The organism is Streptomyces sp. NPDC002888 (assembly GCF_042888465.1).
Classification (GTDB): domain Bacteria; phylum Actinomycetota; class Actinomycetes; order Streptomycetales; family Streptomycetaceae; genus Streptomyces.
The window spans coordinates 57435-115105 of record NZ_JBIAPU010000036.1 but is presented as its reverse complement, the minus strand read 5'-3'; the positions used below and the strand labels follow the sequence as shown (position 1 = coordinate 115105).

General features: G+C 72.0%; 47 protein-coding genes and 3 pseudogenes (2 of these 50 cut by a window edge). 25 read left to right on the top strand and 25 right to left on the bottom strand.

Going from position 1 to position 57671, the window contains the following annotated elements; all coding sequences use genetic code 11:
* From ACFYWX_RS41085 to glpK, 5 genes and pseudogenes are all read left to right on the top strand, one after another.
* Window positions 1-384, top strand: partial view of a Zn-ribbon domain-containing OB-fold protein gene (locus tag ACFYWX_RS41085; RefSeq protein WP_389430265.1) — the 3' portion only. Its footprint begins 42 nt before the window's first position; the window shows 384 of its 426 coding nt (coding positions 43-426); the start codon falls outside the window, past its left edge; its stop codon occupies window positions 382-384.
* On the top strand, window positions 381-1571 hold the full coding sequence (locus ACFYWX_RS41080) for a lipid-transfer protein (RefSeq protein ID WP_389430251.1): 1191 nt from the start codon (window positions 381-383) through the stop codon (window positions 1569-1571). The genes ACFYWX_RS41085 and ACFYWX_RS41080 overlap by 4 nt, the downstream gene beginning before the upstream one ends.
* Window positions 1572-1671: 100 nt before the next feature.
* On the top strand, window positions 1672-3315 hold the full coding sequence (locus ACFYWX_RS41075) for an EAL domain-containing protein (RefSeq protein WP_389430250.1): 1644 nt from the start codon (window positions 1672-1674) through the stop codon (window positions 3313-3315).
* A gap of 609 nt (window positions 3316-3924) precedes the next feature.
* A pseudogene (locus ACFYWX_RS41070) lies at window positions 3925-4055 on the top strand (aquaporin family protein); the annotation flags it as partial.
* Between the two features lie 19 nt (window positions 4056-4074).
* The gene (glpK, locus tag ACFYWX_RS41065) at window positions 4075-5595 is read left to right on the top strand and encodes a glycerol kinase GlpK (RefSeq protein WP_389430248.1); all 1521 of its coding nucleotides are present in this window, start codon (window positions 4075-4077) and stop codon (window positions 5593-5595) included.
* Window positions 5596-5697: 102 nt separating this feature from the next.
* Here the strand turns inward: glpK and ACFYWX_RS41060 are convergent, their stop codons facing one another.
* Genes ACFYWX_RS41060 through ACFYWX_RS41040 form a run of 5 tightly spaced genes read right to left on the bottom strand, consistent with a single transcriptional unit; the run spans window position 5698 to window position 13695 of the window.
* Window positions 5698-6303: an ATP/GTP-binding protein gene (locus ACFYWX_RS41060; RefSeq protein WP_389430247.1), complete on the bottom strand. Its 606-nt coding sequence runs from the start codon at window positions 6301-6303 to the stop codon at window positions 5698-5700.
* Window positions 6284-9943 carry a hydantoinase B/oxoprolinase family protein gene (locus ACFYWX_RS41055; RefSeq protein WP_389430246.1) on the bottom strand — a complete coding sequence of 1220 codons (3660 nt, stop codon included), beginning with the start codon at window positions 9941-9943 and terminating at the stop codon, window positions 6284-6286. The genes ACFYWX_RS41060 and ACFYWX_RS41055 overlap by 20 nt, the downstream gene beginning before the upstream one ends.
* Window positions 9944-9967: 24 nt before the next feature.
* Complete coding sequence (locus ACFYWX_RS41050; protein ID WP_389430245.1) at window positions 9968-10363, bottom strand: DUF742 domain-containing protein; 396 nt, start codon at window positions 10361-10363, stop codon at window positions 9968-9970.
* A gap of 9 nt (window positions 10364-10372) precedes the next feature.
* A complete protein-coding gene (locus tag ACFYWX_RS41045; protein WP_389430243.1) occupies window positions 10373-10804 on the bottom strand; it encodes a roadblock/LC7 domain-containing protein in 432 nt (143 codons plus the stop codon).
* Window positions 10801-13695 carry a nitrate- and nitrite sensing domain-containing protein gene (locus ACFYWX_RS41040; RefSeq protein ID WP_389430242.1) on the bottom strand — a complete coding sequence of 965 codons (2895 nt, stop codon included), beginning with the start codon at window positions 13693-13695 and terminating at the stop codon, window positions 10801-10803. Before ACFYWX_RS41040 ends, ACFYWX_RS41045 begins: the two co-directional genes overlap by 4 nt.
* A 420-nt stretch (window positions 13696-14115) precedes the next feature.
* Here ACFYWX_RS41040 and ACFYWX_RS41035 point away from each other — a divergent pair, with 420 nt between their 5' ends.
* Window positions 14116-14646, top strand: coding sequence for a hypothetical protein (locus ACFYWX_RS41035; RefSeq protein WP_389430241.1), 531 nt, complete (start codon window positions 14116-14118; stop codon window positions 14644-14646).
* Between the two features lie 55 nt (window positions 14647-14701).
* Here ACFYWX_RS41035 and ACFYWX_RS41030 read toward each other — a convergent pair whose 3' ends face one another.
* Window positions 14702-15229 carry an oxidoreductase C-terminal domain-containing protein gene (locus ACFYWX_RS41030; protein ID WP_389430240.1) on the bottom strand — a complete coding sequence of 176 codons (528 nt, stop codon included), beginning with the start codon at window positions 15227-15229 and terminating at the stop codon, window positions 14702-14704.
* Between the two features lie 137 nt (window positions 15230-15366).
* Between ACFYWX_RS41030 and ACFYWX_RS41025 the strand changes: the two are divergent.
* The 6 genes and pseudogenes from ACFYWX_RS41025 to ACFYWX_RS41000 all read left to right on the top strand — a co-directional run.
* A pseudogene (locus ACFYWX_RS41025) lies at window positions 15367-15864 on the top strand (glycine cleavage T C-terminal barrel domain-containing protein); the annotation flags it as partial.
* Window positions 15865-15884: 20 nt separating this feature from the next.
* Complete coding sequence (locus ACFYWX_RS41020; RefSeq protein ID WP_389430238.1) at window positions 15885-16022, top strand: hypothetical protein; 138 nt, start codon at window positions 15885-15887, stop codon at window positions 16020-16022.
* Window positions 16023-16136: 114 nt separating this feature from the next.
* Window positions 16137-16370 carry a Rieske 2Fe-2S domain-containing protein gene (locus tag ACFYWX_RS41015; RefSeq protein WP_389430237.1) on the top strand — a complete coding sequence of 78 codons (234 nt, stop codon included), beginning with the start codon at window positions 16137-16139 and terminating at the stop codon, window positions 16368-16370.
* Window positions 16265-17794 carry an aldehyde dehydrogenase family protein gene (locus tag ACFYWX_RS41010; protein ID WP_389430264.1) on the top strand — a complete coding sequence of 510 codons (1530 nt, stop codon included), beginning with the start codon at window positions 16265-16267 and terminating at the stop codon, window positions 17792-17794. Before ACFYWX_RS41015 ends, ACFYWX_RS41010 begins: the two co-directional genes overlap by 106 nt.
* Before the next feature lie 15 nt (window positions 17795-17809).
* A complete protein-coding gene (locus ACFYWX_RS41005) occupies window positions 17810-19396 on the top strand; it encodes an APC family permease (protein ID WP_389430236.1) in 1587 nt (528 codons plus the stop codon).
* Window positions 19397-19412: 16 nt separating this feature from the next.
* Window positions 19413-20960: pseudogene (locus ACFYWX_RS41000) on the top strand (GMC family oxidoreductase).
* On the opposite strand, the gene ACFYWX_RS40995 reads toward ACFYWX_RS41000, so the two are convergent.
* The 4 genes from ACFYWX_RS40995 to ACFYWX_RS40980 form a co-directional block, all read right to left on the bottom strand.
* Complete coding sequence (locus tag ACFYWX_RS40995; protein ID WP_389430235.1) at window positions 20961-25703, bottom strand: hypothetical protein; 4743 nt, start codon at window positions 25701-25703, stop codon at window positions 20961-20963.
* Window positions 25704-25793: 90 nt separating this feature from the next.
* Window positions 25794-26672, bottom strand: coding sequence for a hypothetical protein (locus tag ACFYWX_RS40990; protein ID WP_389430234.1), 879 nt, complete (start codon window positions 26670-26672; stop codon window positions 25794-25796).
* A gap of 133 nt (window positions 26673-26805) precedes the next feature.
* A complete protein-coding gene (locus tag ACFYWX_RS40985; RefSeq protein ID WP_389430233.1) occupies window positions 26806-28332 on the bottom strand; it encodes a hypothetical protein in 1527 nt (508 codons plus the stop codon).
* Between the two features lie 116 nt (window positions 28333-28448).
* On the bottom strand, window positions 28449-29144 hold the full coding sequence (locus tag ACFYWX_RS40980; RefSeq protein ID WP_389430231.1) for a GntR family transcriptional regulator: 696 nt from the start codon (window positions 29142-29144) through the stop codon (window positions 28449-28451).
* 170 nt (window positions 29145-29314) lie between these two features.
* Here ACFYWX_RS40980 and ACFYWX_RS40975 point away from each other — a divergent pair, with 170 nt between their 5' ends.
* From ACFYWX_RS40975 to ACFYWX_RS40955, 5 genes are read left to right on the top strand one after another with little or no spacing between them, the layout of a single operon-like run.
* Window positions 29315-30616, top strand: coding sequence for an MFS transporter (locus ACFYWX_RS40975; protein ID WP_389430229.1), 1302 nt, complete (start codon window positions 29315-29317; stop codon window positions 30614-30616).
* Window positions 30613-31470, top strand: coding sequence for a putative hydro-lyase (locus ACFYWX_RS40970; RefSeq protein WP_389430228.1), 858 nt, complete (start codon window positions 30613-30615; stop codon window positions 31468-31470). Before ACFYWX_RS40975 ends, ACFYWX_RS40970 begins: the two co-directional genes overlap by 4 nt.
* Before the next feature lie 15 nt (window positions 31471-31485).
* Complete coding sequence (locus ACFYWX_RS40965) at window positions 31486-32244, top strand: LamB/YcsF family protein (protein ID WP_389430227.1); 759 nt, start codon at window positions 31486-31488, stop codon at window positions 32242-32244.
* Window positions 32241-32984 carry an allophanate hydrolase subunit 1 gene (locus ACFYWX_RS40960; RefSeq protein ID WP_389430226.1) on the top strand — a complete coding sequence of 248 codons (744 nt, stop codon included), beginning with the start codon at window positions 32241-32243 and terminating at the stop codon, window positions 32982-32984. The genes ACFYWX_RS40965 and ACFYWX_RS40960 overlap by 4 nt, the downstream gene beginning before the upstream one ends.
* The gene (locus ACFYWX_RS40955) at window positions 32981-33850 is read left to right on the top strand and encodes a biotin-dependent carboxyltransferase family protein (protein WP_389430225.1); all 870 of its coding nucleotides are present in this window, start codon (window positions 32981-32983) and stop codon (window positions 33848-33850) included. Before ACFYWX_RS40960 ends, ACFYWX_RS40955 begins: the two co-directional genes overlap by 4 nt.
* A gap of 181 nt (window positions 33851-34031) precedes the next feature.
* Here ACFYWX_RS40955 and ACFYWX_RS40950 read toward each other — a convergent pair whose 3' ends face one another.
* From ACFYWX_RS40950 to ACFYWX_RS40930, 5 genes are all read right to left on the bottom strand, one after another.
* Window positions 34032-34892 (bottom strand): SGNH/GDSL hydrolase family protein, encoded by an 861-nt coding sequence (locus tag ACFYWX_RS40950; protein ID WP_389430224.1) that lies wholly within the window; start codon window positions 34890-34892, stop codon window positions 34032-34034.
* Window positions 34889-36061 (bottom strand): glycosyltransferase, encoded by a 1173-nt coding sequence (locus tag ACFYWX_RS40945; protein WP_389430222.1) that lies wholly within the window; start codon window positions 36059-36061, stop codon window positions 34889-34891. The genes ACFYWX_RS40950 and ACFYWX_RS40945 overlap by 4 nt, the downstream gene beginning before the upstream one ends.
* Window positions 36058-37185: a glycosyltransferase family 4 protein gene (locus tag ACFYWX_RS40940; protein WP_389430221.1), complete on the bottom strand. Its 1128-nt coding sequence runs from the start codon at window positions 37183-37185 to the stop codon at window positions 36058-36060. The genes ACFYWX_RS40945 and ACFYWX_RS40940 overlap by 4 nt, the downstream gene beginning before the upstream one ends.
* Before the next feature lie 169 nt (window positions 37186-37354).
* Complete coding sequence (locus ACFYWX_RS40935; RefSeq protein ID WP_389430220.1) at window positions 37355-38776, bottom strand: HEAT repeat domain-containing protein; 1422 nt, start codon at window positions 38774-38776, stop codon at window positions 37355-37357.
* Between the two features lie 324 nt (window positions 38777-39100).
* Complete coding sequence (locus tag ACFYWX_RS40930; RefSeq protein ID WP_389430219.1) at window positions 39101-39493, bottom strand: ankyrin repeat domain-containing protein; 393 nt, start codon at window positions 39491-39493, stop codon at window positions 39101-39103.
* Between the two features lie 263 nt (window positions 39494-39756).
* On the opposite strand from ACFYWX_RS40930, the gene ACFYWX_RS40925 reads away from it, so the two are divergent.
* Together ACFYWX_RS40925 and ACFYWX_RS40920 are read left to right on the top strand one after the other, a co-directional pair.
* On the top strand, window positions 39757-39951 hold the full coding sequence (locus tag ACFYWX_RS40925; protein WP_389430217.1) for a hypothetical protein: 195 nt from the start codon (window positions 39757-39759) through the stop codon (window positions 39949-39951).
* 52 nt (window positions 39952-40003) lie between these two features.
* Window positions 40004-41572 carry a hypothetical protein gene (locus tag ACFYWX_RS40920; RefSeq protein ID WP_389430216.1) on the top strand — a complete coding sequence of 523 codons (1569 nt, stop codon included), beginning with the start codon at window positions 40004-40006 and terminating at the stop codon, window positions 41570-41572.
* A 53-nt stretch (window positions 41573-41625) separates the two neighbouring features.
* Here the strand turns inward: ACFYWX_RS40920 and ACFYWX_RS40915 are convergent, their stop codons facing one another.
* Window positions 41626-43125, bottom strand: a complete 1500-nt coding sequence (locus ACFYWX_RS40915; protein WP_389430215.1) for a PLP-dependent aminotransferase family protein — start codon at window positions 43123-43125, stop codon at window positions 41626-41628.
* 98 nt (window positions 43126-43223) lie between these two features.
* Between ACFYWX_RS40915 and ACFYWX_RS40910 the strand changes: the two genes are divergently transcribed.
* The 4 genes from ACFYWX_RS40910 (at window position 43224) to ACFYWX_RS40895 (ending at window position 46714) form a co-directional block, all read left to right on the top strand.
* Complete coding sequence (locus ACFYWX_RS40910; RefSeq protein ID WP_389430214.1) at window positions 43224-43889, top strand: YitT family protein; 666 nt, start codon at window positions 43224-43226, stop codon at window positions 43887-43889.
* Window positions 43886-44653: a glycerophosphodiester phosphodiesterase gene (locus ACFYWX_RS40905; protein WP_389430213.1), complete on the top strand. Its 768-nt coding sequence runs from the start codon at window positions 43886-43888 to the stop codon at window positions 44651-44653. Before ACFYWX_RS40910 ends, ACFYWX_RS40905 begins: the two co-directional genes overlap by 4 nt.
* Window positions 44654-44714: 61 nt before the next feature.
* Window positions 44715-46061 (top strand): MFS transporter, encoded by a 1347-nt coding sequence (locus ACFYWX_RS40900; RefSeq protein WP_389430212.1) that lies wholly within the window; start codon window positions 44715-44717, stop codon window positions 46059-46061.
* Between the two features lie 278 nt (window positions 46062-46339).
* Window positions 46340-46714: an RNA polymerase-binding protein RbpA gene (locus ACFYWX_RS40895; protein WP_020128921.1), complete on the top strand. Its 375-nt coding sequence runs from the start codon at window positions 46340-46342 to the stop codon at window positions 46712-46714.
* Window positions 46715-46891: 177 nt separating this feature from the next.
* Here the strand turns inward: ACFYWX_RS40895 and fxsA are convergent, their stop codons facing one another.
* The 4 genes from fxsA to ACFYWX_RS40875 form a co-directional block, all read right to left on the bottom strand.
* Window positions 46892-47455: an FxsA family membrane protein gene (gene fxsA / locus ACFYWX_RS40890; RefSeq protein ID WP_389430210.1), complete on the bottom strand. Its 564-nt coding sequence runs from the start codon at window positions 47453-47455 to the stop codon at window positions 46892-46894.
* 57 nt (window positions 47456-47512) lie between these two features.
* The gene (locus ACFYWX_RS40885) at window positions 47513-48322 is read right to left on the bottom strand and encodes a polyprenol monophosphomannose synthase (RefSeq protein ID WP_389430209.1); all 810 of its coding nucleotides are present in this window, start codon (window positions 48320-48322) and stop codon (window positions 47513-47515) included.
* Between the two features lie 537 nt (window positions 48323-48859).
* On the bottom strand, window positions 48860-50488 hold the full coding sequence (locus ACFYWX_RS40880; protein ID WP_389430207.1) for an amidohydrolase: 1629 nt from the start codon (window positions 50486-50488) through the stop codon (window positions 48860-48862).
* 135 nt (window positions 50489-50623) lie between these two features.
* Window positions 50624-51064: an Lrp/AsnC family transcriptional regulator gene (locus tag ACFYWX_RS40875; RefSeq protein WP_037670872.1), complete on the bottom strand. Its 441-nt coding sequence runs from the start codon at window positions 51062-51064 to the stop codon at window positions 50624-50626.
* 268 nt (window positions 51065-51332) lie between these two features.
* On the opposite strand from ACFYWX_RS40875, the gene ACFYWX_RS40870 reads away from it, so the two are divergent.
* On the top strand, window positions 51333-51770 hold the full coding sequence (locus ACFYWX_RS40870) for a hypothetical protein (protein WP_389430206.1): 438 nt from the start codon (window positions 51333-51335) through the stop codon (window positions 51768-51770).
* Between the two features lie 115 nt (window positions 51771-51885).
* Here ACFYWX_RS40870 and ACFYWX_RS40865 read toward each other — a convergent pair whose 3' ends face one another.
* Both ACFYWX_RS40865 and ACFYWX_RS40860 read right to left on the bottom strand, forming a co-directional pair.
* Entirely contained in the window at window positions 51886-53001 is a 1116-nt protein-coding gene (locus tag ACFYWX_RS40865) for a hypothetical protein (RefSeq protein ID WP_389430263.1), read from the bottom strand.
* 397 nt (window positions 53002-53398) lie between these two features.
* Window positions 53399-54571 (bottom strand): acyl-CoA dehydrogenase family protein, encoded by a 1173-nt coding sequence (locus tag ACFYWX_RS40860; RefSeq protein ID WP_389430205.1) that lies wholly within the window; start codon window positions 54569-54571, stop codon window positions 53399-53401.
* Window positions 54572-54908: 337 nt separating this feature from the next.
* Between ACFYWX_RS40860 and ACFYWX_RS40855 the strand changes: the two genes are divergently transcribed.
* Window positions 54909-56141, top strand: a complete 1233-nt coding sequence (locus tag ACFYWX_RS40855; RefSeq protein ID WP_389430204.1) for a glycoside hydrolase family 18 protein — start codon at window positions 54909-54911, stop codon at window positions 56139-56141.
* 52 nt (window positions 56142-56193) lie between these two features.
* Here ACFYWX_RS40855 and ACFYWX_RS40850 read toward each other — a convergent pair whose 3' ends face one another.
* From ACFYWX_RS40850 to ACFYWX_RS40840, 3 genes are all read right to left on the bottom strand, one after another.
* A complete protein-coding gene (locus tag ACFYWX_RS40850; RefSeq protein ID WP_389430203.1) occupies window positions 56194-56853 on the bottom strand; it encodes a TetR/AcrR family transcriptional regulator in 660 nt (219 codons plus the stop codon).
* Window positions 56854-56920: 67 nt separating this feature from the next.
* Window positions 56921-57061: an SCO1431 family membrane protein gene (locus tag ACFYWX_RS40845; RefSeq protein ID WP_389430201.1), complete on the bottom strand. Its 141-nt coding sequence runs from the start codon at window positions 57059-57061 to the stop codon at window positions 56921-56923.
* 134 nt (window positions 57062-57195) lie between these two features.
* On the bottom strand, window positions 57196-57671 hold the final stretch of the coding sequence (locus ACFYWX_RS40840; protein WP_389430200.1) for a peptidase C39 family protein. 949 nt of this gene lie beyond the right edge of the window; the window shows 476 of its 1425 coding nt (coding positions 950-1425); its start codon lies beyond the right edge, outside the window; the stop codon is at window positions 57196-57198.

Below are 57671 nucleotides of genomic sequence, written 5' to 3'. Positions count from 1 at the left end.
CTCCTCGGGACGCGCTGCTCGATCTGCGCCTCGGTGTTCTTCCCGCGCGAGGAGGTGCACTGTCGCAACCCCGGATGCCGGGGCGGCGGTCTGGAGGAGGTGCCGCTCTCGCGGCGCGGGCGCGTCTGGTCGTACACGGACAGCCGGTACCGCCCCCCGTCACCCTATGTGACCGATCCGGAACTTCCGTGGGAACCGTACACGTTGATCGCTGTGGAGCTGGAGGCCGAGCGGATCGTGGTGCTGGGGCAGGCGGTTCCCGGAGTCACCGTCGCCGATCTGACGGTGGGCATGCAGATGGAGGCCGTCCCCGGCGTGCTGTACGAGGACGCGGAGACGATCTGGACGACCTGGCAGTGGCGGCCGACGGGGGTGGAGGCATGACGGGAGAGGTCGCGGTGCTCGGCGCGGGCATGCATCCCTGGGGCAAATGGGGACGCGGTTTCGTCGAGTACGGCGTGGCGGCGGCCCGCGCGGCGCTCGCCGACGCCGGCCTGGACTGGCGGGACGTCGACTCGGTCGTCGGCGCGGACACCGTACGCGGCGGCTACCCCGGGTACGTGGCCGGGGCGACGTTCGCGAAGGCGCTGGGCTGGCAGGGAGCTCGCGTCGCGAGTGTCTATGCGGCGTGCGCGTCCGGCGCGCAGGCGATCAACACCGCGCGGGCACAGATCTTGGCGGGCCTGGCCGACGTGGTGCTCGTGGTGGGGGCGGACGCCGCACCCAAGGGGTTCTTCCGGCCGGCGGGCGGGGACCGGCCCGACGATCCGGACTGGCTGCGCTTCCGGGTGCTGGGAGCGACCAACCCGACGTACTTCGGGCTGTACGCGCGCCGGCGCATGGCGGTCCACGGGGACACGCCGGAGGACTTCGCCCAGGTCAAGGTGAAGAACGCCGCCATGGGGGCACTGAACAAGTACGCGCGCTACCGCAAGCGCGTCACCGCCGAGGAGGTCGCCGCCTCGGCGGTGGTCGCCGATCCGCTGCGCCTGCTCGACATCTGCGCGACCTCGGACGGCGGCGCGGCGCTGGTGCTGGCCGGCATGGAGTTCGCGCGTCGGCACGGGGCCGCGGAACCGGTGCGGATCCGGGCCGTGTCCACGGTGACTCCGCGGTATCCCAACACCGTGCTGGACCTGCCGGACCTGGCGACGGACTCCGCGGTGGCGGTGGAGCCCGCCGCCGAGACGTTCCGGGCCTCGATCGCTCGGGCGGCCTACGAGGACGCGGGCCTGGGGCCGGAGGACCTGTCCCTGGCCGAGGTCTACGACCTGTCCACCGCCCTGGAACTGCAGTGGTACGAGGATCTGGGGCTCTGCGGCGAGGGCGAGGGCGCGAAGCTCCTGCGGGATGGCGCGACGGCGCCGGGCGGGCGCATACCCGTGAACATGAGCGGTGGGCTGGCCTCCTTCGGGGAGGCGGTGCCGGCGCAGGCGATCGCCCAGGTCTGCGAGGTGACCTGGCAGTTGAGGGGCACCGCGGGCGACCGGCAGGTCCCGGGCGCACGCGTGGGCATCACGGCGAACCAGGGGCTGTTCGGGCACGGGTCGGCGGTGGTCGCGGTGCGGTGAGACCTTGAGCGGCACATACGCTGTGTGACCGGCCCGGAATCCTGCGTGAACGTCTCATGAACTGGGCCTGGGCGCGCACTGGTGGCGCCATCATGCTCCCGTGCGCTCCTGGACGGACACTCTCCGCTTCGCCTTCCAACCTGTGGTCAATCTGACGACCGGCGGAGTCGCGGGGCTGGAGATACTCGCCCGCCCGGAGGGCGGCGACTGCCTGGCCGAGGCCCGCCGTGACCCGGAGCTCGACGCGCGGCTGGCCGTTCTCGCGGTCCGCGCGGCGACACACCGGGAGACGCTGCTGCCGCTGCACGTCAACGTGTTCGCCGCGACTCTGGCCGACCTCGGCGGGCTCACCCCGCTGCACGACGCCGTGCGCGAGGCGGGGCGGCTGCCGTGGGAGGTGACGGTCGACGTCGTGCCGCCGTACACACACGTGCCGCAGCAGGCCCTGCTGGAGGCGGTGTCCGCGCTGCGGGGGCAGGGCTTTTGGATCAGCGCGGACGGCGTCGGGGACGGTGACGTACCCCTGCGGCTGCTCACCGACCTCGCGCCCGACCTGGTGAAGCTCGACGCGTCACTGCTGGCGCGGCCCGCGGCGGTGCGGGCGATGCGGACGCTGTGCGACGGGCTCGGAGCGCTCCTGTGCGTCGAGGGAGTGGAGACCGAGCTGCAGTGTGCGACGGCGTTGTCGGCCGGGGCGCAGCTGGCCCAGGGCGAGCTGTTCGCTCCGCCGGCCCGACTTCCCGCCGCGGACGTGTACGTTCCCCCGCGCTCCACCGGCGTGACCGCGCTCCCGCGGTCCGGGCCGTCGGTGCGGGAGTTCGTACGGCCGGCCGCGCTGTTGCCCGCGACCGCGTCCGCCTCGCAGGTGCGGGCGCTGCTGACGGGGTCGCCCGACGTGTCCGGGGTCCTGCTCGTGGACGCGGCCGGGGCGCCGGTCCGTTCGGTGCACCGGTCGCGCTTCCTGCTGTCGATGTCGGGGCGCTACGGACACGCGCTGTACGCCGACCGGCCCGCCGCGAAGCTCGGTGATCCGCCGCGGATGGTGGGGATCGACGCCACGGGCTGGGAGGTGCTGGACGTGGTGGCGGTCGGCGACCGGGACCGTACCTCGGACGACGTGGCCGTCGTCGACCGTCACGGGCGGTGCGTGGGCGTCGTACGCCTCGCTGACCTCGTACGGGCGCTGGCCGAGACGCGGGTCGAGGAGGCGGCCGGGCTCAATCCGCTGACGCGGCTTCCCGGTTCGGACGCGATCACGGGTGAGGTGGACCGGCGGATCGCGGAGGGGCGGACGTTCGCCTTGAGTTGGCTGGACGTCGACCACTTCAAGCAGGTCAACGACGGGGCGGGGTTCGCAGCCGGCGACGAGCTGATCCGGGCGGTCGGGCACGTGCTGCAGCAGGCGGCGACCGGGACCACGCGCGTGGGGCACATCGGCGGGGACGACTTCCTGGTGCTGGCGGATCCGGGAGCGCTGGATCCGCTGGCTGCCTCTGTACTGGACGCCCCTTGGTCGGCGGGTGGGCGTCCCGTCACGTTGTCCCTGGCCACGGTCCTGTGCGCGCCCGGCAGCGTCACGGACCACCGGCAGGCGGCGGCGTGTCTGGCGCCGCTGAAGCAGGCCGCGAAGTCGTTGCGCGGGGCGAGTTGGGTGCTGGGGCAGGCGGGGCTACCGGGGCACGAGATCCGCCGAGGCGCAGGGGTGACGAACGGTTGTGCGGTGGCGGAGCCGGACAGAGGCTGAACGGCGGCCGGGACCCCGGCGGACCGCTCGATCGCGGAAACGGCAGCCGACCGGCCCTCGGCGGGTCCGGCTCGACGGCCGGCACGGCCGCCGACGAGCTCGGGTGATCGCCGGGAGAGCCCTCCGCATCGCATGACTGCCTGCTCAGCAGGCGCTTCGTCGCCGTCTGTGCGAGTCTGAGAAAAAGCGACCGTTCGTCTGCTCCTCAACCGTTGGTGTCGGCGACCTTGACGCTCCCTGGGCGCCGGTGAACACTGCCGGTGTCAGTCGACATCGCCGTACATATTCGGCGTATTCCGGCACTGCGTCGCACGGGCCCTCTGCGTCCAGGCTCGTTCGCCCACGGGCGATTCGGCTGCGGCGGCACGCTCTCACGGACGCCGGGCGGGGCGCGTGATCTCCCTGCTCTCGGCTGAAGTCGCCATGGGAAACGCACCCTGCACGGAACGGTCCGGGGCCGCTTGTCCCGGGCCAGGGCCAAGGAGCCGCCATGAGCAACCAGATTCTCGAGAGCGCGGGCCGCCGGGTGGGCAGTGATCGCGTTCGGCTGGGGATCCGGCGGTGGACGAACCGGTTCCGACGCTCGGCATCCCGATCTTCTCCACGATCCCGGAAAGCCTGCACGCCTTCCTGCCGATCCCGAACAAGGGAACGTCCGACTGGGCTACGCGTGGATCCCGGTCGTCGGTCCAGTGATCGGCGGTGTGCGCGGTGGCCTCATCTACAACGCAGCAATCTGACCCAGCCCAAGGGGTAGCCATGACGGACAACGCCGAGAAGTACGTCGCCGCGATCGACCAGGGCACCACCTCCAGCCGCTGCATCGTCTTCGATCACAACGGCGCGATCGTCGCAGTCGACCAGCGCGAGCACCGCCAGATCTTCCCCAAGCCCGGCTGGGTGGAGCACGACGCCACCGAGATCTGGGCCAAGGTGCAGGCGGTGGTCGCGGGGGCGATAGCCAAGGCCGGGCTGCGCGCCGACCAGCTCAGCGCACTCGGTATCACCAATCAGCGCGAGACGACGGTCCTGTGGGACCGCGCGACGGGCAAGCCCGTGCACAACGCGATCGTGTGGCAGGACACGCGCACCGCCGCTTTGTGCAACGAGCTGGGCGGCTCGGACGGGCAGGACCGTTTCCGCGAGCAGACCGGCCTGCCGCTGGCCAGCTACTTCTCCGGGCCCAAGGCCGCCTGGCTGCTCGACAACGTGCCCGGCCTCAGGACCCGCGCGGAGAACGGCGAGATCGCCTTCGGCACCATCGACTCCTGGCTCATCTGGAACCTCACCGGCGGCACCGACGGCGGGCATCACGTCACCGACGTGACCAACGCCGGCCGGACCATGCTGATGAACCTGGAGAGCCTCGAGTGGGACGAGTCCATCCTGAACGCGATGAACGTGCCCGCGGCCGTACTGCCCGAGATCAAGTCCTCCTCGGAGGTGTACGGGACCGCCGTCGGACAACTCGTCGGCGTCCCCGTCGCCTCGGCTCTGGGCGACCAGCAGGCGGCGGTGTTCGGGCAGGCCTGCTACGACGTGGGAACCGCGAAGAACACGTATGGCACCGGCAGCTTCCTGCTGCTCAACACCGGCAACCGGCCGGTGCCGTCGAAGAGCGGGCTGCTGACGACCATGGGGTACAAGATCGGCACTGAGGCGCCCGTCTACTGCCTGGAGGGAGCGATCGCCATCACGGGCGCGCTGGTGCAGTGGTTCCGCGACCAGTTGGGCATCATCCGTACCGCCGACGACATCGAGCCCCTCGCGGAGAGCGTCGAGGACAACGGCGGCGCGTACATCGTGCCCGCCTTCTCGGGACTCTTCGCGCCGTACTGGCGTTCCGACGCGCGCGGAGTCATCACCGGGCTCACGCGGTACGTCACGAAGGGGCATCTCGCGCGCGCGGTGCTCGAGGCGACCAGCTGGCAGACCCGAGAGGTCGTCGACGCCATGTTCCAGGACTCCGGGGTGCACATCACGACCCTGAAGGTGGACGGCGGCATGACGAAGAACAACCTGCTCATGCAGCACCAGTCGGACGTGCTCGACGTGCCGGTGATCCGGCCGAAGGTCTCCGAGACGACCTGCCTGGGTGCGGCCTACGCCGCCGGGCTCGCCACCGGGGTGTGGAACGACCTCGACGAACTCAAGGCGCACTGGCAGGAGGACGTCACGTGGACGCCGTCCATGGAGGCGTCGGTGCGCGACCGCGAGTATCACAACTGGAAGAAGGCCGTGGAGAAGAGCTTCGGCTGGCTGGACGAGGGCCAGAGCTAGACACACACGCGCGTGCGGGTCGTTTCCGGGCCGCGGCCCGTGCCCCGGTCGGCGGGGGTACGGGCCGTACGCGCGCGTGTCAGGCCGTGATGGTGTGGGGCGTCAGGTCGTGATGCTCTGGCGGCGTTCGGCCCCGTACGCCATCGCGTGTTCGACGACGCCGATGAGGACGTCCTTGACAGACTCCCGGTCGCGGGCGTCGCACAGCAGGAGCGGTACGTCGCCGTCCAGGTCGAGGGCCCGCCGGATGTCCTCGGCCGGGTAACGGGCGGCTCCCTCGAAGCAGTTGACGCCGATGACGAAGGGGATGGAGCGCCGCTCGAAATAGTCGACCGCGGCGAAGCAGTCCTCCAGGCGGCGGGTGTCGGCGAGCACGACGGCGCCCAGCGCGCCCTCGGAGAGTTCGTCCCACATGAACCAGAAGCGCTCCTGGCCAGGGGTTCCGAAGAGGTACAGCACCAGGTCCTCGCGCAGCGTGATGCGGCCGAAGTCCATGGCGACGGTGGTGGTGTGCTTGCCCTCCACGCCGCTGGTGTCGTCGACCGGGCGCCCGGCCTCGGTCAGGTACTCCTCGGTGCGCAGCGGTCTGATCTCGCTGACCGCGCCGACGAGGGTGGTCTTGCCCACTCCGAATCCGCCGGCCACGAGGATCTTGAGCGTGACGGGCTCGACCGGGGGCTTGCCGCGCTCAGAACGCCCGAAGATCATCGATCTGTTCTCCTGCTTGATGGGGTCGTGCGTGACGGGGGTCGTGCGGCGGTGGGCCGTAGCCTCCGCCGCCGGGGGTTTCGATGACGAGTACGTCGCCGGGGCCGACGTCCGCCGAGTCACTTCCGCGCAGTTCGACCACGGTGCCGTCCGGGCGTTCCACACGGTTGGTGCCCAGCGCGCCGGCCTCACCGCCCGCCATGCCGTACGGGGGGACCCGGCGGTGCTGGGACAGCGTGGAGACGGTCATGGGCTCGTGGAAGCGGATGCGTCGCACTGCTCCGTCCCCGCCACTCCACCGGCCGGCGCCGCCGCTGCCGTGCCGGACCGCGAACTCGTCGAGCTGGACGGGCAGCCGCCACTCCAGGACCTCGGGGTCGGTCAGCCGCGAGTTGGTCATGTGGGTCTGGACGACACCCGCGCCGGGGAAGCCGTCGCCCGCGCCGGAGCCGGAGGCGACGGTCTCGTAGTACTGGTGGCGTTCGTTGCCGAAGGTGACGTTGTTCATGGTTCCGGATCCCTCGGCCTGGACGCCGAGTGCCGCGTAGAGGGCGCCGGTGATCGCCTGCGAGGTCTCGACGTTGCCCGCGACCACGGCGGCAGGCGGATCGGGCGCCAGCAGGGAGCCCGGCGGCACGATGATCCTCAGGGGGCGCAGACAGCCGTCGTTGAGCGGGATGTCGTCGTCGATCAGGGTGCGGAAGACATACAGGACGGCCGCGTTGACGACCGCGAAGGGCGCGTTGAAGTTGCTGTCCAGCTGGGGTGACGTGCCGGTGAAGTCGACGGTGGCCGAACGGTTCTCGCGGTCCACGCGCACGCGTACGCGGATGACGGCGCCCGAGTCGGTCTCGTAGGCGTACTCACCGTCGTCCAGGGCGTCGATGACGCGGCGTACGGCCTCCTCGGCGTTGTCCTGGACGTGCTTCATGTAGGCCTGGACGACATCGAGGCCGAAGTCGCGGATCATGCGGCCGACTTCGTCGACGCCCTTCTGGTTGGCGGCGATCTGGGCGCGCAGGTCGGCGAGGTTGGTCTTCGGGTTGCGGGAGGGGTGGGGCGCCTCGGTGAGCAGGCGGTGCGTCTCCTCCTCGCGGAAGCGGCCGTTCTCGGCGAGCAGCCAGTTGTCGAAGAGGACTCCCTCCTCCTCGATGGTGCGGCTGTTCGCGGGCATGGAGCCGGGGGCGATGCCGCCGATCTCTGCGTGGTGGCCGCGGGAGGCTACGTAGAAGAGGATCCGGTCACTCTCCGTGTCCTTTGAGGGTGCGGGGTCCTCGGTGTCGAACACGGGAGTGATGACGGTGACGTCGGGCAGGTGCGTGCCGCCGTGGTACGGGTCGTTGACCGCGTACGTGTCCCCCGGCCGCATTCCGGCACCGCGGCGCCGGATGACCTCCTTGACACTCGTGCCCATCGAGCCCAGGTGGACCGGGATGTGCGGGGCATTGGCCACCAGGTTTCCGTCGGGGTCGAAGAGGGCGCAGGAGAAGTCGAGGCGCTCCTTGATGTTGACGGACTGGGCGGTGGATTCGAGTCGGGCGCCCATCTGTTCGGCGATCGACATGAAGAGGTTGTTGAAGACCTCAAGCAGAACCGGGTCCGCTTCCGTGTCGAGACCGGAACTCTGCGTAATCGCGGCGCGTTCCATGACCAGATGCCCGTCGTCGGTCGCCGCGGCCGTCCAGCCGTCGTCGACGACGGTCGTCGCACTGGCCTCGGTGATGATCGCGGGGCCGGTGACGGTTTCGCCGGGAGGCAGGCCCTCGCGGCGGTGGAGGGGTACGTCGTGCCAGGCGCCGCCCGTGTGGAGGCGGACGATTGCGGGGGCGGCGGGGTGGCCTTCGTACGGGGCGAGGGCGGAGAGATCGGGGGGTTGGGTGATGCCGGTGGCTTCCACGGAGAGCGCTTCGACGACGATCGGTCGGTCGAGCGTGAAGGAGTATGTGGCGCGATGACGGTCTTCGAAGGCGTGTCTCATCGTGTCGGGCTCGGTCAGCTCGACGGTGAGGGTGGTGTCGGTGCCGTCGTAGCGCAGCTGGGCCCGGCGGGTGACGTGGACGGAGTCCTCCGGGACGTCCTCGGCGAGAAGTTCGGCGCGGGCCGCGGTCTCCAGGTCGTCGGCCGTCTTGCGGACGCCGGGCATCGCGGTGGGCTCGAGGGGTGCCTCCACGGACTGCTCGCGCATGGCCGTGGTGTCGGCGAGACCGATACCGAAGGCGGACAGGACCCCGGCCATGGGCGGGACGAGGACGGTGTGGATGCCGAGCGAGTCGGCGACCATGCAGGCGTGCTGGCCGCCCGCACCACCGAAGGTGGTGAGGGCGTAGCGGGTGACGTCGTGGCCCTTCTGCACGGAGATGCGCTTCACGGCGTTCGCGATGTTGGCCACCGCGATCTGAAGGTAGCCCTCGGCGACCTGCTCGGGGGTGCGGTCGTCGCCGGTCCGGTCGCGGATCTCGTGCGCGAGGGCGGTGAAGCGGTCGCGGACGAGGGCATCGTCCAGGGGCTGGTCGCCGTCGGGGCCGAAGACCTCGGGGAAGTGGGTGGGCTGGATCCGCCCGAGCATGACGTTGGCGTCGGTGACGGTGAGCGGGCCGCCGCCGCGGTAGCAGGCGGGGCCCGGGTCCGCGCCCGCCGAGTCCGGTCCCACGCGGTAGCGGGAGCCGTCGAAGTGGAGGACGGAGCCGCCGCCGGCGGCAACCGTGTGGATGTCCAGCATGGGGGCGCGCAGGCGGACGCCGGCGATCTGCGTGGTGAAGACGCGCTCGTACTCCCCCGCGAAGTGGGAGACGTCGGTGGAGGTGCCGCCCATGTCGAAGCCGATGACGCGGTCGAAGCCGGCGAGCTGCGACATGCGGGCCATGCCGACGATGCCGCCGGCGGGTCCGGACAGGATGGCGTCCTTGCCGCGGAACTGACCGGCTTCGGCGAGTCCGCCGTTGGACTGCATGAACATCAGCCGTACGCCCTCGAGTTCGTCGGCGACATGCTGGACGTAGCGGCGCAGCACGGGCGACAGGTAGGCGTCGACGACGGCGGTGTCGCCGCGTGGGATCAGCTTCATCAGCGGGCTGACCTCGCTGGAGAGCGAGATCTGCGGGAAGCCGATACGGGCGGCCAGCTCGCCTACGGCCTCTTCGTGGGCGGGGTGGAGATGGCTGTGCAGACAGACGACGGCGACGGCGCGGATCCCCGCGTCGTACGCGTCCTGGAGCAGGCCGACGACGCCGTCGAGGTCGGGCGTGCGCAGGACGGTGCCGTCGGCGGCGATGCGTTCGTCGACCTCCACGACCCGTTCGTGGAGCAGCTCGGGAAGTTCGATGCGCCGGGCGAAGATGTGGGGCCGGTTCTGATAGGCGATGCGCAGGGCGTCGCGGAAGCCGCGGGTGATGACCAGCAGCGTCCGCTCGCCCTTGCGCTCCAGGAGGGCGTTGGTGGCGACGGTGGTGCCCATGCGCACCACCTCGACGGGTTCCGGAGAGCCGTCCAGGAGCTCACATACGCCCGCAACCGCCGCGTCGGCGTACCGCGCCGGATTGTCCGACAGCAGCTTGTGCGTCAGGAGCCGGCCGTCCGGGCGCCGCGCGACGATGTCGGTGAAGGTGCCGCCCCGGTCGACCCAGAACTGCCAGCCCGTCACGTCCTCACCCCGCTTCCGCGCTGCTCACAGCGCCCGCAGGCCGTTGATCACGTCGCGCAGGATACTCTCGTCCGGCAGTTCGGCGGGGGGTACGGGCCGGTTCACATGGACGAGTTCCGCGTCCACGAGGTCCCCGACGAGGACCCGCACCACTCCGATCGGCAGGTCGAGGTCGGCCGCCAGTTCGACGACCGACTGTGGGGCGTCACGGCACAGGTCGACGATGTCCACGTGTTCCGGGGACAGGCTGGGGTCGGCCTCGGGATCGTCCGCGTGGGGTTCCGTGACGACCACCGCGATCAGGTCGAGGCGGTGCTGGCCCGCACTGGTGGTGCGGCCGCGCGTCATGGCGTACGGGCGGACGACCGGTCCGGCTTCGTCGTCGAACCAGTGGCTTCTTCCCTGACCGTCTGCGCTCATGCCATCCCACTACCCGCCCGAGGGCAGATCGGTGCGCGGGGCACTCCCCAGATGTACGCCGACCCGCTTGACCAGGAGCGTCATCTCGTACGCGACCTGGCCGACGTCGGAGTCGGCGTCGGCGAGCACGGCGAGGCAGCTGCCGTCGCCGGCGGCCGTCACGAAGAGGAAGGCGTCGTCGAGTTCGACCACGGTCTGCCGGACGTTGCCGGCCTCGAAGTGGCGGCCCACACCCTTGGCGAGGCTGTGGAATCCGGAGGCCACGGCAGCCAGGTGTTCGCTGTCCTCCCTGGTCAGATCCCTGGACACCCCCGTCGGCAGGCCGTCGCCGGAGAGCACGAGGGCCTTGCGGATACTGGCGACGCGGTCGACGAGGTCGTCGAGGAGCCAGTTCAGCCCGCCCTGGTTGGTCGTGTGGCCGGTCGCCTTTGGTGCGGTCATCGACCGTCCCCCTTAGTCGTTCCTTGTGGTGCTGTGCCGCTGTGGGCGTCGTCGCCCGCGGCGTTCTCCGCGCGGCCACGTTGCCAGCCGCGCTGGAGCGAGGCCATTCGGCTGCGCACCTCGTCGGCGTCGCGCTCGACGAGTTCCGTACTGTCCTCGGTGCGCCGTCCGGCGCCCTGCTTCAGCTGTGGGGCCAGGCTCGCCTGGCGTACGCGCCTGGGCAGCGCCCCGGCGCTGGAGCCGGCCTCGTGAGGCGCGGGGCCCTGGCCGGTCTCTTGCGACGTGCGGTCGGAGCGGTGGTCCGTTTCGTCCGAGGCACCGGCCGCGATCGCAGGGCGCCGTGCGCGCTTGGGGAGGGCGGGCGGTTCCGAAGGCTCTTCGAAGCCGCGGCCCGGGTACGCGGGCGACCCGGTTGCCTCGGCGGGGCGGTCGGGGCCACCGGGCCCACGGCGGAGGGGCGTCTCCGTGCCACGACGGCGGGTCGGCAGCGGGGCGGGCATCCCCGTCTCCGGGCGGCGTGGGCCGGCATGCGTCGCGGGCTCCTCGTCCGCTTCCTCCCGTCGGGACCGCTGCTCGGGGACCGGGCGTCCGTGCGAGCTGACGAGCTTGGGCGCCCGACGACTCGGCAGCGGTACGGGAGCACCGGAGCCCGGGTCCGGGTCGGCTCCCTCGGCTTCACCGCCCGTGCCGGGGAAGTGTCGGCCGGGTTCGTCGGGGCGGCCGGTCGGCGCCGTGTCGGGGTGAGCGGCGGCGGGGCGCGGGCGGAAGAGCGCGCCGCGCTCCCCGTCCTCCTGGCCGAGAGGGTCGGGGAAGCCGGCGAGGGCGTCCAGATCGACCGGGGCCTCCAGTTCGACCGGGCCGTCGAGGAGCGAGGCGGGCAGGCCAGGGGGCAGGACGGGCACCTGGGAGAGCGCGGCCCTGCGGCTCTCCGCGGGCTCGGCCTCCTTGGGGGCCCGAGGTCGGTCGAGGCGGAAGCCGACGCCGTTGGTGTCCGGGACGTCGTCGGTGAGCAGCGCGTCGGGGATGAAGACGACGGCGGTCGTCCCGCCGTAGGGAGACGGCTGCAGCGAGACCCGGACGTTCTGCCGCTGGGCGAGCCGACTGACCACGAACAGCCCGAGCCGGTCGGTGTCGGACAGTTCGAACTCCGGGGTCTCGGCGAGCCGGAGGTTGGCGTCCATGAGCGCCTCGGCCGCCATGCCGAGACCTCGGTCGTGGATCTCCAGGGTGAAGCCGTTGGCCACCCGCTCGCCCAGTACCTGGACGGCGGTGTGCGGCGGGGAGAACACGGTGGCGTTCTCGAGGAGCTCGGCCACGAGATGGGTGAGGTCCGCGACAGCCGGGCCGGTGACGGCGACACGCGGCAGACGGCGGACCTCGATGCGTTCGTAGTCCTCGACCTCGGCGACAGCGGCCCGGACGACGTCCATGAGCTGGACGGGCTTGCGCCACTGCCGGGAGGGGGCGGCGCCGGAGAGGATCACGAGACCCTCGGCGTGGCGGCGCATGCGGGTGGTCAGGTGGTCGAGGCGGAACAGGTCGGCGAGTTCCTCGGTGTCCTCGGTCCTGCGTTCCATGGTGTCGAGCAGGGTGAGCTGCTTGTGCAGGAGGACCTGGCTGCGGCGGGCGAGGTTGACGAAGACCTCGGAGACACCGGAGCGGAGCTCGGCCTGCTTGACGGCGGCTTCGACGGCGGCACGCTGCAGGGTGTTGAGGGCTTGCCCGACCTCGCCGATCTCGTTCCTGTCGTACTCCAGATGGGGGACCTCGGTCTCGATGTCGACCTGTTCCCCGGCGGAGAGACGCCGCATCACACTGGGCAGCCGGACGCCCGACGCCTCGTGGGCCTCCAGGCGCAGTTGCCGCAGGTCGCGTATGAGGGCGCGGCCGATGCGTATGGACAGGAAGAGGGAGACCAGCAGGGCGACCAGACCGAGGACGCCCACGATGATCGCCTGGCCGATGACGCTGACAGCGACGGGGCGGACGCGGTCCTGGTAGCGGTCGTTGGCCTGGTCGTCGAGGGTGGCGAGTTCGTCGAGGACGTTTCCGGCGGTGGTGTCCCAGGTCTTGGCGGTGACGCCGCGGGGCATGGTGCCGGGCGTGGCGGCGATCGCGGACTGCTCGGCCGTCCGCAGCGGGGCGGTGGTGGCGTTCTTCCAGAAGCGGTCGTAGCGTTCGCGCTCCGCGGTGGGCAGCTGCGCGAGGCCGATGTCGTAGACGGCTTCCCGCTGGGCCTCGAGGTCCGAGACGTGACGGATCTCGTCACGGGTGACCTTGCCCACGACCAGGGCGGAGCCAAGGAGGGCGTCTTCCTGGGAGAGCAGTTCGCGGGCGCGGGCCACGTTGACAAGTGCCCGGTACTGCTTGTCCATCTCCACGCTGTCGGCGACGTCCAGGGTGGACAGCAGGGTGTAGCAGGGGTCGATCAGTCGGTTGTAGAGGTCCAGGGCCTGCGCCCGGGTGACGGTGCCCTCCTGGACGCTGCGGCGCAGGGAGTCGAGGCCCTGGAAGGCGTCCAGGACGGCGGTGAGGCTCTCGCCGTCGTCCTGGTCCAGGGCGTCGCGCACGTCCGAGTCCTTGGAGTTGCCGCGGATCTCGGCGACGGCCTCGTCCGTGCCGGTCCGTGTGTGACGGAGCGCGGCGAGGGCGTTGGCGGCCCGGGGATCGGCCAGGTAGACCAGGGTCTGGCGGCGTTCCTGCTGGATGACGCGAATGGTGTCCTCGATCGGGTAGCCGATCTTCTCCACCACGTCCGACACATTGAACAGCCGGCCCGCTTCTCGCCCCGTGAGTACCGTGGCGAAGCCCCAGACGGCCGTCAGGGACACCAGCGGCACGAGAAGCAGCGCCACGATCTTCCGGCGGATGGACTTCCCGCGAAAGCGCATGGCCTCCCCCAGCTCAACCCCCACCGTTCAGGGGGTACACATGTGCGTCAACAAACGGCGCGAGCCTACTACCGACGCACAGGTAACTCGAAGACCGGTCCGGAACCTGAACTTCCGCACCGGCGGCGAGACATGGTGAGTTGTCCCGCCATTACGGGAGATTGCGGTACCGAATCGGGCGGAGGCCGCATGACCGGAACCGAGCGGCCCGTCCAAGCAGTTGGCCAGATTTTTTCCTTTCTTGGGAATCTTCGGGACGTCTCGTTCGTCCTTCTCTACGGGAGTTGGGGGCGGAATCGGCCACAGGAGCCGTGTCCCGCACCTGGGCGGCGTAAAACAGCGCAAGCCGGGCAGCCACTGGGGAGCCGGTCCTTTCGGACCGGGGCGAGCGGTCTGCTGGCGGTGGGGAGTGACACCTTGATGGGCACGGCGGAGCGACACGAGGCGCCCGCGCGCGACGTGGCGGCGCACGCGACGGCAGAACGGAGTATCGAGGCACCGGATCGCGACATTCCGACAGACGATCGCCGACAGCAGAAGGCGAGTCAGGACAGGCCGTCCTACCGGCCGTTGTGGATCGAGGAGCCGGCGCGACGACGCCGGTTGCCGGACCCGGTGCGTACGTCGGCCGTGCGCGCGGTGCTGATCATCGCCGTGACGCTGCTTCAGGCGATGGTGGCCTTCCTGTGCACGATGGCCGGCTCCTGGCTGGCGTTCCCGATGGTGATCAGCAGCGTGGTGAGCACGGTGGTCGCCACGTGGGGCGCCTTGGACGTGTGGGTGACGCGCCAGGTCTGGAACCAGCGCAACGGCGTGGTGTCGGCGCCCAGCAGCACCGCGCGGGCCCTGCGCCGCGAGCGGCGCCGCGCGCGACGGCAGGCGCGTGCCGCCGAGCGGGCGCAGGAGCGAATACGCCGGTCCGGTGGGGCGGGACAGCTGTCGCACCCTTGAGGGCCGGTCAAGTGCCGTGCCGCTGCTGAGCGGCACGGCCCGGCTCACCTGACGGTCACAAGGCGGCGGACTCCACCCGGCTCTCGAGCGACAGTTCGCGTCGCACCCGCATGAAGGGGCGCGGGCGGTCCACGGCGAGTACCGCGGTGGTACGCCCCTCCCTCTCGTACAGGGCGAGGAGGCCGCCCTCGGCCGGTGCGCCGTCGGTGAGTCCCCCCTCGGTGATGCGGACGGTGTCGCCTTCCCGGCGGCGGCCGGCGAACTGGATGCGTGCCCCGTACTGGTCGGACCAGAAGTAGGGCACGGAGCGCACGCTCTGGCTACTGCCCCCGGCGAGGAGGTTCGCCCCAGCGACCCGAGGCTGCTCCGTCGCGGAGGTCCAGTGCTCGGCGCGGGTCCCGCCGACGCGGGCGACATCTCCGACGGCGACCACCTGGGGCAGCGCGGTCACACAGCCGTCGTCGCACAGGACGCCGTCGCGCAGGGCGAGGGTCGAGCCCGCCAGCCAGGCGGTATTGGGGGTGGCGCCGATGCCGACGATCACGATGTCGGCGGGGAGGATGCGGCCGTCGAAGAGTTCCACGCCGCTGACGGCCGCCGTGCCGCGCAGGGCGCCACGCCGGTGCCGGTGATCAGTTCCACGCCGCCGCGGCGGTGCAGGGCCGCGCATACGGCGGCCAGTTCGGGGCCCAGGTGGGGAAGGAGGGGGAGTGGGGCGGCTCTGATCTGGGCCTCCGGCCCCGGGACACGCTCTGGGAAGCGGGCCAGGACCTCGGTGTGATCGCGGCCGGGCGCTCGGCCTTCAACTCGCTGCGGCTGGAAAAGGGTTACCGCGCCTGGGGCATCGACATGACCGACGAGCACGACCCGTTCGAGGCAGGCGTCGGCTTCGCGGTCCGGATGGACAAGGACGGCTTCGTCGGTTGGGAGGCGCTGGAGAACCGCGGCACGCCGGCCCGCCGTCTCACCCCGCTCCTCCTCGACGACCCCGCCGCGGTCGTCCTCGGCAAGGAGCCCGTCCATGTCGACGGCGCCCCGGTCGGTTACGTGACCAGCGCGTCGTACGGCTACACACTGGGCCGCTGCGTCGCGTACGCCTGGCTGCCGACGCTCCCGACCGGGACGGCCGTGCACGTCGAGTACTTCGACGAGAAGGTCCCCGCGACGGTCGCCGAGGAGCCGCTGTTCGACCCGAACATGAGCCGCATCCGCCGTTGAGACGCCCACCGGAGGCCCTGGTGACCCCCACCTACGACGTCGAGGCCGCGAACTGCATGTACTCCAAAATGCCCGACGAGCACTTCGTCATCGCCCGCCACCCCGCGCACCCCATCGGTCTGTTCGACTCCGCCCGACTCGCCGCCGCGCCCGCCTGAGGAGCACGCACGTCGACGACACCGATCTCCCCCAGCCTCGTAGCGACGCTGCCGGGCAACTACTACACCGACCCGCAGATCTTCCGGCAGGAACAGGAGCACGTTTTCGATTCGATGTGGTTCTGCGCCGTCCGCAGTGCCGACCTCGACAGGCCCGGCATCTTCCGCACGGTCCAGGTGGGCCGCGAGAACGTCATCATCACCCGCACCCGCGGAGGCGACCTGCGTGCCTTCCTCAACGTCTGCCGCCACCGCGGGTCCGGCTGTGCACGGAGGAGTCCGGCGAGATCAGGCACAACCTCCAGTGCCCGTATCACGCATGGACGTACGACCTTGACGGCAAGTTGATCGCCGCGCCCAACTTGATCAAGATGCCCGACGTCGACCGCGTCGCGTGCGAGTTGATCAATGGGGCGTTGCGCGAGTGGCTCGGCTACGCCTGGGTGTGCCTGGCCGAGGAACCGCCCTCCTTCGAGGACACGGTCACGTTCGCGGCCGTGGAACGGCTCGGCGACCCGGCCGCGATCGAGCACTACGACACGGAGAACCTCGCGCCGGGCAAGCGCATCTGTTACGACGTGAAGGCGAACTGGAAGCGCGAGTACGACATCGACGACATCGTGAACTGCTTCCGCTACTTCGGGCGGCTGGTGGCGAGCGAGAGCGGCCGGGTCATCGGCACGGGCACGGCCGGCGTCGACAGCCGGGTGGTGTACGAACCCGTCGGTGTCTGCGCGCTGATCACCCCGTGGAACTACCCGCTCCTGCAGACGGCGTGGAAGGTCGCCCCGGCGCTCGCGGCCGGCAACACCTTCGTCCTGAAGCCGAGCGAGCTGACCCCACACACCGCCATCCACCTCATGCGTCTGCTGGAGGAGGCCGGGCTGCCGCCGGGCGCGGGCAACCTGGTCCTCGGTGCCGGCCCGGAGGCGGGGGCGCCGCTGGGCGACCACCCGGACGTGGACCTCGTCTCCTTCACGGGTGGCCTGCAGACGGGCCGCCGGCTGATGGCCGCCGCGGCCGGGACCGTGAAGAAGGTGGCCCTCGAACTCGGCGGCAAGAACCCCAACATCGTGTTCGCCGACGCCGACTTCGACACGGCCGTCGACATGGCGTTGACGGCCGTCTTCCTGCACTCCGGGCAGGTCTGCTCGGCGGGGGCGCGACTCCTGGTCGAGGACTGCCTGCACGACCGGTTCGTCGACGAGGTGGTCCGCAGGGCCCAACTGATCCGCCTGGGCGGCCCGTTCGACGAGCGGGCGCAGACCGGGCCGCTGATCTCGGCGGCGCACCGGGCGAAAGTGGAGACGTACGTCGCCCAGGGCCTGGCCGAGGGCGCGGTGCTGCGCTGCGGTGGCGCGCGCCCCTCCGGGCCGGGCTTCGACGACGGTTTCTTCTACCTTCCGACGGTGCTGGACGAGTGCGGCGCGGGGATGTCGGTGGTCCAGGAGGAGTCCTTCGGGCCGGTGCTGACCGTCGAGCGCTTCACGGACGAGGACGAGGCGGTCCGGCTCGCCAACGACACGATCTACGGCCTCGCCGGCGCCGTATGGACGAACGACGAGGCGAAGGCCGCGCGTGTCGCGGCCCGGCTGCGGCTCGGCACGGTCTGGATCAACGACTACCACCCCTATGTTCCGCAGGCCGAGTGGGGCGGTTTCAAGCAGTCCGGCTTCGGCCGCGAACTCGGTCCCTCGGGGCTCGCCGAGTACCGCGAGCCGAAGCACATATGGCGCAACACCGCGCCCTCGCCCCAGGGTTGGTTCTCGTAAGCGAGGAGTTCGCTCATGACGACAACAGCGCAACCATCAGGACAGCCCGGACAACACAGAGACCAAGGACAGGACGACGCCGAACTCGCCGAGTTCGGCTACAAGCCCGAACTCAAGCGCACGCTCGGCAACTTCCACACCTTCGCCGCCGGCATCAGCTACATATCCATCCTGACCGGTACCTTCCAGCTCTTCTACTTCGGCTACGGCAGCGGGGGCCCCGCCTACTGGTGGTCGTGGCCGATGGTCTTCGTCGGCCAGTTCATGGTCGCGCTCTGTTTCGCGGAGCTGGCCGCCCGCTACCCGGTCGCGGGGTCGGTCTACAACTGGTCGAAGAAGATAGGCAATCCGCACCTGGGCTGGCTGGCCGGCTGGATGATGCTGGTCGCCTCCATCGTGTCGATCTCGGCCGTGGCGCTCGCCTACCAGTTGACGCTGCCCCAGATCTCGTCGTTCTTCCAGTTCGTGGGCGACGGCACGGGTACCTACGACGTGGCGACCAACGCGGTGATTCTGGCCGCGGTGTTGATCTTCTTCACGACTCTCGTCAATGCCTTCGGCGTCAAGTTGATGGCCACGATCAACACGGCGGGCGTCTTCATCGAGTTGATCGCCACGGTCGTGTTGATCGTCCTGTTCGCCGTACACATCACGCGCGGTCCGCAGGTGGTCATGGACACCCAGGGCACTGGGGCCGGTTACGGGGCCGGCTACCTCGGCGCGTTCCTCGTGGCCTCCCTGGCCTCCGCGTACGTGATGTACGGCTTCGACACCGCCGCCTCGCTCGGCGAGGAGTCGATCGACCCCTCCCGCAACGCCCCCCGGGCGATCATCCGCGCGATCGTGGCCTCCTTCGTCCTGGGCGGCCTGGTCCTGCTGCTGGCGCTGATGAGCGTCTCCAGCCTGAAGGGCGAGAAGTTGTCGACCGACGGACTGCAGTACGTCGTCCTCGACGTGCTCGGTCCGACGGCCGGCAAGGCGATGCTGTGGTGCGTGCTGATCGCGGTCACCGTGTGCGCCCTGGCCGTCCACACGGCGGCCGTCCGCCTGGCGTTCGCGATGGCCCGGGACAACAACCTGCCCGCGTCCTCGCTGCTGGCCAAGTGCAGCCCGCGCTTCAGGACGCCGGTGCTCCCGACCGTGATCATCGGCGTCCTGGCGCTGGCGATCCTCGTGGTCAACATCCGCCAGCCGCAGATCTTCACGGTCGTCACCAGCATCGGCATCATCATGATCTACCTCGCCTACCTCGGGGTGACCGCGCCGATGCTGGTGGCCCGGCTGCGCGGGAAGTGGCAGCCGGCGGGCGACGGGAAGTTCTCGCTCGGCCGCTGGGGGCTGCCGGTCAACATCCTCGCCGTGCTGTGGGGCGGGGCGATGACCCTCAACCTGATCTGGCCGCGCGCCTCGGTCTACAACGCGACCGCCCCGTTCCACTGGTACCTGAAGTGGGGCGCCGTCCTGTTCGTCGCCGTCATCGCGGGCGGCGGCTTCGCCTACTACTGGTTCGTCCAGCGGCACCGGACCGGCGTCCTCGCCGAGCACCGCCTGGAGACCGCGGCGGCGCCGACCGCTCCCCTCGCTGCCCCGGCGGCCGATTGAAGGGGGGCACCCGCTCATGAGCTTCGACGAGTTCGACTACGTCGTGGTCGGCGGTGGCACTGCGGGCAACGTGGTCGCGGCCCGGCTCTCCGAGGATCCGTCGGTCACCGGGTGCATCCTGGAGGCGGGTCCGAGCGATGTCGGCGACGACGACATCCTGCGCCTGGAGCGCTGGATGGGGCTGCTGGAGTCCGGCTACGACTGGGACTACCCGGTCGAGCCGCAGGCCGACGGCAACAGTTTCATGCGGCACGCGCGCGAAGGTGCTCGGCGGCTGTTCGTCCCACAATTCCTGTATCGCCTTCTGGGCACCGGCCGAGGACCTGGACGACTGGGCCGCCCGGGGCTGTACGGGCTGGAGCGCGGCCGATCTCTTCCCGCTGTACCGGCGGCTGGAGAACAACCACGCCCCCGGCGACCACCACGGCCGCACGGGCCCGATGCGGCTGCGCACGCTGAAGAGCGAGGACCCGTGCGGCACCGCCCTGCTGGAGGCGTGCGCGCAGGCCGGGATACCCACGGTCGGCTTCAACACCGGCCGGACGGTGGTCCGCGGGGCCAACTGGTTCCAGATCAACTCCGACGAGAACAACATCCGCCAGTCCTCGTCCGTGGCCTGCCTGCACCCGGTCATGGGCAAGCGGCCCAACCTGGAGGTCCGCACGGGCGTCCGCGCCAAGCGGCTCGTGCTGGACGGGCGGCGGTGTGTCGGCGCCGCGTACCTGGACCCTGACCTGATCCACACGCGGACGGTACGGGCCCGGCGCGAGGTGATCGTGTCGTGCGGGGCGATCGACTCCCCCAAGCTGCTGATGCTCTCGGGCATCGGCCCGGCCGCGCATCTGCGCGAGGTCGGCGTCGAGGTGGTCGTGGACTCGGCGGGCGTCGGCGAGAACCTCCAGGACCACCCCGAGGGCGTGATCATGTGGGAGGCCCGACAGCCCATGCCCACCACGTCCAGCCAGTGGTGGAAGCCGGCATCTTCTACGACACGGAGCCGGGTCTGGACCGGCCGGACCTGATGTTCCACTACGGGTCGGTGCCGTTCGACATGAACACCGCACGGCACGGTTACCCGACCTCGGAGAACGCCTTCTGCCTCACTCCCAACGTGACGCGAGCGAAGTCGCGGGGGACGGTACGGCTACGGACGCGTGACTACCGGGACAAGCCCAGGGTCGACCCGCGGTACTTCACCCACGAGCACGACGTGCGGGTGATGACGTACGGGCTTCGTCTTGCCCGGCACATCGCCGAGCAGCCCGCGCTGAGCGGCTGGACGGGCGCGGAACTGGCCCCGGGGCCGGACGTGCGGACCGACGAGGAACTGCTCGACTACATCCACAAGACCCACAACACCGTCTACCACCCGTCCTGCACCGTGAAGATGGGCGCGGACGACGACCCCTCAACCCCGCTCGACGCGCGGCTGCGGGTCAAGGGGGTCGAGGGGCTCAGGGTCGCCGACGGGTCGGCCATGCCGGATCTCGTCACCGTCAATCCGTGCATCACCACGATGATGACCGGCGAGAAGTGCGCGGATCTCTTGAGAACGGACGGGTGATCAACCGGAGGTCGGTGCGGGGCGTTTGTACATCCTCGTCGCCGTGATCTCGCTGTGCACCGCCTCCCCCGCCCGGGGCTGCTGGGGCAGTCCCGGGCGGAGGTGTTCCTCCACGCTGATGTACTTCAGGCCCGCCCTGAGGTCGGCGTCGTTGCGCAGTCGGATGACCAGCGGGAACTCCGCCAGCGCCGTCGTGTCGAACAGGCCGGTGGTGTACAGGAGCTGAACGCCGAGGGCGTCCGAGACGGCTCGCTGGAGCTCCAGCAGGTACGTGGCGTTGGCGCGCCCGATCGGGTTGTCGAGGAACAGGGTTCCGGCGTGCCGGTGCTTGTCGCGGCCCCGGTCGTTCGACCTCAGGGCGGCCATCGTGCAGTACAGCGCGATCGCGGCCGTGAGCAGCTGTCCACCGGAGAACACGTCACCCATCTGCCCGACGGGCACGCGCTCGGCGCGCAGCACGGCGTCCGGCTTGAGGATCTCGACGGCGACCCCCTTGGGTTGCAGGGCCGCGGCGACTCCCCGCAGCAGCAGGGACATGCCGTCGCGCCGCAGGTCGGAGTTCTTCTTCACGGCCGCGCGGGTCGCCTCGTCGATGACCTCGCCGAGCCGCTCGGTCAGCGTGGCCTGGTCGGGCTCCTCGAAGCGGATGCGCAGGAACTCCTGCCCGGACCACTCGCCGAGGCCCTCCGGCAGCCGGGAGAGCCGCTGGGCGGCCCTGAGCGTGGCGAGGGCGGACTCGACGAGCCCTCTGAGCCGGTCCACGATCGAGTCCCTGTTCCGCTCCAGCTGCGCCAACTCGTCGGTCAGGACACGCAGGCGGGGTGCGAAGGCGTCCGCCCACTTCTGGGCGTGCTCGGGCAGCGCGGAGGCGGGCAGCTCGCGGATCTGCTGCCGCGCGGGGGTGCGGACCTGCTCGTAGCGCGTGGAGTTGGCGTGCCGGACGAGGATGTCGCTCGCCTCGCGCACGGTCGACTCGGCGGCGGACAGGTCGGCGGCGCAGCCGCGCAGCGAACGCCGGGCCTCGGCGGCCGACTGCCGGGCCTCCTCCAGGCTGCCGGGGTACGGCTCGGGCTCCTCCTGCTCCTCCTCCGGGGCGTGCTCGCGCAGCAGGTCGCGCAGCATCGCGGCGGTCTCCTCGAAGCCGCCGACGGCGTCCTCGGCGGCGCGGTGGGCGTCGAGCAGCTCGGCGTGCGCCTCTCGGGCCTGGGCCAGCGCCTCGGTGCGGGAAGCGAGTTCGGTTGTCGCGGTGCGCAGGAGTGCCTGGGCGTGTTCGGCGTCGCGCGGTTGCTGGTCCTCCGGCAGCTCGGTGTGCGCCTCGCCGTCCTCGGGTGCGTGCCGCTCGGCCTCGCCGCGCAGCCGACCGAGCTGCTCGCTCGCGCTGGACATGCGGGTCTCCAGGAGCTGCACCAGCTCCTCCGCGCGCGCGACGGCCGCCTGCCGGGACGGTCCGTCGGAGCCGTCGGGCGACTGCAGCAGCTGCTCCGCGCGCGTACGGACCTTGTTGCTCAGCCGGTCCAGTTCGGCCCGGGCCGCGCTCTCGTCGCTCTCCGCGCGGGCCTGCTCGGCACGCAGGTCGGCACCGACGCCGACCTTCTCGTAGACCTGCGAGGCGGCCCGGTATGCCTCGCGGAGGGCGGGCAGCGACGCCTTCGGCCCGTCCGCGTCGTCCTCCGGTACGTCGTCGGGGGCGCCCGCGATCTCGGAGCGCTCGGCGCGCAGCGCACGCGCGGTACGGCGGGCGTCGTCGGCGGCACGCTGTGCGGCACGCCGGTCCTCGTCGGCGGCGCGGGCGCGCTCCAGGCAGGACTGGGCCCGGGCCTCCGACTCGGTGGCCTCGTCGGCGAGTTCGCGCAGCTTGACCTGCCAGCCCGCACGCTCGCGCAGCCGGAAGGCGAGCCCGGCGAGAGCGTCGGCGGCGCGCCGGGCCTTCTGCGCGGCCTCCTGGCGCTCGTCGCGCACCTGCGCGGCCTCGGCGGCGGACTCGTCGGCCTCCGCCCGCACGGTCCGCGCCTCGGCGAGCTCGGCCTCGCACTCCTCGGCGAACGCGCGCGCCTCCCGGGCGCCCTCGGCCAGCTCCAGCAACCGCCCCGCGGGGCAGCCCGTGCGCCACGAGGCGAGCCGCGCCGCCAGCTCACGGTCCTTGCCGAGCCGGCCGGCAAGCGTGCGGATCTCCTCGTCCCGCTCCGTCGCCCGCGCGCGCAGCGCCTGCCGCTCCTCGTCGGCGGCGTGCTCGTCATGCATGGCCGGGTTCGGCGGTACGAGGAACACGTCGCCCGCGTCCGAGCCGGGTGCCGGGGTCGGTGCGAGCAGGGCGGCGGCCGTGCCGACCGCCACGGCGGAGCGCGGCAGCAGCGCGGCGTCGGCGAGCGCCTCGCGGGCCCGCGCGTGCGAGTCCGGGTCGGTGATGATCACGCCGTCGACCAGCTCCGGGCGGGCGGCCAGCACGCGCGCGTGGTCGGTGGGGTCGACGGCCTGGGCGAGGTAGCGCCAGCCGGGCAGCGCGGGAATGCCGTGCTCGCCGAGGAACTCGACGGTGGCCAGCACGTCCGGGCCGGGCGGCAGCAGCCCGCCGTCACCGAGGGCGCCGAGGATCCGGGCGTCGTCGGCGGCGGCGGTGCGCATCTCGAACAGTTGGCGCTCGGCGGAGGAGACGGCGTCGTCGAGGAGTTCGCGCAGTTCGTCGGCGAAGCGGTCCAGGTCCTCGGGGGTGAGGAGACCTTCGGCTAGGTCGCCGTGGCGGAGGGTGGAGGGCGTGGGCCGCGTGGCGTCGGTGAGGGCACCGGAGCGCGGGGTGGGGGTCGCGTCGTCGGGCTCGGTCGCGGAGATCCGCTCGGAGGCGCCGTCGGCCTCCGACTCCCTCCGGGGAGCCGGCACTGCGCCCCGGCCCTCGCCGGAGCCGCCGGGCAGGCTCAGCAGCTCCGCCAGCCGTTCCTCCGCCGCCAGCCCCTCGGCGATGCGCCGCTCGGCCTCGTGCGAGCGTTCCGCCGCCGTGGCCGCGTCGGCCGCACGGGCCGCCGTGAGCTCCGCGCGGGACTCGGCCGAGGCCGCCTCGCGCGCGTGCTCGGTGGCCCGGCGGGAGGCGTCCCGCGCGGTGTCCCAGACGGCGACGGCGGCCTTCTCGGCGTCGCTGGCCGCGAGGGCCGCGCGCGCGGGGTCGGCGTCGGGCGCGCTGTCGTCGAGCCAACCCGCGCGCACCGCCTCGGCGGTCTCCTGCTCGACCTCGGTCAGGCGCTGGCGCAGATGGCCGACCTCGCTGCGGGCACGCTGGGCGTCGGTCGCGGCGGACGTGGAGTCGCGGTAGGCCGACTCGCTGACCTCCTGGAGGGCGGCGGACCGCTCATCCTCCTCGTTGGCGTGGGTCTCGGCCCTCTCGGCGGCCCCGTGCAGGGCCCGTACGAGGTCGACGGCGGCCTTGGCGCGGGCGGCGAGTGCCGGGGCCGCGTCCCGCTCGGCCTCCTGGATCGCGGCGGCCACGCGCGTGACACGGTCGGTGGAGGCGCGGTGGCGCAGGACGGCCTCGGCGGCCTGCCATGCGGAGTGCAGGGTGCGCGCGTCGGCGAGTTCGCGCTTCTGCGCGGCGGCGGACTTCTCGGCGGCGGCGAGCGCCAGGGAGGCGTGCCGGTAGGCGAGTTCGGCGGCGATCAGCGCGCTGCGCTCGCGGGCGCCCTCGGTGTGCGTGACGGCGTAGGCGGCGGCCGTGACCCGCTGGGCGAGGTCGCTGGCCCGCGCGCGTTCCCGCACGGCACGCGCGGACAGCCGCCTGGCCAGTGTGCGGGTTCGGCGCTCCGCCCCGGTGTGGATGTCACGCGCGCGTGAGCGGGCCTCGGCGGCCTCGACGATCCGCCCGAGCAGGTCGGCGGAGCCGGCGGTGAAGTCCCGTTCGGCGATCAGCTCGGCGCGCCTGCCGAGCTTGTTGCCGAAGCCGCTGACGAGGTCGGCGAGGCCGTCCGTGTCGCGTGTGTCCGTCACGGCCCGCAGGAGCAGGTCGGTGAAGTCGGAGTCCTTCTTGACCGCGAAGAGGCCGGCGGCCTCGCCCTCGTCGGCGTTCATCTCGCGCTGGTAGCGGAAGAGTTCGGGGTCGAGGCCGAGATCGCCCAGGTGCTCGATCCACCGGTCGTGGATCTCCTCCCAGTGCACCTCCAGGTACGGGTACGCCTTGCCCGCCTCGGTGAGGGCGTCCCGGAACCCCTTCATGGTGCGCCGACGGCCCTGCGCGCCCGACTGGCCCTCGACGGACGGCCGTACGGCGGTGGACTCGGCGACCGGCAGGTTGTCCAGGGTCAGTCCGGGTCCGGGCCGGAACGAGTACCAGGCCTCGGCGAACTTCCGGGGGTCGTTGGAGACCTGGCGCCCGCGCCACTCGCTCGCCTTGCCGACGACCACGCACTCACCGGTCAGCACGTGCTGCCACTCCAGCGCCACATGCCCGCAGTCGTCGGCGAGCAGGAACTTGCGCAGCACACCGGAACTGGCGCCACCGAGGGTGTTGCGGTGCCCCGGCAGCATCACGGAGAAGATCAACTTGAGCAGCACGGACTTGCCGCCGCCGTTCTCCAGGAAGAGGACCCCGGCGGGCGCGGGCCGTCGCGGCGGGCCGACGGGCTCCTCCTCGAAGAACTCCGCCTGCATGGGGGCGGGGTCGGGCACGATGTCGCCCACACCCCGCAGGTCAAGCACGGTGTCGGCGTAGCGCGCACCGGCGGGCCCGATGGAGTAGAGGCGGACCCGGGACAGCTCGTACATGGCGGACTCTCGTAAGTCTTCGGCAGATCAGGGGGGTTCAGAAGCCTCGGAAGCTCTGGGAGCTCCGGAAGCTCGAATGCTTCGGTGGCTTCAGGAGTGGAACGGCAGGCCGGCGTCGGCCACCAGGTCCAGGTCGTCGGTCTCCTCTGCGGGCAGCAGCGTCGGCGTGCCGTCGGTCACCGGGACCACGCCCAGCTCCAGCAGCTCGGCCATCGCGGCGCTTCCCGCCATGTCCCGCACCTGGAGCTGGTACCGCGCCGTCGTCCGGTACGTACCGCCGTTGTCGTCGCCGGTGCGCTGGAGGAAGCCGGAGTCGGTGAGGAACGCGGCGGCCTTGCCGACGATGCCCGTGGTGGAACCCGCCAGCCTGCGCGCGTCCTTGGTGGCACCGGTGGAGCTGCGTCTGGCCCAGATCCGCCAGGCGGCCTCCAGGCCGGGCGCCTCGGTGGCCGGGTCGGTGTTCTCGCCCTGAAGATCGGCGCGCTCCTCCAGCCGACGGCACGCCTGCCGCACGAAGGCGTCGACCCCGTTGACGCTGACCCGCCCGATGTACCTGTCGTCGGCGAGGTCCTCCGGACGCGGGAAGGCCATGGCGGCGACCGCGAGGTGGGCCAGCCCGTGCAGGAACCGGTCTGCGGAGTCGGCGGACGTACGCCGAGCGTAGTCACCCATGCGAACGGCGAACACCGAGTCCTCGGCGGCGGTCACGGCCATCCCCGCGCGCGGGGACACCTCCAGCACGACGAGCCCGAGCCCCGCCGCCACGGCGTCCGCGAGCCGTGCGAACGGCGGGTCCTCGCGGTACCGCCGCAGCAACTCCGTGTACTCCTGGTCACGCGCGGGCTGCAACTTGGGCTGCAGCCCGAAGGCGACGAGCCGCGCCGCGTCAGCGGCGTCGGCGGGCGTGACGGCGGCGGACGCCGACGGTGCCGTGGCCTCCGCGTCACTCCACTCGACGTGCTCGCTCACGACTGCAACTCCTTGCTCTTGAAAACGGGGGTGAGGGCAGCGCCGCCGGGGGCGCGGGCCAGTGACAGGTGCGGGTCCGCCGCGTGGGCGCGATCAACCACGGCCGACCCGCAGTCGCCCTCCGGCAAAGGCCTCACGCCGCCTCCGTCCGATCCGCCGCCATCCCCACCGCGTCCAACAACGCCGTCCCCACGATCAGATCCGCCCCACCGAACTCGGGATCCTCCAGCTCCGTCCCGTCGTCCACGGCGAACAACAGCTTCTCCTCACCCTGCCGATAGGCCGTCCCCACGGGCGGACTCGCGGCGTGCACAGCCAACAGCGCCACCAGATACGGCAGATCGGGGTCGGACCGCCGCGCTTGTGCCAGCAGCCCCGACAGCCGCCGCGGCGCATCCGCGGGCAGGTCCAGCAGCTCCATCGCCGCCGCCAACTGCTCCTCGCTGAACCGGCTGTCGTCCGGTGTGGCGATGAGGTCCGGCTCGGGCATCTCCGCCCCGAGATGCTCCCGCTCCATCGGCGGCGTCAGCAGTATGTCCACGAGGTCGCCCACCCGTACGGACACCGGCGTACGCAGCCCCGTCCCCCGCGCGAAGAACGCATCGGTGACCCGGATCGCCTGCTCCAGGGGCAGCGGGAGGACCGGGGCGACGAGGTGCCCGTACAGGTCTATCCCCGATGCCGTCATCGGTGTGGCGAAGGCCTGCCGGTCCTGCTCGGCGCGGAACAGGGGCCCGGCCTCCAGCAGGCGGGACTGGAGCTGCGTGTGCCGGCGGATGCAGTCCTTCACGATGTCGACGAGTTCGGCGGCGCGCCGCTTGTTCTCCGGGTCCTCCGACTCGTCCCGCGCCTTGCGGATGTTCGTGAGGATCGCGTTCTCGTGGCGGTAGCGGTCGGCGACGTGGTCGAGTGCCTCGGCGATCATGTCGGGCACCGTGTTGAGCCAGTCCACCGCGCGGACGTTGCGCCGGGTCGCCTCAAGGGCCCTGCGCAGGGTCTCGGAGTACTGCACGGTCCGGTAGCGGGCCTGCTCGGCCGCGAGCTGCGCGTCGGCGAGCCGGCCGCGGCTGATCAGTACCTCCAGCTTGACCTCGGCGGCGATCTGCGCGCTGGTGACGTCGGTGTCGAGGGCGCCGACGAGGACGTTGACGGCCTCGTCCGTCGTACGGAGGTAGACGGTGCCGCCGTAGCCGGGCACCTCCTCGATCAGCTTGAAGTCGTAGTCACGGCGCACATAGCTGCCGTCGGGCGCGAACGTGCCGTACACGGCGCGGAAGCCGCGGTCGACACTGCCGACGTTGATCAGGTTCTCCAGGACCCAGCGGGCCACCCGCTCGTGCTCGGCGACGGGACGGCGCGGGGCCTGGGCGGTGATGCGCGGGATGAGCCGGGCGACGATCTGGTCGTGGTCGGCGCCCGTGTCGAAGTCCATGTTGAGGGTGACCAGGTCGATGGCGGCGAGGGCGATCTCCGCCATGCCGTACACCGAGTACGCGCCGGCGAGGTTGGCCTTGCGTGCGTCGAGGTCGTGGATCGGCGCCGTGCAGGCGAGCGCGCGCAGCCGCCGCGCCAGCCCCTCGTCGGCGGCCGGGCCCGGTGCGGGGCGCGGCCCCGCGCTGAGCTGGGGCGGAACGCTGTCCGTCGATGCAGGCGAAGTCACGGTGCACAGACTAGGTCCTCGGTCTGACAACGACCCAAACGACGCAGACGCGCCCCGGCGGTCGGGCCGAGACGCCGCGCCGGGCCGGCCGTCGGCCGGTCGCCTCCACGAACGGCCTAGCTCTCCTCCCCCACCCTCCGCCGGTACACCTCCACCACGCGTGCCAGGGAGTCGTCGAGGTAGATCGCGAGGAGCTTCTCGGCACCGGCCTTGTCCCCGGCCTGGAGGGCCTGGAGGATCTGCTGGTTGCGGGTGAGGTAGGGCTCGTGCAGCCGACGCGGGTCGTCGACGACGTGGAAGGCGAGGCGCAGCTCCGCGAAGACGCTGCGCATCAGTTCGTCGGTGCGTTCGCTGCCGGCGAGTGCGACGAGCTCGCGGTGGAAGTGGATGTTGGCCGTGCCCAGGCCCTTCCAGTCCTTCTGGACGGACGCCACCTGTCCTTCCGTGACCGCCGCCGCGAGGCTTTGCAGCGCGTACGGCGGCTCGCCGAGCCCGCGGACGACCGCGCGCTCGACGAGGGCCCGGGTGCGGTAGATGTCCTCGACGTCCTCGACGGTCAGGACGCGCACGAACACGCCCCGGTTCAGTTCGTGGACGAGCAGGCGCTCGTGGGTGAGCAGCCGGAACGCCTCGCGCAGCGTGTTGCGGGAGACGCCGAGCGCCCCGCCGATGCTGTCCTCCGACAGTCGTGTCCCGGGCGGGAAGTAGCCCTCCGCGATCCGGCTTCTGAGGATGTCCGAGACCCGTTCGGCCGTGCTGGTGCGGCCCAGGAGGGCGCGGTCGTCGGCGAGTCCCGCCAGCTGCTCTGCCATGACGGGAATTCAAGCGCAGATGCAAGGACGAGACAACATGGGTATTGAAGGATCGTTGAACGATCCTCTACGGTGCTACGCACGGCCCCGCCCCGTCCCCACCGCGGCACCCGGCCTCAGCACGGCACGGCTCTCTCCCAGCACCCTCCTCCTCCCTCAGCGAGGTGCCCATGAGCACGACCCCTCCACCGCAGGCCCCGCCCACCGCCGCACAGTCCCAGAACGATGAACGCGCCGCCGACGACGGCGCGTTCGGCTGGCTGCGCGCCCTCGGTCCGCGCGGCCGCCGCGCCTTCGCCGGCGCGTTCGGCGGCTATGCCCTGGACTCGTACGACTACTTCACGCTGCCGCTGAGCATGGTCGCCCTGGCCGCGTACTTCGGCCTGGACAGCGGCCAGACCGGCCTCTTCACCACCGTCACCCTCGTGGTCTCCGCGGTCGGCGGCGCCCTCGCGGGCGTGCTGGCCGACCGGGTGGGCCGGGTCAGGGCGCTGATGGTCACGGTGGTCACGTACGCGGTGTTCACCGTCGCCTGCGGCTTCGCGCCCAACTACGAGACGCTGCTGGTCTTCCGGGCCCTGCAGGGCCTCGGCTTCGGCGGCGAGTGGGCGGTCGGCGCGATCCTCGTCGCGGAGTACGCGAGCGCCAAGCACCGTGGCCGCACCCTCGGCGCGATCCAGAGTTCCTGGGCCGTGGGCTGGGCGCTCGCCGTGATCGTGTACACGCTGGTCTTCTCCTTCGTCGGCGACGACCTGGCCTGGCGGGTGATGTTCTGGACCGGCGCCCTGCCCGCGCTGCTCGTGGTGTGGGTGCGGCGCCAGGTGCAGGACGCCCCCGAGGCGGTCGCGGTCCGCGAGGCGAGCACCGAGAAGAGCTCGTTCACGGCGATCTTCAAGCCCGGTCTGCTGCGCACCACGGTCTTCGCGGCCCTGCTGTCCACCGGTGTCCAGGGCGGCTACTACACCCTCGCCACCTGGGTGCCGACGTACCTGAAGACCGAGCGCGGCCTGTCGGTCGTCGGGACCGGCGGCTACCTGACGTTCCTGATCTCGGGCGCGTTCGCCGGCTACCTCACCGGCGGCTACCTCACCGACCGGCTGGGCCGCCGGCGCAACATCTGGCTGTTCGCCCTGCTGTCGGCGCTGTGCATCCTGGCGTACGCGAACATTCCGGACGGCGCCAACACCCTGCTCCTGGTGCTCGGTTTCCCGCTCGGGTTCTGCATGTCGGCCATCTTCAGCGGCTTCGGTTCCTATCTGAGCGAGCTGTACCCGACGGCGGTGCGCGGCACGGGGCAGGGCTTCACGTACAACACCGGCCGCGCCGTCGGCGCCGTCTTCCCCACCAGCGTCGGCTTCCTCGCCGACAGCTGGGGCGTGGGCGGCGCGCTGGTCTTCGGCGCGATCGGCTACGGCATCGCGGCCCTGGCGCTGCTGGGGCTGCCGGAAACGCGCGGAAGGGAACTGGCGTGAACCGTACGGAGGACCGCGCGGGCCACCGCTCCCCGACCCTCACGAACGACCGCCCCCCGACCCTGGTCGACGAGCACGCGCACGCGTGGAGCCCGAAAACCGCGCGGGAGCGCTTCCGGAAGGGTCTGGCGGGCCCCACGGCCGGGGTCGCGGCGGGACACACCCAGGTCAACCTGATCTCGGTGCCCGCCGACTGGGCGTACGAGATGCTGCTGTTCTGCCAGCGCAATCCGAAGCCGTGCCCCGTGCTGGACGTCACGGACGCCGGATCGTTCAACACGGTCCTCGCGGACGGCGCCGACCTGCGCACCGATCTGCCGCGCTACCGGGTGTGGCGGGACGGCGAGTTGGTGGACGAGCCGACGGACGTGCTCGGTCACTGGCGCGGCGACCTGGTGTCGTTCCTCATCGGGTGCAGCTTCACCTTCGAGTGGGCGCTGTCCGAGGCGGGCGTCCCGATCCGCCACATCGAGCAGGGGCGCAACGTGCCGATGTACGTGACGAACCGTCAGTGCCGTCCCGCGGGGCGGCTGCACGGTCCGATGGTGGTGTCCATGCGGCCGGTTCCGCCGGAGCACCTGGCGGCGGCCATCCGGGAGAGCAGTCTGCTCCCGGCGGTGCACGGCGGCCCCGTACACTGCGGCGATCCGTCGGGGCTCGGCATCGACGACCTCGGCCGCCCCGACTTCGGGGACCCGGTGGACGCCGACCCGGACGACATACCGGTGTTCTGGGCCTGTGGCGTGACCCCGCAGGCCGCGGTGACGGCCTCGCGCCCGCCGTTCGCCATCACCCACGCACCGGGACAGATGTTCCTCACCGACGCCCGCGACGAGCAGTACCGCGTGGCCTGACAGGAGACAGGGTCCATGACACCGATCGATCTGAACGCCGACCTCGGAGAGGGCTTCGGCCGCTGGCAGTTGACCGACGACGAGCGGCTGCTGTCCGTCGTCACCAGCGCCAACGTGGCCTGCGGCTTCCACGCCGGGGACGCGGTCACCATGCGCCGGGTGTGCGAGCTGGCGGCCGAGCGCGGTGTACGGATCGGCGCCCAGGTCTCCTACCGGGACCTCGCGGGGTTCGGGCGGCGCGCGATGGACGTGCCGCCCGCCGAACTGGCGGCCGAGGTGGCCTACCAGATCGGCGCCCTGGAGGTCTTCGCCCGCGCGGCGGGCGCGCGCGTGGCGTACGTCAAACCGCACGGCGCGCTCTACAACCGCGTCGTGCACGACGAGGAGCAGGCCCGCGCGGTCGTCGACGGCGTGCTCCTCGCGGACGGTGCCCTGCCCGTGCTCGGCCTGCCCGGCTCGCGCCTGCTGGAGCTGGCCGGCAAGGCCGGGCTGCCGACCGTCACCGAGGCGTTCGCGGACCGCGCGTACACCGAGGAGGGCACCCTCGTGCCACGCGGCCGGGACGGCGCCGTGGTCACCGACCCGGACGCGGTGGTGGAGCGCTCGGTGAGCCTCGCCGGCTCCGGCACGGTCACCGCGCACTCCGGCGCCCGCATCGAGGTACGCGCGCGTTCCCTGTGCCTGCACGGGGACACTCCCGGCGCGGTGGAGCTGGCCCGCCGGGTACGGCAGCGGCTGGAGGAGTCGGGCGTCCGGGTGGAGGCCTTCGTATGAGGGCCCTGCCCGTCGGCGACAGCGCCCTGCTCGTCGAGCTCTCCACGGGCGACGAGGCCCAGGCCCTGCACGCCGAGCTGCTGCGGCGCCGCGCGGAGGGCGCGCTGATCGTCCGGGAGATCGTCCCCGCGGCCCGCACCGTCCTCCTCGACGGCCTGGAGGACCCGGTCCGTTGGGCATCCGAACTGACCGCCTCCGACATCCCTCCCGTTCCCCCACGCGCGCGTGAGGTGGTCGAACTCCCGGTGCGCTACGACGGCCCCGACCTCGCCGACGTCGCCGCACACTGGGGCGTCTCGGAGCAGGAGGTGGCCGGCATCCACGCGTCCGTCGAATTCCGCGTCGCCTTCTGCGGCTTCGCCCCCGGCTTCGGCTACCTCACCGGGCTCCCCTCCCGCTACGACGTACCGCGCCGGGCCACTCCCCGCACGGCCGTCCCACCCGGTTCGGTGGCGCTGGCCGGCCCGTACACGGGCGTGTACCCACGCTCGTCACCCGGCGGCTGGCAGCTCATCGGCACCACGGACACGGTGTTGTGGGACCACGCGCGCGTACCCGCCGCACTCCTGTCGCCGGGCACGCGCGTGCGCTTCGTCCCGGTGGGGCCGGTCGACCCGGCGAAACCGGTTGCTCCACTGGCGGAACCGGTTGCCGCACAGCCGGAACCGGTTTCCCCACAGGAGCAACCGATTGCCCACGCCGGAACCGTCAGCCCCGCCAACCCGATGGGTACCGCATGACCGACCGCGCGCTCGCCGTCGTACGCGCCGGGGCGCTGACCACGGTGCAGGACCGGGGCCGCCCGGGGCACGCGCACCTCGGTGTGCCCCGCTCGGGGGCGCTGGACGGCCCCGCGGCGGCGCTCGTCAACCGGCTGGTCGGCAACCCGCCCGACGCGGCCGTCCTGGAGACCACCCTCAACGGCTGCGCCGTCCGGCCCCGTTCCACGGTCACCGTGGCGGTCGGCGGCGCGCCCTGCCCGGTCACCCTGGACGGACGGCCGGTCGCCTGGGGCGCGCCCGTGCGCGTAGCCGCCGGAGCGCTCCTGGACGTCGGGGCGGCCCTACAGGGAGTACGCAGCTATGTAGCCGTCTCCGGCGGCATCGCCGTCGACCCGGTCCTCGGCAGCCGCTCCACCGACCTGCTGTCGGGGCTCGGCCCGGCGCCCCTCACGGACGGCACCGTCCTTCCCCTGGGGCCCGTACCAGGCCCCCACGCGCGCGTGGACGTCGCTCCGCAGCCGAGGCCCCCCGCCGAGCTCGTCCTGCGCGTCAGCTTGGGTCCGCGTGACGACTGGTTCACGCCCGAGGCCGTGCGGATCTTCACGTCACGCCCGTACCGCGTGTCCTCGGCGAGCAACCGCATCGGCCTGCGCACGGAGGGCCCCGCCCTGGAGCGGGCCCTGCCGGGCGAACTCCCCAGCGAGGGCATGGTGCTGGGCGCGGTCCAGGTACCGCCCGACGGACGGCCGGTGGTGTTCCTGGCCGACCATCCGACCACCGGGGGCTACCCGGTGATCGGGGTCGTCCGCGCAGCCGACCTCCCCGCCACGGCACAGGCGCTCCCGGGTACCCCGGTCCGCTTCGTTGCGGTGCGCCGCGGGTAAGGCCGGCCGTGGGCCCCGGAAGGCCGTGACCGGTCCGCTTCGTTGCGGTGCGCCGCAGGTAAGGCCGGCCGTGGGCCCCGGAAGGCCGTGACCGGTCCGCTTCGTTGCGGTGCGTCGCAGGTAAGGCCGGTCGTGGCCCCGGAGGGCCGTGCCGAGGCGGAGGTGCGGGACGTCGGGGGCCCTACGCGGCGTCCGCCCGCTGCTCCCCCACCGACAGCGCAGCCAACGCAGCCGAGACCGCGGCGGACGCCCGCAGGTCGAGCCGGGCGCTCGTGCCCCGGGCGCGGTGACGGATCTCGTCGGCGGCGAGGGTGAGCAGTTGCGGCAGCAGGTCGGTGCACCTCCGGGCGACCCACCCGGTACCGGCGGTGGCCAGCCACCTCAGGCTCGCCGACTTCGTGGGCGCCGGGAACTCGGGCTCCGGGGAGGGCGCCTTCCCCGTCGCGAGGCCCGCCTCCGCCAGCCGTGCGTGGAAGCGCACGGCCAGTTGTCGGTGCCCGCCTTCGCCGGGGTGCAGCCGGTCCGCGCTCCACAGGGCGCGGTCGGTGAGCCACGCGCCCTCGGCGGCGTGCAGGTGGACCGCCCCGTAGCGGTCGGACAGCGCATGGACCACGGCGTTGACCGCCCGCTGCCGCCGTGCCAGGGGCCGGGCCAGAGCACCGGGCAGACCCAGCATCGCGCCCGGGTCGGGCAGGCACGCGGTGAGGAGGGCCGCGCCCTGCCCGGTGACGGCGGCGTACACCGTGTCGAGGCGTTCGGCGACGGCCTGGATGTCGAAGGTGCAGCGCAGGGTGTCGTTGACACCGACGACGACGGAGGCGAGGTCCGGCCGCAGCTCGAGAGCGGCGGGCAGTTGGCGTTCCAGCACGTCACGCGTCTGCGCTCCGCTGACCGCGAGCTTCGTGAACTCCACGGCTTCCTGGGGCTGTTCGGCCAGTCCGTCGGCGAGCAGCGCGGCCCATCCGCGCCACCCGTCGCCCACGGGGTCGCCCACGCCTTCGGTCAGCGAGTCCCCGAGCGCCACGAAGCGGAGGGTTCTCATCCGATGCCTCCGGGCGCGTAGGGCCGCGCGGGCCGCACCGGCATCGACGCATCATGCGCCGCCAGGAACGCCTCCACCGCCGCGCCCCAGCCGAAGCCCTCCGCACGCGCGCGTGCCGCCTCCCGCCGCTCCTCCTCGGAGCGGTCGAGGAGCATGCTCACGGCGTCGGCGAAGCCCTCCCCGTGGTCGGCGGCGGTGGCACCCGCGGATCCGATCACCTCCGGCAGCGCGGACGAGGCGCTCACCGCCACCGGCGTCCCGCACGCCATAGCCTCCAGCGCGGCGAGCCCGAACGTCTCGGCGGGCCCCGGCGCCAGACAGACGTCCGCTGAGGCCTGGAGCGCGCCGAGAAGGCCGCGGTCGGCGACGTGCCCGAGGAAGGTCACCGGCAACCGCCGCTCGCGCGCCCGCTGTTCGAGCCGTGACTTCAGCGGCCCGTCCCCGGCCACCACCAGTACCGCCCGCCGACCGCGCCGCAGCAGCGCATCGAGGGCGTCCAGCGCCGTGCCGGGCCGCTTCTCCACGGACAGCCGGGAGCACATCACCAGCAGGGTCTCGTCCACGCGCGCGTACCGCGCCCGCAGCGCCGGGTCACGCAGCGCGGGGTGCCGCTGCACGAGGTCGACGCCGAGCGGGGCCCGTACGACGTTGCGAGCGCCGATCCGCACGAACTCGCGCTCGGCGAACTCCGTGGTGCACACGACGCGCGCGTAGGTGTGGGCCGTACGGACGTTGAGGGCGTCGGCGGCGCGCCGGGCCGCCCCCTCCGGCAGGCCCCAGGTCCGCAGCACGCCGTCGGCGGTCTCGTGGGAGACCATCACGGCGGGCACCCGGGCCCGCCGCGCCCACCTGCCGGTCCACCGCAGCGTCGTCCGGTCGGACACCTCCAACCGGGCGGGGGCCAGCTCCTCCAGGAGCCGGGCCACCCGCCGCTTGTCGGTGAGGACGCGGTAGCCGCCGGTGCCCGGCAGCAAGGGCCCCGGCAGGGTGATCACCCGGCCCTGCTCGGTCTCACGGTCAGTCGCAGTCGAGCCGGGCACGATCAGCACCGGCTCGTGCCCGGCCGCCTTGAAGCCCCTGCCGAGCTCGCGCAGCGCGGTGCGCAGGCCCCCGGAGGTGGGGGCGACGAAGTTGGCGAGCCGCACGATCCGCAGTGAAGGCGTGCTCATGCCGCCACCACGTGCTTCCGCGCCGCCAGCACACCGGCGTAGTGCCCGATGAGCTGGTCACCGACGGCGGCCCAGGTGCGCCCCTCGACCGTGGCCCGCCCGGCAGCCCCGTAGGCGGCCCGCAGTGCGGGATCGGCGGCCAGCGTGGCCACCGCGTCCCGGACGGCGGCCGCGTCGCGCGGCGGCACCAGCAGCCCGGTGTGCCCGTGGGTGACCAGGTCCAGCGGGCCCCCTGCGGCGGGCGCGACGACGGGGACACCGCTCGCCATGGCCTCCTGCACGGTCTGGCAGAACGTCTCGAAGGGGCCGGTGTGCACGAAGACGTCCAGCGAGGCGAAGATCCGGGCGAGGTCGTCGCCGATACGCCGGCCCAGGAAGACCGCGCCGGGCAGTGCCTCGGCCAGCCCGGGCTCGCTCGGGCCGTCGCCCACCACCACGACGCGCACGCCGGGCAGGCCGCACGCGTCGGCGAGGAGCTCGACCTGCTTCTCGGGCGCGAGCCGTCCCACATAGCCCACGATCAGCTCGCCGTTCGGGGCGAGTTCGCGGCGTAGCGCCTCGTCGCGGAGGTCGGGGCGGAAGCGGACGGTGTCCACGCCTCGGGGCCACAGTCGGACCCGGGGCACGCCGTGCGCCTCCAGGTCGTGCAGGGCGGCGCTGGACGGGGCGAGGGTGAGGTCGGCGGCGGCGTGCACGGAGCGGATGCGCCGCCAGGCGGCCGCCTCGCCCGCGTGCACGTAGGTGCGGGCATATCCGGCCAGGTCGGTCTGGTAGACGGCCACGGCCGGAATGCCGAGCCGGGCGGCGGCGGCCATGCCGCGGACGCCGAGGATGAAGGGGCTGGCCAGGTGGACGAGGTCGGCGCGGTGCTCGGTGAGGGCGGCGGCGACGCGTCGGCTGGGGAGGGCGACGCGGACCTGGGGGTAGCCGGGGAGCGGGAGGGAGGGGACACGGACGACGGGGCACGGCGCCGAGGCGTCGGGCCCGGGACCGGCAGCGGTGGCCGGCGCGACGACGAGCGGAAGATGACCGCGATCCACGAGGTGCCGGGCGGTCTGGAGCGCGCAGTGGGCCACGCCGTTCACATCGGGGGGAAAGGATTCGGTCACGATGACGACACGCATACCGGTGTTGTCGCCGCACCGGACGTGGCCGCGTCAAAGTGGATCTTTCCGCACGACAAACGTCCTGTGAGCGTTGCGCTGCTCGACCCCGCAGGTCAGACCACGTCCATACCCGACCGACCCGCGCGTCATCCCGAGTTCACCCGGCGGGCATGCCTCTACCCCGTGTTCACATCGCTGACGCGGCGTCCGGCCCGATCCGGCTGCGTACGGCCGTCTGCACCTCGGCCTCCTCCGCGGGATCGGCGGCGAGTCGGCGCAGTCGTTCGACGACACGGACGTCACCGGTCTCGGCGTGCCGGGCGGCGACCTCGCGGGTGGTCTCCTCGCAGTCCCAGAGGCATTCGACGGCGAAGCCCGTGGGGAAGGAGGGGTCGGTGGCGGCGAGCGCGCGGGCGCAGCGCCCGCGCAGATGGGACGAGGCGGTCTCGCGGTAGATGTGGCGCAGTACCGGCGCGGCGCAGGCGATGCCGAGCCGCCCGGCGCCGTCGACCAGGGTCCACAGGGTCGGTGCGTCGGGCCCCTCGCCGCGCACGGCCTCGCGCAGGGCGCCGAGGACGAGGTCGCTGTCCGCGGCCGCGCCCCGGCAGGCGAGCATGCGGCCGGCGGCGGCGCCGAGGGCGTCGGGCCGGTGGGCCCAGCCGCGGGCCCGGTCGACGGCGGCGACGCTGCGCATGCGTTCGAAGGCGTCGAGGGCGGCTTCCACGACGGCCGTCGTGCCGGTGGCCACGGCTCCCTCGACCAGGTCGAGGGCGTCGGGATCGTTGCTGTCGGCGAGGTAGCGCAGCGCGGTACAGCGGGCTCCGTCGGTGCCGTCCTGGGCGGCCCGCACGATCTCGGGCCGGTCCTCGGGCCCCGCCACGGCGGTGAGGCAGCGCGCGGCCGGGACGTGGAGGGCGGCGCCGCGTTCGAGGCCCTGCTGGGCCCACTCGAAGACGGCTTGCACGCTCCAGCCCGGGCGGGGGCCCGTGGGGCGCATCTGCCGCTGCCATCGGTCGAAGCAGCCGGTCTCCTGGGCGGCACGCACGCGCGTGGAGACGTAGTCGCGCGGGTCCTCGGCCCACAGCCGCCAGGGCCGTGGCTCGAAGGCGTCGCGCACGGTGGCGGCGAGTTCGGCCTCGCCCTCGGCATCGGTCGCGAAACGGGCCAGTACGGGCGCGGCGAGGGCACGCAGACCTGCGTCGTCGTCGCGCAGGGCGAGCTCGTCGAGGGCCCAGGCCCAGTTGGCGCCGGTGGCCGCGTACCTGCGCAGGAGTTCGAGGGCGTCGCGCCTGCCGTAGGAGGCGAGGTGGCCGAGGACGGCGAGCGCGAGGCCGGTGCGGGACTCGTCGGTGTCGAAGGCGTCCTCGACGTCGAAGAGGTGCGCCTCGATCTCGTCCAGATCGCCGTTCAGGTCGAGGAAGAGACGGGCGTAGTACAGGGAGCGGTTCTCCACCTGCCAGTCGTGGCGTGGGTCGCGCAGCACACAGTGGTTCAGTGCCGCGAGCGCGTCGGCCCGCGGGGCGGTGAGCGCGTGCAGCGTGCCGTCGCCGCGGCCCCGCTGGAGCAGGCCCAGCAGCGTACCGCTGGGCGCTATGACCGGATCGAACATGGGAAACAGCCTCACATCAAGCGTCGACGCAACCGGGGAACACGCATTACCTGGCCGCGTGACAACACGTCGGAGCGCCCGCCGTCTCTTGCTTGCTGTAGACCATCTTCCTCTGCCTCTCGTCGGTGGCCCATGCGGACCGCATCACGGCCCGCGCGGTGCGGCAACACCTGCCCAGCCATCGCGTCCGTGAATCACGACGTCATGATGACTCGGCAGCTCAGCATGCCGCGACCGAAATTTCCGGCGGCCCCGTACCGCCTCCCCCGTGGTCGTTGACTTACCTGGTCAGGAACTGCGTTTTACCTGTTCACCCACTACGGATCACTGCGCGCCGAACAGCTTCAGCAGGTCCGCCTTGCCGAACATCCGGGCCGTGTCGACGGCCGAGGGAGTGCCCGCGGAAGGGTCGACTCCGGCGTCCAGCAGGGCCCGGATCACCTCCTCCTCGCCCTTGAAGACGGCCCCCGCGAGCGGGGTCTGGCCTCGGTCGTTGACGCGGTCGGCGTCGGCGCCGCGTGCCAGCAGCGCCCGCACCGCCCCGGCGTGGCCGTGGTAGGCGGCGAGCATGACGAGGGAGTCGCCCCGGTCGTTGGTGAGGTTGGCCGGAACGCCCGCGTCGACGTACGCCACGAGCGCCTCTGTCTGCCCCTGCCGGGCCAGATCGAAGATCTTGGTCGCCAGCTCCACGACCTCGGGGTCGGGGGCTTCTGTCATCGGCCGGTCCGCCTCTCGCTACAACCGTTCAGGTGAATCGCCAGAGTACTGGCTTCCGGCGCACATGACCGGGCCCGTCCCAGGCAAAGATCACCACGGCCCCCGATGGACGCATCAGCCCTGCTCACGGGGCCCGGGACGACGCCCGCCACTTGGGTGAAATCAGACGTATTTCATCCAGTTGCACCTTTTATCGTATGGATACATCCTGTGAGCCTGGAAGTACTCATGGTGACTGTCCCCATCCAACCAGGAGAGCTCAAATGATCTTGTCCATCTCAGGCGTGGTCCTGCTCGGCATCGTCGTGTTCCTGTTCTTCCGCAAGGACGGGCTCAAGGGGTCGCACGCCCTGGTCTCGGCCCTGTTCGGGTTCTATCTGGCCAGTACGGCCATCGCCCCGAGCATCAAGGCAGGCGGCGAGAGCCTGGCGAGCCTCCTCGGCGGCATCAAGTTCTGACGCCGCCCGCCCCGCCGTCCGTCCCTTCCGTACGCACCATCAGGAGACAGCAGTGGCCCGGCGCCCCCTCCCCCGCATCCTGAGCACAGGCAACGCGCAGATCGCACGGAGCCGGGAGTTGGCCCGGACGGCGGCCGACAGCGCCACCGATGTCCTCCACCCACTGATCACGATCACCCGCGGTCTGCGCCGACTGGCCTCGGCCGGGCGGAGCAAGTGGGCCGACACTCCCAAGGACCGGCGCGGACCGCTGCTGTTCCTGGTGGCGTCGGTGGTCCTGGTCGTGGCGCTCCTGCCGTACGGCCCGCTGCTCGCCGTCATCACCCTGATGACGGCGGCAGCCTGGCAGGGCCGGGGCAAATCGGCGGAACCCGAGGGACCCGACGAGTCCCGGACGCAGCGCCTGCAGTCGCTGTACGAGGCCCTGGTTCCCTACTTCTCGACCGCCGAGGACCCCGCTCCCCTCTACGCCCACGGCGGCGAATGGGAGAAGGCCTTCCCCGCGTACGAGTTCGACGGCTCGAGCCGCGTCACCCACCTCGTCATCCGCTACCCGGCGTACTTCCCGGACGGCGAGGCAAAAGCCCGCGCCCGCGTCGAGCTGCTGCTCACCGCGAAGTCGGGCCGTGGCCGCGAGTACCACTTCACGTGGGACGAAGAGGGCAACGAACTCACGGTCACCGTCCTCGCCCCGCTCCCCACCGACATCGCCGCCCAGCGCTTCGTCACCGCCCCCGGCGAGACGGTCCTCGGCTTCACCGACCCCACCCAGGTCCATCGCACGCTCCCCCTCACCCACGGTGCGGAACGGCGCGACGTGCCGCCGGTGGTGTGGCGCACCGGCGTCCGCTCCACCGAGCCGCACCTGCTGATCGTCGGCCAGCCGGGCAGCGGCACCTCCACCCTGCTGCGCTCCGTCGCGCTGCAGGCCCTTCAGTACGGCGACGTCCTCGTCGTCGACGGCGGCGGCACCGGCGAGTACGCCTGCCTGACCGGCCGCGACGGCGTCCTGGCGGTCGAGGTCGGCCTGGCCGGCGCCCTGGCCAGCCTGGAGTGGGCCGCGCACGAGACGGAGCGCCGGCTCATCGCGGCCAACCGAGCCCGTCAGGCGGGCCACCCGGCGCCGGACGACACCAAGCGGCCCCTGTGGGTCCTCCTCGACCGCCCCACCGCGTTCACCCATCTGGCCGACGCCGACGGCCGCAGGGATCCGCAGCCCCTCCTCCAGGTCCCCCTCCGGCACGGCCGCGCGGCCCATGTGACGGTGGTCGTCGCCGAACAGTTCGACGGCCTGGACACCCTGAGCGACGCGGTACGACAGCACACACGCGCGCGTGTCGCCCTCGGCCCCGCCACGGCCGCGCAACTGGAGTCCCTCCTCGGCACCCGCCCTCACACCACCCCCATCGCCCATGTCCCCCCGGGCCGCGGCTACGCCCGCCTGGGCACGGGCCCGGTCCACCGCCTCCAGGTCCCGGCGACACCGGACCCGTACGACGACGCGACGACGGACTCCCAGCGTCAGGCGGTACTGGAGCTGTTGCCTCCGCTGACGACTCCGGCGGACGAGGAGCCGGAGCCGGTACCGATGGAAGCAGTGGCGGTGGCCGAACCCTCGTAGCTGCGGGCCGGGCGCCGCCCCGGGCGGCACGCATGCCCGCAGCCGGGCCTCCGCTACGCCACGAACGTACGCGGCGCCTCGCCCCCCGCCGTCCCCCCGCTCTCGACCACGCGCGCCGCCGCGGCCAACCGCACCGCCGCCTCCTCGGCCACCGCGCCCCCCACGGTGAACGGCAACCGCACATACCCCTCGAAGGCCCCGTCGACCCCGAACCGAGGCCCGGACGGCACCCGCACGCCCACCCGCTCCCCCGCCTCGGCGAGACGCGACCCGGAGAGCCCCCCGGCCCGCACCCACAACGTCAGCCCGCCCTTGGGAACCTCGAACTCCCACTCCGGCAACGCCCGCCGCACCGCCGCGACCAACGCGTCCCGGTTCTCCCGCGCCTGCTCCCGCCGCAGCTCCACCGCCTGCTCCCACCCCCCGGTGCTGAACAGCCAGTTCACGGCCAGCTGCTCCAGCACCGGCGTGCCCAGATCGGCGTAGGCCCGAGCGGCGACCAGGCTGCGGATCACGTCCGGAGCCGCCCGCACCCACCCGATGCGCATCCCGGCCCAGAACGCCTTGCTGGCCGACCCGACGGTGATCACCGTGGACCCGGCGGGGTCGAACCCGCACACCGGACGCGGCATCTCCACGTCCTCGTCCAGCCACAACTCACTCATCGTCTCGTCGGCGATCAGCACGGTGCCCGCGGAGCGCGCCGCGTCCACGAGCCGCCGCCGCTGGTCGTCGTCGGCCAGCGCTCCGGTCGGGTTGTGGAAGTCGGCGACGACGTACGCGATGCCGGGCGCGGCGTCCCGCAGCACCTGACGCCAGCGGTCCAGGTCCCACCCGGCGAGCCCCTCGGCCATGGCGACGGGCACGAGCCGGGCGCCGGCCTCACGCATCAGCTGAAGGATGTTGGCGTACGAGGGCGACTCGACGGCGATGCGCTCGCCGCGCCCCCCGAACAGATGGCAGATGGCGTCGATGGCGCCCATCGCACCGGTCGTCACCATGATCTGTTCGGGCATCGTGGGGATCCCGCGCGCGGTGTAGCGCTCGGCGATCATCGCGCGCAGGGCCGGCAGGCCCGCCGGATAGTCGCCGTGCGTGTGCGCGTACGGCGGCAGCTCCTCGAGCGCGCCCTGCACGGCGCGGGTGAGCCACGGCTCGGGTGCGGGGAGCGCCGCGCAGCCCAGGTCGATCATCGAGCCGAGCGCTTCGGGCGGGAGCGGTTCGAGGCCCCGCGCGGGAAGGGGGTTTCCGGCCGGTACGGCGGTCCAGCTGCCCGCGCCGCGACGGGACTCCAGGAAGCCCTCGGAGCGCAGCGCCTCGTAGGCGGCGGCGACGGTGGTGCGGCTGACGGACAGGGACAGCGCCAGCTCTCGTTCGGCAGGCAGCCGGGCGGCCACCGGAACGCGCCCCTCCAGCACCAGCAGCCGGATGCCGTCGGCGAGCGCGCGATAGGCGGGCGGACGGCGGGTGCCGGGGCCCGCGGGGCGGTCCTGCTGTGACTTGAGCAGCCGGGCGAGCTGCGCCGGCCCCACTGCCGAGGTCCACTGAGCCATAATTACCAGTCCACCTTCCCCGAATTGGCCATGGATGACTTCTCTTCCCAAGCCACAGAGTGTCACGGGTCAGGCCACTCACACCACCGGGGGCGCACGTGTCCACGCAGAGCTCCACAAGGGGCCATCTCGTCCGACGACTGTTCCAGCTCTATGCGGGTCTCTCCCTCTACGGCGCGAGCTCCGCGCTCCTCGTCGAGGCGGGCCTGGGCCTGGAGCCCTGGAACGTGCTGCACCAGGGCCTCGCCGAGCTCACCGGTCTGTCGATCGGGGTGGTGTCCATCGTCGTGGGCGCGGGGGTGCTGCTCCTGTGGATCCCGCTGCGCCAGCGCCCGGGCCTCGGCACGGTCTCCAACGTCTTCGTCGTCGGCGCCGCCATGGACGGCACGCTCGCTCTGCTCCCCGAGGCGCACGGCCTGGCCGTACAGGTGCCGCTGCTCGTCGCCGGCCTCGTACTCAACGGCGCGGCCACCGGCCTCTACATCGCGGCGCGTTTCGGGCCGGGTCCGCGTGACGGGCTGATGACGGGACTGCACGAGCGCACGGGCCGCTCGATCCGTCTGATGCGCACGGCCGTCGAGGCGGCGGTCGTCGTGACCGGCTTCGCCCTCGGGGGCACGATCGGCGTCGGCACCGTCCTGTACGCGGTGTCGATCGGCCCGCTCGCCCAGCTCTTCCTGCGCGTGTTCGCCGTACCGGCGGCATCCGAGGGCAGCACGGTGGTTGCCGCGGGGACACCCAAGGGGGTGATACTGCGCAGGTGACCACGCCCATACGCCACCCCTATCTCGACCATCCGGGCCCCATCGCCTTCGCGCACCGCGGCGGGGCGGCGGACGGCCTGGAGAACACCGTGGCGCAGTTCCGGCGCGCGGTCGAGGCGGGTTACCGCTACATCGAGACCGACGTCCACGCCACCCTGGACGGCAGGCTCGTCGCGTTCCACGACGCCACACTGGACCGGGTCACCGACGGCGCGGGGCGCATAGCGGACCTGCCGTGGAAGGACGTACGCCGCGCGCGTGTGGCGGGCAAGGAACCGGTGCCCCTGTTCGAAGAGCTCCTGGAGACCTTTCCCGAGGTGCGCTGGAACGTCGACATCAAGGCCGAACCGGCGCTCCATCCCCTGCTGAACCTGATCGGGCGGATCAACGCCTGGGACCGGATCTGCGTCGGCTCGTTCTCCGAGGCCCGCGTGATGCGCGCCCAGCGCCTGGCCGGTCCGCGGCTGGCGACCTCGTACGGAACCCGGGGCGTACTCAACCTGCGGCTGCGCTCCTGGGGTGTCCCGGCCGCGCTGCGCCGCTCGGCCGTGGCCGCGCAGGTGCCGGAGGTGCAGTCGGGCATCCAGGTCGTGGACCACCGCTTCGTCCGCGCCGCCCACGCGCGCGGGCTTCAGGTGCACGTGTGGACGATCAACGAGGCGGATCGGATGCACCGGCTCCTGGACCTGGGAGTCGATGGCATCATGACCGATCACATCGACACGTTGCGCAAGGTCATGGAGGACCGGGGCGTCTGGGCCTGAGCGGCCCCGCGTCCCCGCTCGCGCCTTCGCACGGCACTTCAGCGGGGAAGCGAGGGCACGGGTGGGGACCGACACCGTGCGGACGGACGCGGCCGACGACGCCGCGGGACGGCGGCGCGAGCAGCGCGGCTGGTACTTCTACGACTGGGCGTGCTCCGTCTACTCGACGAGCGTGCTCACCGTGTTCCTCGGCCCCTATCTGACGTCGGTCGCCAAGTCGGCCGCGGACGCCGACGGCTATGTCCACCCCCTGGGCGTCCCGGTGCGGGCCGGGTCCTTCTTCGCGTACTCGGTGTCCCTGTCGGTGATCGTGGCCGTCCTGGTGATGCCCCTGGTGGGCGCCGCCGCCGACCGCACGGGACGCAAGAAGCCGCTCCTGGCTGCCGCCGCCTACACGGGAGCCGTGGCGACGACGGGCATGTTCTTCCTGGACGGCGACCGCTATCTGCTCGGCGGCGTGCTGCTGGTCGTGGCGAACGCCGCGCAGTCGGTCGCGATGATGCTCTACAACTCCTACCTCCCGCAGATCGCCCCGCCCGAGGAGCGCGACGCGGTCTCCTCCCGGGGCTGGGCCTTCGGCTACGCGGCGGGCTCCCTGGTCCTGATCGCCGACCTGGTTCTCTATCTCGCCCACGACACCTTCGGCGTCTCCGAGACCACGGCCGTGCGCATCTGTCTGGCCTCGGCCGGTCTGTGGTGGGGCGCCTTCACGCTCGTCCCGCTCCGACGACTGCGCGACCGCCGCTCCACCGCGCGTGAGGCCGCCCTGCCCGGGCTGCGCCAGCTCGCGGCGACCGTCCGCGACATGCGCCGCCATCCCCTGACCCTCGCCTTCCTGCTGGCCTACCTCGTCTACAACGACGGCATCCAGACGGTGATCTCCCAGGCATCGGTCTACGGCTCCGAGGAGCTGGGCCTCGGCCAGTCCACCCTGATCGCCGCGGTACTGCTGGTCCAGGTGCTGGCGGTGGCGGGCGCCCTGGGGATGGGGCTGCTGGCCCGGCGCTATGGAGCCAAGCGCACGATCCTCGGCTCGCTGGTGGCGTGGACGGTGACGCTGGGGGCGGGGTACTTCCTGCCGGCCGGGGCGCCGGTCTGGTTCTTCGTGCTGGCGGCCGGGATCGGGCTCGTGCTCGGCGGCAGCCAGGCCCTGTCCCGCTCACTGTTCTCGCATCTCGTGCCGCCCGGCAAGGAGGCCGAGTACTTCTCGGCGTACGAGGTGAGCGACCGCGGGATGAGCTGGCTCGGTCCCCTGCTGTTCGGTCTCACCTACCAGCTGACCGGAAGTTATCGCGACGCGATCATCTCGCTGGTGGCCTTCTTCGCCGTGGGGTTCGTGCTGCTCGCGCGGGTGCCCGTGCGGCGGGCGATCGGCGACGCGGGCAACCCCGTACCCGAAAGGATTTAGCACTCAAGGCGAAAGCGCTGTAGTGTACGCGTTTGGCCTGCCAGACGTACCGTTACTGCGCGTCAAAGATGACGAAACGCTGGGTGACATCTGCTAGCAGGCGTGACAAACCGGGCGACGGTGGGTACTGCACTGGTTGACAAGGCTGCGGCTACGACGGCGACGCATGACCCGGAACGGGACACGGGACGGGAATCTTTACCGCCGACCGGACGTTGACCGGATGACGACGACAGCGACACCTGTCCTGTGGGCGACAAGCCCGGGAGGCACGATTCATGAGTGAGCGAGCTCTTCGCGGCACGCGCCTCGTGGTGACCAGCTACGAGACGGACCGCGGCATCGACCTGGCCCCGCGCCAGGCCGTGGAGTACGCATGCGAGAAGGGGCACCGCTTCGAGATGCCCTTCTCGGTCGAGGCGGAGATCCCGCCGGAGTGGGAGTGCAAGGTCTGCGGAGCGCCTGCACTCCTCGTGGACGGCGACGGCCCTGAGGAGAAGAAGGCCAAGCCCGCGCGTACGCATTGGGACATGTTGATGGAGCGGCGCACCCGCGAGGAACTCGAAGAGGTCCTCGAGGAGCGGCTGGCCGTTCTGCGCTCCGGTGCGATGAACCTCGCGGTTCATCCCCGGGACAGCCGCAAGTCCGCGTAGCGGGAGGCCGCGAGCAACGCACCAGTGACCGTGGGCGCCGTACGTCGATCGCACGTACGGCGCCCGCGGTCGTCAGCTTGCCCGCAACCGGCATGACCGCAATCGCTGAGACCCTCCCACCCGAAGCCGGGTGGGAGGGTCTCAGCATGCTCGCCCGCAAGCCGGGCAGCGGACGCCTCAGCGCGTGAGCGGCGGCTTGGGCTCCTGCGGGGCGTCCCCCTGGGCTCCCGGCTCGTCGCGGATGACCTCGCCCTGGACGACCTTGCCGTCGGGGCGGTGGATGCGGGCCTGCTGGAAGGCGTCACCCAGGCCCCCCGAGGCGGCCTCACGGAGCTTGCGGTCCACCGTGCGTTCCGCGTAGCGGCCGACGGCCTTCTGGACCGGCGGGATCAGCAGGAACAGGCCCACGGCGTCCGAGATCAGACCCGGGATCATCAGCAGCAGGCCGCCGAGCATCATCAGCCCGTTGCCCCCGCCGCTCGACGGGGAGCCACCGCGCTGGAGCGCCTCGTTCAGGTTCTGGAAGGCACGCCGGCCCGCTCGCTTGATGACGACCGATCCGAGCACGAACCCGGCGAGCAGCAGCAGGAAGGCCACGAAACCGCTCGCCGCACCCGCGACCACGGTGAGCAGCCAGATCTCCAGCACCAGCCACGCGGCGATGCCCAGCGGCAGGAAGGTGCGCACACGGGAACGCCGGGGCCGGGTGGAGAAGGAAGGGGTCGAAGCGCCTGTCGTCATGCCCCCAGTGTGCCCGGACCCGGCTCAGCACGACATAAGGGGTGTGAGCTCGTACGGCTACTGCTGCGGCCCCTGCTTCGGCTTGTCCTTGCTCCCGATCCTGCCGACCCGCTCCCCCACACCCCACGCCGTGACCCGCCACAGCGCCTCCACGAGGATGTCGCGGCTCATCTTGGAGTCGCCGAGTTCACGCTCGACGAACGTGATGGGCACCTCGACCACGTGGAAGCCGCCTTTGACCGCGCGCCGGGCCAGGTCGACCTGGAAGCAGTAGCCCTGGGAGGAGACCTCTTCGAGGCCCAGTCCCTCCAGGGTCTCGCGGCGGAAGGCGCGGTAGCCGCCCGTGATGTCGCGCAGCGGCAGGTCGAGCGCGATCCGCGAATAGAGGCTGCCGCCGCGGGAGATGACCTCACGGGACTTCGGCCAGTTCACGACCCGGCCGCCCGGCACCCAGCGGGAGCCGAGGACGAGGTCCGCGCCCTTGAGGGCGGTCAGCAGGCGGGGCAGTTCCTCCGGCTGGTGGGAGCCGTCGGCGTCCATCTCGATCAGCACGCCGTAGCCCTCGTCCAGGCCCCACCGGAAGCCCGCGAGGTAGGCGGCGCCGAGGCCTTCCTTGCCCTTGCGGTGCAGTACGTGGACCTGGTCGTCCTCGGCGGCCAGCTCGTCGGCGAGCTTGCCGGTGCCGTCGGGGCTGTTGTCGTCGGCGACCAGAACGTGGGCGTCGGGGACCGCCTTGCGCACCCGGCCGACGATGGCCTTGATGTTCTCCGCCTCGTTGTAGGTCGGGATGATCACCAAGGCCGTGCCGAGCGGGCCGAACTGCCTCCCCCGGTCCTGTGCCGCGAGGGTCCCGTCGCCGTCGTTCACTGCTGCCCCTTCGTGTCCGTACGCACAGGACCACCATAGTGGGCACAGCCTGCGGGGACGCGACAAAACGTTCGTATGGTGGTGTCGTTTCCACAAGACCGGGGTAAGAGTGCACTTTTCGCGTTGTATGAGTGCTGCGGATGGGGGCCCGGCGCCCTTCGGGCCGACCTGGGGCCCGCTGGCTGCGGGTCGACCGAAAGCCGTTGTCTACTGAGCACCCGGGCCCCACCCGGGTCACACCTCCCTGACCGGCCAAAACGCTCCCTCGCTGCGGGGCGGGCGCTGTGCCTGGCTCCCAGTGACGGTGCCCCGGTGCGGCACACCGCCCCTGACCCAGCGGCGCCGCGGCGAGTGGGCGGACGTTCCCCGGTCGGGCGTCCGGTGGTGGACCCGGCCGAACCTACCGGCCCCCCGCCGCCGCCTGTCAACAGCAACTTGACCTGCGGGTATGCGATCAAAGCCCTGGTCAGCGCAGAGGATGCGCAGGTCGCGCGACGGCGCGGCGGTGAGTGATCACCGCCGCGCCACCCCGGTAGATCACTCGCCCGGCCGTACGAACACCGTCCGTCCGCCCACCACGGTGCGCAGGCAGACCGGGAGGTCGTGGCCCGGGGTCAGATCGGGCAGTCCGGGGGTGCCGGAGCGGGGGTCGGTGGACCAGCGGGCGACCCGGTCGTCGGGCGCCTGGACCACGAGCGCGTCGGTGCGCCACACGGCGTAGTCGGCGGGCGCGCCGGGCACCAGGGCCCCCGCGTCGTCGCGTCCCACGGCCCGCCAGCCGCCGCGCGTGTGCGCGGTGAACGCGGCGCGGACGGAGACGCGGTGCTCCGGGGTGCGGTGGAAGGCCGCCGCGCGGACGGTGCCCCACGGGTCCAGGGGCGTGACCGGGCTGTCGGAGCCGAAGGCGAGCGGGACGCCGGCGCGCAGGAGCGCCGCGAAGGGGTTGAGGGTGCGGGCCCGGGCCGCGCCGAGGCGCTGGGCGTACATGCCGTCCTCGCCGCCCCACAGCGCGTCGAAGGCGGGCTGGACGGACGCGGTGAGACCGAGCTCGGCGAAGGCCGCGACGGTGTCCGGGGTGAGCATCTCGGCGTGCTCGACGCGGTGCCGGGCGGCGCGGATGCGAGCCAGGCCGACCTTGTCGGCGGCGGCCCGTACGCCCTCGACGACGGCGGTCACCGCGGCGTCGCCGATGGCGTGGAAGCCCGCCTGGAGGCCCTCCTCGGTGCAGGCGACGACGTGGGCGGCGACCTCGGCGGCGTCCAGGTAGGCGGTGCCGGAGTGGTCGGCGTCGGCGTACGGCTCGTGCAGGCAGGCGGTGTGCGAGCCGAGGGCGCCGTCGACGAAGAGGTCCCCGGCGGCGCCGGACGCGCCCAGTTCCCTCGCCTTGCGCACGTTCCGCTCGGCCCAGTAGCCGACGACCCGCGGGCCGGGCTCGTCGGCGGCGAGGCGCAGCAGGCCCGTGAAGTCGTCCTCGGAGGAGATCTGCGGGCCGGCGCACTCGTGGACGGAGCCGATGCCCAGGGAGGCGGCATGCGCGAGGGCGGCCCGCTGGGCCTCGGTACGTTGTTGCGTCGTCACAGCCGCGAAGGCGGAGGCGCGTACGGCATGGTGGGCGCCGCGGGTGAGAGGGCCGTCCGCGTCCGGGGCGCCCGGGGGGCCGTCCGGCGTGCCGAGGCCCGGGGTCATGTCGAGCAGGGCCGTCGTCACGACCGCCGAGTGGACGTCGATGCGGGAGAGGTACAGGGGACGGCCGCCCGTGGCCTCGTCGAGCTCGGCGCGCGTCGGGGGGCGGCCGCCGGGCCAGCGGGCGGCGTCCCAACCGTGTCCGAGCAGGACGCGGTCCTGCGGGCGGGCGGCGGCGAAGTCCCGTACGCGGGCGAGGGCCGCGTCCAGGGAGGGGGCGTCGGACAGGTCCAGGCCGGCCAGGGCGAGGCCGGTTGCGGTGGTGTGCACGTGGGCGTCGGTGAACGCGGGGGTGACGAGGGCGCCGTCCAGGTCGATCACCTCGTCGACCCCGTCCGCGAAGGCGTCGGCGGCGCCTTCCGATCCGACCCAGGCGACTTGTCCTCGTTCCACGACCATCGCGGTTGCGAAGGGGTCGGCGGGGCTGTGGACCTCTCCTCGACGGAGGAGGACGGTGGTCGGGTCGGGGGTGCGTTCACTCATGACGGACAGTTTCTCGTGCCACGGCGCGCGTGCTGCACTTGGGCCACGACTGTGCGGCACCCGGCGCTGTCGGACTGCAGGGGCCCACCGCGAAGGCGGCCCGCGGTAGCCCCGCCCGCCGGCGGTCGTCGGCCCCTAGATGCGCGGCGGCCTGGCCTCGTACGGCGTGGAGAGGACCACCGTCGTCCGCGTCGACACCCCCGCCAGCGTCCGCAGCCGGGCCAGCAGCTCCTCCAGCTCGTGGGGGGTGGAGACGCGGACCTTGAGGATGTAGTTCTCGTCGCCGGCGACGCTGTGGCAGGCCTCGATCTCGGGGACGCCGGCGAGGCGGTCCGCGATGTCGTCGGGGGCGCTGGGGTCGAACGGTTTCACCGAGATGAAGGCCGTCATGGGCAGCCCGACGGCCTCGGGGTCGACGACCGCGGCATACCCGCGGATGACGCCCCGCTGCTCCAGCCGGCGCACCCGCTGGTGCACGGCCGACGTGGACAGGCCCGTGGCCTTGCCCAGGTCGGTGTAACTCATCCGCCCGTCCTTGACGAGCAGCTGCACGATCTGTCGGTCCAGCTCCTCCATGGCGCAAGAACCTACAGTGCGTCTGATCTCATCGGATACCTCAGCGCCCCAGGTCATACCCGGTTTGTGATGTGGCCGAGAGCCGCCTGTGAGCCAACCGAGGGACAAAGCGGTCGCCCGGGGCACCTGCGACTGGCATGTGACGAACGCCACAGTCCTCGAAAAGGCTTCGTGATGTTCTCGTGATTACCGCCGAGACGGGACGGGAAGTGCTTGCTGTGGTCGAGGCCGCAGCAGCCTTCACGGCCCACCCGAGGGGGAGAAACCCATGCAGAGTCTTGAGCGCCCTGGTCGCACCGTGCCCAAGCGCCCGCAGTTGGTCGTCGAGCCCACGCCGGAGGGCGTCGAACCCGACGACTTCGACGGCGAGGAACTGGACGCGTACGACACCTTCGAGATGTACCGGGTGGTCTGCCCGGACTGCGCGCAGCCCATCGCGCTGCTGGCGGACGAGGAGGTCCTGCCGGAGCACGCGCTGTGCGCCTCGCCGTGGAACCCCTTCGGGCTCACGGTCTGCGCCGGTACGGGACGCCGGGCGTCCGACGCCCGGCCCGCGGACGAGTCCGCGGAACCCCAGGAGCAGGACACCGCCCTGCTGTTGACGCTCCCTCAGGGGCTCGACTGGCGGACCCAGCCCTTCTCGCACGTCGGCGGCCCGGGCTCGCGCCCCATGCGGGTGCCGGCGATGCGGCGCCAGGCCGCCTGAACCGGCCCGCCCACCCCCAGTAGCTGCCCCGCACCACAGCACGCAGGCTGCCGTGGTGCGGGATCAGTGTGTCCGGTCCGGCCGCCGACAACGGTGATCGCGGACGCCAACTCCCCTACGGGGCAGACGAGTCGACGCCCGAGAAGCCGCTCGGGTCGTGGCGTCCGAACGAGCCGTGCTCGAAGATGCCGTAGCCGGTCCGACCGTCCAGGCGGAAGCGGGCGGCGTGGTCGGTGACGCCGTACGCGGCCACGGGGTGCGGTTGCGTGAGGTCGTAGGCGCGGCGGTCGGCCCGGCCGGGGCCACGCCAAGTGCCGTGCTGCCAGCCGTCGGACGGCGGGTGACCGGCGCCCGGGGCGAGCGGGGAGGAGGTGAGGATCTCCGCCTCCAGCGCCAGCGGTTTGCGGACGTCGCCGAGGTGGACGAGGGCGCGTTCGGGGTGCCGGGTGCCGGAGCGGTAGGTGATCTCCGCCTGGGGCCAGCCGAGTTGGCGGTCACGGTGGCCCGGGCGGACGAGGGTCGCGTCGTTGAGCGAACGGTGGCCGTCCGCGTCCTCCTGGATGATGACCATCAGGAAGCGGTCGTCGAAGCGGACCGGGCACCAGATCCAGTGGCAGCCCTCGGTCGGATGGTCCTGCGCGATCCGTCCGCCGTCCTCGCCGGGGACGGGCCGCACTCCCCAACTGCGGTTGCGGGTACCGGTCCACGCGCCGGGCTTGAGGCGGATCCGCTCTTTGCCCACCTGGATCCATCCGACGCAGCGGCCGGCCTGCACGAACCGCTTGCCCTCCACAGTGAGCCGCCCACCGCGCCGCTGCTGCTGGGGCGGCTCCCACAGCGCCGGGAAGTCCGCCGACCACTGGATCTCGTACGACAGTCCGTCCGGGTCGTCCGGGTCCGCCGCGCAGCTCAGGACGAAGTCCCGCAGCGGCCGCTCGACGGTGGTGCGCAGCGGGCCCACCTCGAGCCGCATCCGGTCGTCGCCGAGCGCGTCCGAGGCCCGTACCGCGTGCAGGGTGTCCCCGACGCGGAGGGTCGCGTAGGCGTCGATCACCCCGAGGTTCGGGTACACACCGAGCCCGGTGACCAGCAGGGCGCGGCCCTCGTGGTCGAAGACGTGGAAGACGGAACGGTCGTGGGCGTTCCGGTCGCCGGTCGCCACGTGCCTCATCGACAGGGGCACCTGGTGCACGGGGTACTCGTCGAGGGGTACGGGGCGGTCGTCGGACACCTGCAAGACAATCCTCCCTGGATGAACGGGAGTTGACAGTACGTCAGGCGGGCGCCCGCTCACCAGGTACGGGTTCGGACATCCATGGGCTCGATGCGGACGTCCCCGGGCCCAACGCGGGCCACCGCTGAACTCACGCCCGATTCCACGGACCGGTGACCTGTCCGCCCGTCGCCGCGTTGTCCCGGTATGACCCCCGTTCATCTGATGCAGGGGCGGCACCGGGCCTTCGTGCCGCCGCCCGTGGGATCGGTGCAGTCGGCCTCTTCACAGTCCCAGGACCCGCCGATCTACCGCGATCTGATGCGCGCCTGGGCCGACCGGGGCCGCACACTGCCGGGCCGCCACGACCCGGAGTGGGTCAGGCTGGCGGCCCCGCAGGTCATGCTGGGGCAGTTCAGCGGGTCTCGGGGCCCGCTAGGTGACGGGCGATGACCATCCGCTGGATCTGGTTGGTGCCCTCGACGATCTGGAGCACCTTCGCCTCACGCATGTAGCGCTCGGCCGGGAAGTCGGCGGTGTAGCCGTACCCGCCGAGGATCTGGACGGCGTCGATGGTGACCTTCATCGCGGTGTCGGTGCAGTGCAGCTTCGCCATGGCCGCCTGCTTGGCGAAGGGCCGCCCGGCGTCGCGCAGCCGCGCCGCCGCCAGGTACAGGGCCCGGCCCGCCTCGACCTGGGTCGCCATGTCGGCGAGCATGAACCGCAGCCCCTGGAAGTCCGAGATCGGCCGCCCGAACTGCTTGCGCCCGCTCGCGTACGACACGGCCTCGTCGAGCGCGGCCTGGGCCACACCGATCGCACAGGCCGCTATGCCGAGCCGCCCGGAGTCGAGCGCGGCCAGGGCGATGGCGAAGCCCTGGCCCTCCTCACCGAGGCGCCGGTCGTCGGAGATCCGTACTCCGTCGAAGTGGACCTGCGCGGTGGGCGAGCCCTTCATGCCCATCTTCTTCTCCGGCGCCGCGGCGCTCAGGCCCTCGGCGTCGCCGGGCACGAGGAACGCGGTGATCCCGCGGGAGCCCTCCTCGCCGGTGCGGGCCATGACGGTGTAGAAGTCGGCGACCCCTCCGTGCGTGATCCATGCCTTGGTGCCGGTGATCACCCAGTCTTCGCCATCTCGGACGGCCTTCGTCCGCAGGGAGGCGGCGTCCGAACCGGAGGATGGCTCGGAAAGGCAGTAAGCGCCGAGCAGACCGCCGCCGAGCATCGCGGGCAGATGCTCGACCTGCTGCTCCTTGGTGCCGTAGGCGGCGAGCGCGTAGGAGGCGAGGGTGTGGACGCTGACGCCGAGGCCGACGGTGAGGCGGGCGGCGGCAAGCTCCTCCAGGACCTGGAGGTAGACCTCGTACGGCTGGTCGCCGCCGCCGTACTCGGAGTCGTAGGGCAGGCCGAGGAGCCCGGATTCGGACAGAAGAGTGAAGGTCTCGCGCGGGAAGCGTCCGGCGTCTTCCTCCTCGGCCGCGTTCGGGGCGATCTCGCGCTGCGCGATGTCGCGGACGAGCGAGATCAGATCCCGGGCCTCCTCCGTGGGCAGCTGACGGTCCACCGGCTGCGGGGCGCGGTCGGGCATGGCGACGCTCTCCTCCCTGTCGGGCGCATCGGCGGACGTGCGCCGTAGGTTGGGGCGGCTCCGCCGGGTCTCACTGAGTGCCGGCCGAGGCCCGCGCTCCCGGGTCACGGAAGCGGCTGACCAGCGGCTCTGCGCTGTGAGTATGCCCGATCGCCCCGGGCAAGTCACTTGTTAACGACCGCTTACTTCAAGAAAATCCCAGAGCTCTGGAATCGGCCACCGGGATTGGTCCGAACCATTGACTTGACTGGTCTAGTCCTCCTACTCTCTCGGCCACTGCTTGACCGCGTCATGCCAATCGGCGCGCGTTCCCCTCACCCCCACGAGGAGACACCCGATGCAGACTCGCCACCGTCCCCGCGCCCTCTTCCGGGCGCTCGTCTCCGCAGCGTGTTGCGCCGTCCTCGGCGCCGGGCTGCTGGCCGGCGCGGGAACCGCCACGGCCGAGCCGACACGGAAGGAAGCCGCCGGTTCCAAGGTCGTCGGCTACTTCACGGAATGGGGCACCTACGACCGCAAGTACTACGTCAAGAACATCGAGACGTCCGGCTCGGCGGCCCGGCTCACCCACATCAACTACGCCTTCGGCAACGTCACCGGCGGCAAGTGCGCGATGGGCGACTCCTATGCGGCGACCGAGCGCACCTACACGGCGGCCGAGTCCGTGGACGGCGTCGCCGACACCTGGGACCAGCCGCTGCGCGGCAACTTCAACCAGCTGCGTGAGCTGAAGAAGAAGCACCCCGGCCTCAAGGTCCTTTGGTCGTTCGGCGGCTGGACCTGGTCCAGCGGCTTCGGCGAGGCCGCGAGGAACCCGGCCGCGTTCGCCCAGTCCTGCTACGACCTGGTCGAGAACTCGAAGTGGGCCGACGTCTTCGACGGCATCGACATCGACTGGGAGTACCCGAACGCCTGCGGCAACACCTGCGACACCAGCGGCAAGGCAGCCTTCAGGAACCTCATGGCCGCGGTGCGCGCCAAGTTCGGTGCCGGCAACCTCGTCACCGCGGCGATCACCGCCGACGCCACGCCCGGCGGCAAGATCGACGCGGCGGACTACGCGGGCGCGGCGCAGTACGTGAACTGGTACAACCCGATGACGTACGACTTCTTCGGCGCCTGGGACGCGACCGGCCCGACGGCCCCGCACTCCCCGCTCAACTCCTACTCCGGCATCCCGAAGGCGGGCTACTACACCTCGGCGACCATCGCCAAGCTCAAGGGCCTCGGCATCCCGGCCTCGAAGCTGCTGCTCGGCATCGGCTTCTACGGCCGTGGCTGGACCGGCGTGACCCGGTCGGCGCCCGGCGGCACCGCGACCGGCCCGGCGGCGGGGACGTACGAGCAGGGCATCGAGGACTACAAGGTACTGAGGACGAAGTGCCCGGCCACGGGGACGGTGGCCGGCACGGCGTACGCCAAGTGCGGCTCCGACTGGTGGAGTTACGACACCCCGGCGACCATCGGGACCAAGATGACGTACAAGAACCAGCAGGGCCTGGGCGGGACGTTCTTCTGGGAGCTGAGCGGCGACACGGCGGGCGGTGAGCTGATCAGGGCGATCAACTAGCCCGGCCCACCGGGGACTTGGGGCGGAGGACCACGAGCCTCCGCCCCTTGGGTCAGCCGTCCCGGCGGGCGGGCTCGGGGGTCGGGTAGGCGGGGTCGAGCTCCTGGATGGCGCGCATGGTGCCGCCCAGGGTCCTCACCAGGAGTTCGCGCATGGTGTCCCGGGACAGTTCGGGGCGGTCGATCCAGTCGAGGGTGGCGCCCTCGACGCTGCACACCCAGCCCAGCAGACCCATCCGGGCCAGCGGCGCGATGTCGCTGCGGCCGTACGCGCCGTCGGCGATGGTCGCGACGATCGCCTCGCGCACCCCGTCCCGGATGGCGTGCACCTCGGTGTCGAAGCCGACGCCCCCGCTGACGATCGTGCGGTACGCGGCCTGGTTGTGCTCGGCGTAGCGCAGATAACTGTCGATCGTGCGGTGGACGCGGTCCACGGCGGCCAGCTGGAGGCCGCTCGACGCGAAGGTGACCAGGTCGGCGACGGAGTCCTGGATGATCGCGAGGTAGTAGCCGCGCTTGGACTGGAAGTAGTAGTAGATCAGCCCCTTGGCGACATGCGCCTGCCGGGCGATGTCATCCATGGAGAGCGCGTCGTACGACGTGTCGGCGAACAACTTCCGCCCGATGGAAATGAGTTCGGTACGGCGCGCCAGCGAGCGCTCGGTGCCGCGCGGCCGGGGGCGGGCAGCGTCACGCTGTTGACTGATATTCAATTTCGACCCTGGTCTTCCAACGGGCGGCGGGACATCCGCAGTATGGCAGGTCGGATCGAGAGTCAGGTCACAGCAGCCCCAGTTGCACCACGAGCATCGCGACGACCACGACGAGGGTCCAGCCCATGACGTGCTCGAGGACCTTCGGGCCGTCCTCCTGAGGGCCTCCGGTACGGGTACGCGGGGTGTTGGCTGCGTGTGCGCTCATGGATCTTCTCGCTGAGGTCGTACGTGCGGCGGACTCCCCCACCGGGCTGTCCACCTTGCCACCATCAGAGGCTTTTGCGGCAGAGACGTTGGTCACAGGGCCCCGGAAATGAGCCGGACCGGGGCCCTGCGGGATCAGCGGACGCCCACCGCCGCGAGGGCCCTGCGCTGGCGCGCGGTGGGGTGGGCCGGGAAGTAGAGGTAGCAGACGCCGCCGGTGCCGGAGACGACCTTGCCACTGGCGTTGTACCGCTTGGTCCGCAACCAGATGTTCTCCCACTCCCGGCGCTTGTAGACCCGGCGGACCGCCTCGTCGCTCGGCGCGGCCGGATCGTTGGCGATCACGTCACCGTCGGCCGTGAAGCCGATCACGGTCATCAGATGGCCGGAGGTGCCGTACCCCGCTCCCGTGAGCTCCTCCTTGAGGAAGGACTGGGACGTTATGGCCGGGACACCGGCCGCGATCAGCGTCTCCAGGTCGGTGAGGGACCCGAGCCGGGTGACCACGCCCTGCAGCCCCTTGAAGGTGGCCGCGTAGGCGGCGTTGAACGGCCAGTTCCCGCAGCCCGCGTACTGGTGGTCGTAGGTGAACCGGGCCGCGTGGCACACCT

Coding starts and splice junctions, on each gene's coding strand:
- ACFYWX_RS40945 (WP_389430222.1), bottom strand. CDS start 36,061: ATGAGCACGCCTTCACTGCGGATCGTGCGGCTCGCCAACTTCGTCGCC.
- ACFYWX_RS41015 (WP_389430237.1), top strand. CDS start 16,137: ATGTGGTTCTGCGCCGTCCGCAGTGCCGACCTCGACAGGCCCGGCATC.
- ACFYWX_RS41005 (WP_389430236.1), top strand. CDS start 17,810: ATGACGACAACAGCGCAACCATCAGGACAGCCCGGACAACACAGAGAC.
- ACFYWX_RS40995 (WP_389430235.1), bottom strand. CDS start 25,703: ATGTACGAGCTGTCCCGGGTCCGCCTCTACTCCATCGGGCCCGCCGGT.
- ACFYWX_RS41035 (WP_389430241.1), top strand. CDS start 14,116: ATGGGCACGGCGGAGCGACACGAGGCGCCCGCGCGCGACGTGGCGGCG.
- ACFYWX_RS40870 (WP_389430206.1), top strand. CDS start 51,333: ATGCAGAGTCTTGAGCGCCCTGGTCGCACCGTGCCCAAGCGCCCGCAG.
- ACFYWX_RS40895 (WP_020128921.1), top strand. CDS start 46,340: ATGAGTGAGCGAGCTCTTCGCGGCACGCGCCTCGTGGTGACCAGCTAC.
- ACFYWX_RS40980 (WP_389430231.1), bottom strand. CDS start 29,144: ATGGCAGAGCAGCTGGCGGGACTCGCCGACGACCGCGCCCTCCTGGGC.
- ACFYWX_RS40855 (WP_389430204.1), top strand. CDS start 54,909: ATGCAGACTCGCCACCGTCCCCGCGCCCTCTTCCGGGCGCTCGTCTCC.
- ACFYWX_RS40940 (WP_389430221.1), bottom strand. CDS start 37,185: ATGCGTGTCGTCATCGTGACCGAATCCTTTCCCCCCGATGTGAACGGC.
- ACFYWX_RS40930 (WP_389430219.1), bottom strand. CDS start 39,493: ATGACAGAAGCCCCCGACCCCGAGGTCGTGGAGCTGGCGACCAAGATC.
- fxsA (WP_389430210.1), bottom strand. CDS start 47,455: ATGACGACAGGCGCTTCGACCCCTTCCTTCTCCACCCGGCCCCGGCGT.
- ACFYWX_RS40950 (WP_389430224.1), bottom strand. CDS start 34,892: ATGAGAACCCTCCGCTTCGTGGCGCTCGGGGACTCGCTGACCGAAGGC.
- ACFYWX_RS40880 (WP_389430207.1), bottom strand. CDS start 50,488: ATGAGTGAACGCACCCCCGACCCGACCACCGTCCTCCTCCGTCGAGGA.
- ACFYWX_RS40925 (WP_389430217.1), top strand. CDS start 39,757: ATGATCTTGTCCATCTCAGGCGTGGTCCTGCTCGGCATCGTCGTGTTC.
- ACFYWX_RS40845 (WP_389430201.1), bottom strand. CDS start 57,061: ATGAGCGCACACGCAGCCAACACCCCGCGTACCCGTACCGGAGGCCCT.
- ACFYWX_RS41080 (WP_389430251.1), top strand. CDS start 381: ATGACGGGAGAGGTCGCGGTGCTCGGCGCGGGCATGCATCCCTGGGGC.
- ACFYWX_RS40960 (WP_389430226.1), top strand. CDS start 32,241: ATGAGGGCCCTGCCCGTCGGCGACAGCGCCCTGCTCGTCGAGCTCTCC.
- ACFYWX_RS40860 (WP_389430205.1), bottom strand. CDS start 54,571: ATGCCCGACCGCGCCCCGCAGCCGGTGGACCGTCAGCTGCCCACGGAG.
- ACFYWX_RS41045 (WP_389430243.1), bottom strand. CDS start 10,804: ATGACCGCACCAAAGGCGACCGGCCACACGACCAACCAGGGCGGGCTG.
- ACFYWX_RS40955 (WP_389430225.1), top strand. CDS start 32,981: ATGACCGACCGCGCGCTCGCCGTCGTACGCGCCGGGGCGCTGACCACG.
- ACFYWX_RS40935 (WP_389430220.1), bottom strand. CDS start 38,776: ATGTTCGATCCGGTCATAGCGCCCAGCGGTACGCTGCTGGGCCTGCTC.
- ACFYWX_RS41050 (WP_389430245.1), bottom strand. CDS start 10,363: ATGAGCGCAGACGGTCAGGGAAGAAGCCACTGGTTCGACGACGAAGCC.
- ACFYWX_RS40965 (WP_389430227.1), top strand. CDS start 31,486: ATGACACCGATCGATCTGAACGCCGACCTCGGAGAGGGCTTCGGCCGC.
- ACFYWX_RS41060 (WP_389430247.1), bottom strand. CDS start 6,303: ATGATCTTCGGGCGTTCTGAGCGCGGCAAGCCCCCGGTCGAGCCCGTC.
- ACFYWX_RS40915 (WP_389430215.1), bottom strand. CDS start 43,125: ATGGCTCAGTGGACCTCGGCAGTGGGGCCGGCGCAGCTCGCCCGGCTG.
- ACFYWX_RS41040 (WP_389430242.1), bottom strand. CDS start 13,695: ATGCGCTTTCGCGGGAAGTCCATCCGCCGGAAGATCGTGGCGCTGCTT.
- ACFYWX_RS40975 (WP_389430229.1), top strand. CDS start 29,315: ATGAGCACGACCCCTCCACCGCAGGCCCCGCCCACCGCCGCACAGTCC.
- ACFYWX_RS40875 (WP_037670872.1), bottom strand. CDS start 51,064: ATGGAGGAGCTGGACCGACAGATCGTGCAGCTGCTCGTCAAGGACGGG.
- glpK (WP_389430248.1), top strand. CDS start 4,075: ATGACGGACAACGCCGAGAAGTACGTCGCCGCGATCGACCAGGGCACC.